The sequence below is a fragment of the Arthrobacter sp. H-02-3 genome (assembly GCF_003097355.1).
Lineage (GTDB): Bacteria > Actinomycetota > Actinomycetes > Actinomycetales > Micrococcaceae > Arthrobacter > Arthrobacter humicola.
This window is the reverse complement of the sequence record NZ_PYUI01000012.1, coordinates 1-56,309: the sequence shown is the minus strand read 5'-3', so window position 1 is coordinate 56,309 and position 56,309 is coordinate 1. Positions and strand designations below refer to the sequence as shown.

The window sequence follows — 56,309 nt, the reverse complement described above, 5'->3', positions numbered from 1 at the left end:
GCCAGTTGGTCCGCCGTCGCCGTGACATCGAGTGTCCCGAAGGCCGGATCCCGGTTCTTTCCGGACGTGCTGGCGAAGTAGCCCATTTCCGGGTCATCGGATTTCACGTTGTAGAGTCCGACGCCGCCCACTCCCACCGTGGCGAACACGGTTCCGGAGCCCTGGTTCATGGAGTTGCCGGTATCGGCCAGGCAACCGGAGGTGAAGCTGGCGGGAACGAGTTCCGCGCAGTCCCCACCCCTGGCCAGCTGGTGGGTCCGCTGATAGATGTGGTCGTGGCCGGACAGGACGAGGTCCACTTTCTTATCGATCAGCATGTTCGTGAAGTCCTTTCCCGCCTGGCAGTCATAGTTGCCGACGCTCAGGCAGGGGGTGTGCATGCCCACCACCGTCCACGGGATGTTCTGCGATTTGGCCCCGTCGATCGCGTCGGCGGTCCAGCGCCAGCGTTCGCTGTCCCTTGAGTAGTCCAGCGGCTCCCCGCCCCGGAAATCGATGCCGGGGGAGACCATAATGAAGCGGACCACGGGATTCTGCTCGGGAACATCGACGCGCCATTGCGTCCCGTATTCGCCCTGGAGGCCAGGCAGCCTGTTGGGCAGGCACTGGACAAATTTCTCGATGTCGCCCTCGTGGCCGTCGCTCTCGTGGTTCCCTGTCACCAGTTGGTAGGGAAAGTCCCCGCCGAGGCGTGCGGTGACCATGTCGCAGAACTGCTGTTCGATGCCGGCTTTGTACGTGAAGTCGCCGAGGGCGAGGTTCAGCTGGGGGCGGAGGCCGGCAACGACGTCGAGCACCTTCTTGGCGCCTGAACTGACGCCGATATCGCCTTGGGCGGTGAAGTGCACGGCTTCACCGGACGACGGCGCGGGACCCGACGTCGGCGTGCCCGGCCCCGGTGCCGAACCCGACGACGGCGTGCCGGTGCTTGGGCGCGGTGCGGGTTCCGGCGGCCCGGGCTGGCAGGCGGAAAGCAGCAGGCTCAGGATCAGCAGGCAAGCGCTCAGACCGGCCTTGCCACGTTTCCCCAGGGACCTGGCCACGATTCCTCACATCACTCGGTTAATCAGGACTGTGTTAGTCAGCGCTGCGTTGGTCAGCACTGTGCGAATAGTTCTGCGAAATTGGGTGATTGCCCGGCGTTTATAGGCCAGAGTAACCCGGCCGCAGAGTGAAGGCCAGAGACCGCGTTGACCCCCGGCCGCGGAATCAGTCGGGGAATCAGGTGCCGTCCCGGTCGCCCGATCAGGCGCTGTCAAAGGTGCCGTCACAGGCGCCGGAAGTCCCGAATCCGCACGCCCGGCGTCAAGTGCCTGCGGGACCCTAGCCCGGGAGGGGGTTCCTCGTTAGCATGCAGGGTGGGGGAATACCCCGATCGCTCTGGCGGGACAGGCCCGCCCCGCTCGAAGGAGACCGTTGTGACGCTGCCCGAAGGTTTGACCCCCGGAGTGTGGACACTGGACATGTCCCACAGCGAAGTCGGTTTTAGCGTCCGCCATGCGGGCATCAGCAAGGTCCGCGGCCGCTTCAACGAGGCCTCCGCGGAGGCCCGGGTGCGCGATTCCTTGGCCGACGCGAGCCTGCACGCCACGATCAAGACCGCGAGCTTCGATTCGGGGGACGCCAACCGAGACAACCACGTCCGCGGCGCCGACTTCTTCGACGTTGAGAAGTACCCCGAAATGACCTTCCGGGCCACCGGGATCCGGGGCGACGGGGAGGACTATGTGCTGACCGGAGACCTCACGATCCGCGATGTCACCAAACCCGTGGATCTGGAAGTCGAGTTCACCGGGGTCGCGGTGGACCCGTTCGGCGCCACCCGGGCCGGCTTCAGCGCAGAGGCGGACATCAGCCGCAAGGAATTTGGCCTGACCTGGAACGCCGCCCTGGAAGCCGGCGGACTGCTGGTCAGCGACAAGGTCAAGATCAGTGTTGAAGCCGCCATGGTCAAGCAGGCCGACGCCTCATAACCGGTCAGCCGGAAGCGGTACCTGGGGGTCGGCTCCGAAGCCAGGGATTATTCCGGGCCACCCCGCAGGCCGAATGTCACTCCCACGGGCGAGAATGGATCCATGAAGACACTTCTGAACATCATCTGGCTGCTCTTTGGCGGCCTGTGGCTGGCCCTCGGATACTTCTTTGCCGGAATCGTTTGCTGTCTGCTGGTTGTCACCATTCCGTGGGGCATCGCCTCGTTCCGCATCGCATCCTATGCGTTGTGGCCGTTCGGCCGCATGGTGGTGGACAAGCCCGGCGGACACGGCGCGTTTGCCCTGCTGGGCAATGTCATCTGGCTGCTGGTGGCGGGCATCTGGATCGCGATCGGGCACGTTGTCACGGCCTTCGCCATGGCCATCACGATTATTGGCATCCCGCTGGCGATCGCCAACCTCAAGCTCATCCCGGTCTCGCTGATGCCCCTGGGCAAGCAGATCGTCCCGAGCAACACGCCCTATGTGACGGCCTACAGCCACGACCGCCGCTACTAGGGAGGCGGCGCAGCCGGCGGAACCTGGGGGACACTTCCGCCACCGGATCCACGGAAATCGAGGGAGAGGATCATGAGCGAACTGGCGTCCGGGGACACAGACCTCATGCTGGTGATTGTCCGCGAGTTCAGGGCTCCGATCCGGGTAGTCTGGTCCGCGCTGACGGACCCGGACCAGGCTCCGGAGTGGTGGGGCCCGCGCGGCTTCCACGTCCCGCGCGAGAGCATCGACGCAGACTTCGAAGTCGGCGGCCTGTACCGCGCCTGCATGATCCAGGACAGTACCGGGCAGGAATTCTGGTGGAGCGGGGTGCATACGGATATCGAGCCGCCGCAGCTGTTTGTGTTCACCCATGCCTGGGACAAGCCGGACGGCACCCGAGGCTTCGAAACCGAGGTAACCATCCAGCTGGACGAGATCGACGGCGGCACCCAAATGACGTTCACCCAGGGCCCGTTCGACTCCGCGGCCAGCCGCGACCGCCACGGCGAAGGGTGGCGGGAGTCGTTCGACCGGCTGGCGAATCACCTCAGCGTGGCCGCCTAAGCCTCACCACTGAGCGCAGCCACGCGACCCTACGGCGGCGGCTGCCGCTGCGCCGCGTGTACGCCGTTCACCCGAGTTCGCCCTGCAGGTTTCGGCGGGCAGCCTCCAGCCACAGCCCGCGCCCGCGGTCAGTGTGAAACAGCGGATCAAGCTCGAGCAGTTGGCGGACGACGGCGGCGCGGCCGGCCGCGAAGTCGCCGTCGCCGATGTGGGCGAAGTCTTCCCTGACGGCGGCCAGATAGCGGGCGTAAGCCTCCGGTTCCCCGCCGAGGACGGAGAGATCGGCGTCGCTAAGCAGGGCGCCGGCGTCGTCGCCCGGCTCCGGACGGTGGTCCGCCGTCAGCAGCACCAGTCGCGCCACCTCATCCACTTCGTCGGCCGGGAGGCCGGCGTGCCCGAGCCGGTCTTCGGCCAGCCGCGCCGATTCTTCCTCATCCTGGCCCGCGACGCCGCGGTACACGGCATCGTGGAACCACGCGGCCAGCACCACGGCCCGTGGCGGACCGGCCGGGTCGCAGAGCAGGTCCAGGGCCTCCAGCACGGCCAGCAGGTGGGTGCGGCCGTGGTATTTCCGGTGCTCCTCGCCCCAGCGGTCCAACAGGTCCAGGAACAGGGCGTCGTGGCCCGGCAGTACCTTGTTCCAGCGGTTCAGGAGCGGCACCCGGAGGGACTTTCCGCGCTGGCGGGCAGGAATCCGCAACCCGCTGGCAATCAGTTTCCGGACCAGGACCCGGCCCTCTACGGGGACAGCGCCGGCCGCCACCAGGGCCTCGTACCGGGCCTCGGCGACGTCATAGTGGTCGCCGTCGAACGCCCGCCCGGGAATGCCGGCGGACGCGGCGAAGGCGTGCAGCTCCTCAAGCGACGTGTCCGACACGAGGTGGGAAAAGCGGGTTCCGTGGGCAGGCCAGAGCGGCGGATCGACGTAGACGGCCATGGAGGCAGTCTAGCGCCGACCGCGGACACCGGACCCGGCGTCGGACGCGCGCCAGCCGGAACTACGCCGGCCCGGCCTACGGTGGCCGGAACTACGCCAGCCCGGCCTACGCCGGCCGGGAGGGCTCCGGCGCGCCATGCCCGGCGTCACAAAGCCTGCTTATGCGGATATTTCTCAGTGAATAAACCGCAAATGAGGAATAGTGTGTAGTTATGCCCAAGATTCGCGTCTCCGAAGCAGCCCGCTTTCTCGGCGTTAGTGACGACACCGTCCGGCGCTGGATCGAACAGGGAAGCCTGACCCCGCTCAAGGATGATTCCGGCCGGCTGGCTGTGGACGGGCTCGAGCTCGCGCGGCTCGCCCGGGAACAGGCCCAGCTTCCGGAGGACCCTGCCCGGGTGGGCAGCTCCGCCCGGAACCGTTTCGTGGGACTCGTGACCGCCATTACGGCCGATACCGTGATGGCGCAGGTGGAGCTGCAGTGCGGGCCTTTCCGCGTCGTGTCACTGATGAGCAGCGAAGCCGTGCGAGACCTCGGGCTGGAACTCGGCTCAGTCGCCACCGCCGTCGTTAAGGCCACCACAGTGATCATTGAAACGCCCAAGGGAAAGAGCCTCGCATGAGCCTCCGCACGAGGATCGCTGCCGTCGCCATGGCTGCAGCCATGGCCGCTGCGGCCGCCGGTTGCGCCGCTTCAACCGGCCAAAATGCCGCGGCCAGTGACTCCGGGAAGACTCTCACCGTGTTCGCTGCAGCATCGCTGAAGGCCCCCTTCACCAAACTCGCCACCACCTTCGAGGAAAGTCACCCGGGCACGAAAGTGGCGTTGAGTTTCGCCGGGTCATCCGACCTCGTTACCCAGATCAGCCAGGGAGCCCCCGCGGACGTATTTGCCTCGGCGGACACCAAGAACATGGCCAAGCTCGCTGACGCCGGCCTGTTGGACGGTGCGGCCGCGACTTTCGCCACCAACGTCCTGGCGATCGCCGTCCCGCCGGCCAACCCGGCCTCGATCGCGTCTTTCGCCGACCTTGCCCGTCCCGGGGTCCGGGTGGTGGTCTGCGCCGGCCAGGTCCCCTGCGGTACCGCCACCGCCGCCGTCGAGAAAGCCACCGGCGTGACGCTGAAACCGGTCAGCGAGGAATCCTCCGTCACCGACGTCCTGGGCAAAGTCACTTCGGGCGAGGCCGACGCCGGCATCGTCTACGTCACGGACGTCAAGGCTGCCGGTGACAAGGTCAAGGGGATTCCCTTCGCCGAGGCGGACAAGGCCATCAACACCTACCCCATCGCCACGGTCGGTTCCAGCAAGAATAAGGAGCTGGCCGCGGCCTTCACTGCACTCGTTACCGGTGCCGAAGGTAATAAGGTCCTGAGCGATGCCGGGTTCGGCACGCCGTGAGACGCGCATGAGGCACGGCTATCAGGGTGTCCCGCGCTGGATCTACGTCCTGGCCGCGGCGGGGGCCCTGTTCGTCCTGCTGCCCCTGGCCGCCATCGTCGCGAAGGTCAACTGGGCGGAGTTCCTGCCGCTGGTCACGTCGGAGTCGTCCCTGACCGCGCTGGGATTGAGCCTGCGCACCTCCGCGGCCAGCACGGTGCTGTGCATCGTGCTGGGCGTGCCGCTGGCCCTCGTCCTGGCCCGCGGGCAGTTCCGCGGTCAGCGGCTCCTCCGCTCCTTCGTGCTGCTGCCGCTCGTCCTGCCGCCCGTCGTCGGCGGCATCGCGCTGCTCTACACTTTTGGCCGGCAGGGTCTGCTCGGCCGCTCACTGGAACTGGCCGGTATCCAGGTCGCCTTTTCGACGACGGCGGTGGTCCTGGCCCAGACCTTCGTCGCACTGCCGTTCCTGGTGGTGAGCCTTGAAGGGGCGCTGCGCTCGGCCGGGAGCCGGTACGAGGCCGTCGCCGCGACTCTGGGCGCCCGCCCCACCACGGTGCTGCGCCGCGTAACCCTTCCCCTGGTGCTGCCCGGGCTGGCGTCCGGCGCCGTGCTTTCGTTCGCGCGCAGCCTTGGCGAATTCGGCGCCACGCTCACGTTTGCCGGCAGCCTGCAGGGCGTCACCCGGACCCTGCCGCTGGAGATCTACCTGCAGCGCGAGACCGACGCCGATGCCGCCGTCGCGCTGTCCCTGCTTCTTGTCGCGGTGGCGGTCGCCGTCGTCGGGCTGTCCTACCGGCGCCCCGGGGCGGCCGGCGGGCGCGGACCCGGCGGGGCTGAACGCGCAACGCGGGACGGGGCACCGGAGCCGGCACCGGAGAGAGCGGCGCCGTGAGTGTCCGGATTGACGCCGCCATTGCCGCCCGCGGCTTTGACGTGTCCATGAGCCTGGCGCCGGGAGAAACCGTAGCCGTGCTGGGCCCCAACGGGGCCGGCAAGTCCACGCTGCTGTCGGTTATTGCGGGCCTGCTCCGGCCGGATACCGGCAGGGGCGAGGTGGACGGCAAGGTCCTGTTCGACCTCGGCCCCGCGACGAACACCTGGACGGCGCCCCACCGGCGCGGCACCGCCCTCCTGGCGCAGGAGCCGCTGCTGTTTCCGCACCTGAGCGCGCTGGACAACGTGGCCTTCGGCCCCCGCAGCGCCGGCGTGCCCAGGGCCGCGGCCCGGGAAACCGCGCGACACTGGCTGGCCGAAGTCGAGGCCGTCGACCTCGCGTCCCGGCGGCCCGGGGAACTCTCCGGAGGCCAGGCACAGCGGGTGGCCGTGGCACGCGCGCTGGCCGCCGACCCCGAGGTGCTGCTCCTGGATGAACCCATGGCGGCCCTGGACATCCACGCCGCGCCGCTGCTGCGCCGGCTGCTCAGGCGCGTCCTCGCCGGGCGCCGGGCCGTCATTGTCACCCACGACGTCCTGGATGCCTACATGCTCGCCGACCGGGTGATCGTCCTGGAAGAGGGCAGGATCACCGAGGAAGGCCCGGTCCGCGAGGTGCTCCAGCGCCCGCGCAGCCGATTCGCCGCCGGTCTCGCCGGGCTGAACCTGGTGGCCGGAACCGTTACCGCCGCCGGTATCCGGTCGCCCGAGGGACTGGAATTTGCCGGCCAGCATGATGCACCGCTCGTCCCCGGGCAGGCAGGCGTGGCCGCATTCCCGCCGTCGGCCGTGTCCGTGTTCCTCTCCGAAGCGCACGGCAGCCCGCGGAACTCGTTCCGGGTGAGGCTTACTGACCTCGAACCGCACGGGGACCAGATACGGGTCCGCGCCGGCGAGTTGGCGGCCGACATTACGCCGGCCGCCTCCGCGGACCTCGGCCTGGCACCGGGGCTGGAGGCCTACTTCGTGGTCAAGGCCGCGGCGGTGTCCATCTACCCGGCGTAGGTTTTTGTCTTGGCAGGGGGTGGTTGGCGCGGCTGGTGATGGTTAGTCCCGGGCCGGTTAGTCCCGGGCGGCGCGGACCGGATGCTGGCTGACGATGGAGACACGGTTGAACGCGTTCATCGTGATCGCCAGCCAGCTGACGGCAGAGAACTCCTCGGCTGTCAGGTGCCTGCGGGCCTGGGCGCCCTCGCGGTCGCGGGCGTGGGCGTCGGAGATGGTGGTGATGGCCTCGGCCAGGGTCAGGGCTGCCCGTTCCTTGTCGGAAAAGAGGGCGGTGTCGCGCCAGGCGGTGAGTACGGCCAGGCGCTGGGCCGACTCGCCGTTCTTGACGGCATCGCCGACATGCAGATCCAGGCAGTAGGCGCAGCCGTTGATCTGCGAAATACGGACATTGAGCAGCTCGATCAGCTTCCCGTCCAGGCCGGCCTCTGCGGCAGCTTCTTTGGCTTTCAGGCCCAGACCGTTGAGCGCACGCCAGGCGGCAGGGTGTTCCTTGTCCAGGAAGACACTCCGGTGCCCGGGATTCTGCGGTGCCGACGACTCGTTCATGGATTCCACAATACCGACGAGCTTCCGCGTGCCCCGGAGCGTCGTGTGACAATTTTGTCAAACATATGACAAGCTTTGGAGGTGGGAGTGATTGGCCCGGCGGCTGGTTCCTTGGGGGGCCCGGCCGCCGTGCCGCTCCTTCCCGGTGCGCCGCTCCTTCCCGGCGCGCCGCTCCCTGCCGGCGGGCCGCTCCTTGCCGGCGGGCCGCTCCTTGCCGGCGGGGCTGGCTGAGCCGAGTTCTGCCAAGCCCTGCTGCGGTCCGCTAGGCTCCGCTGCGGGACATGCCCCGCGTCCGGCCCTGGTTGCGGACATGTCCGGTGGTCGCGCCGCCTACGGAGGACATGTCCAGCGGTCGCCTACCCCAGCAGCGGACATGTCCAGTTTTCAGATCCACGACTGGGCATGAGGGGAGGATGTCCACTCGTGCAGGTCAGCCGCGGCCATGTCCCGCAGTCACGAGCTTCAGCGGAGGACATGCCCCTCTGTCGCGCGGTGTAAGGGGCGACATGTCCAGCCTTCAACGCGGCGCGGAGGGCATGGGCATTAACGCCCAGCTTAAGGGGCACAAGGCAATTCATCGCTGCGCGTCGAGGGGCGCCGGACACGCTCATTGGCCGGCCCTGGGGCGGCGGACCGGTTCATTCTTGGTGCCGACCCTGCTCATTTTGGGTGCGGACTCGGGTGGGCATGCTCATTTTGGGTGCGGGCTCGGGTGGGCATGCTCATTTCTCGCGCCCGGGTGGATTGGGCATGTCCAGGCTTTGATTCGAACGGTGGGCATGGGCATCGGCCTGCTGTGGCCTGTGGGGACATGCTCATTCCCAGCGCCGAATCCGGGGCATGCTCATTTCTCGCGCCCGGTTGGATTGGGCATGTCCAGGCTTTGATTCGAACGGTGGGCATGGGCACCGGCCTGCTGTGGCCTGTGGGGACATGCTCATTCCCAGCGCCGAATCCGGGCCATGCTCGTTTTTCGCGCCCGTATGGACGGGACATGTTCATTCCTGGATCCGAACAGTGGACAAAGTGGAATTATGTCCATTACTGGCGGACAGCGGAGCGCATGTTCCGTGGCAGCAGCGGACAGGGCCGCCGGTGTGCGGCCCGTGCAGGCGGGGGACTCCGGCCCTAGACAGCTGTTTCGCCGTCGGCAAACATGGACCCAAAGGGGCCCAATGCAAAGTTGAGTGGAGTAGACTCAACTTTAATATCAGCATGTTCCCGGAAGGAGCTCTCTTTGGACGCCAAATTCACCACCAAGAGCCAGGAGGCTCTTGCGGCTGCCGCCATGAACGCCTCGACGGCGGGAAACCCGCAGCTTGAGCCTGCCCACCTGCTCAAGGCGCTCATGGATCAGCGGGAGGGCGTTGCCGTCGCACTGCTCCGCGCCACGGGCACGGACCCGGATTCTGTCAGCGTCCAGGCCAGCTCCGCCATCAAGTCACTTCCGTCCACCTCCGGCAGCTCTGTGCAGCAGCCGCAGCTGTCCCGCACCGCACTGCAGGCCATCAAGAATGCCCAGAACGAGGCCGAGCGCCTCGGCGACACCTTCGTCTCCACCGAGCACCTGCTGCTGGGGCTGGCATCCGGAAGTGACGCCGTCGGCAAGCTCATGCGCGACGCCGGTGCCTCCCACGAGGCTCTGCTCGCCGCCCTGCCCGGGGTCCGCGGCGACCGCAAGGTCGACAACGCCGACCCCGAGAACACCTTCCAGGCGCTGGAGAAATACGGCACCGACCTCACCGCGATCGCCCGCTCCGGAAAGCTGGATCCGGTGATCGGCCGCGACGCCGAGATCCGCCGCATCATCCAGGTCCTGAGCCGCCGCACCAAGAACAACCCCGTCATCATCGGCGAACCCGGCGTGGGTAAGACCGCCGTCGTCGAAGGACTTGCCCAGCGGATCGTCGCCGGAGACGTCCCCGAAAGCCTGCGTGGCAAAACCCTGATCGCTCTGGACCTTGCGTCCATGGTGGCCGGCGCCAAATACCGCGGCGAATTCGAGGAGCGGCTCAAGGCCGTCCTGGAGGAAATCAAGAGCTCCGAGGGCCAGATCGTCACGTTCATCGACGAGATCCATACGGTGGTCGGGGCCGGTGCCTCCGGGGACAGCTCCATGGACGCCGGCAACATGCTCAAGCCTATGCTGGCCCGCGGCGAGCTCCGGCTGATCGGCGCCACCACTCTGGATGAATACCGCGAGAACATCGAAAAGGATCCCGCCCTGGAACGCCGCTTCCAGCAGGTCTTCGTCGGGGAGCCGAGCGTGGAGGACACCATCGGCATCCTGCGCGGCCTCAAGGAGCGCTACGAGGCCCACCACAAGGTCGCCATCGCCGACTCCGCACTGGTCGCCGCCGCCACGCTTTCCAACCGCTACATCTCCGGGCGGCAACTGCCGGACAAGGCGATCGACCTCGTGGACGAGGCAGCGTCCCGGCTGCGCATGGAGATCGATTCCGCCCCGGAGGAGATCGACCAGCTGCGCCGCTCCGTGGACCGCCTGACCATGGAGGAACTGGCCCTGGCCAATGAAACCGATCCCGCATCGGTGGAGAGACTCGCCGCGATCCGGGCGGACAAAGCGGACAAAAATGAAGAGCTGGCCGCCCTCAACGCCCGCTGGGAAGCCGAGAAAGCCGGCCTAAACCGCGTCGGCGACCTCAAAGCCAGAATCGACGAACTGCGCTCCGCTGCCGAGAAGTTCCAACGCGAAGGCGACCTCGAGGCGGCCTCGCGGATCCTTTACGGCGAACTACCCGCCCTCGAGCGGGAACTCAATGAAGCCGCTGAGGCGGAGTCGGCCCGGGTGGCCGGCGGCGGGGCCAAGCAGGATCTCATGGTGGCTGACGAAGTCACCGCCGACGACATCGCCGAGGTCATTTCGGCCTGGACCGGCATTCCCGCCGGGCGAATGCTGCAGGGCGAGAGCCAGAAGCTGCTGGATATGGAGCACGTCCTGGGCGAGCGGCTGATCGGCCAGAAGAAGGCCGTCGCCGCGGTCTCCGACGCCGTACGCCGCGCCCGTGCCGGAATCAGCGATCCCAACCGGCCCACCGGCTCGTTCCTGTTCCTCGGTCCCACCGGCGTCGGCAAGACCGAACTCGCCAAGTCCCTCGCCGACTTTCTCTTCGACGACGAGCGCGCGATGGTGCGGATCGACATGTCCGAATACTCGGAAAAGCACTCCGTGGCGCGCCTCGTCGGGGCCCCTCCCGGGTACGTCGGCTACGAGGAAGGCGGCCAGCTGACCGAGGCCGTCCGGCGCCGGCCCTACTCGGTGCTGCTGCTCGATGAAGTGGAAAAGGCCCACCCGGAGGTCTTCGACATTCTCCTGCAGGTGCTCGACGACGGCCGTCTCACCGACGGCCAGGGTCGCACTGTGGACTTCCGCAACGTGATCCTGGTGCTCACCTCGAACCTGGGCAGCCAGTTCCTGGTAGACCCCACCCTCGACGCCGAGGCCAAGAAGAACGCCGTCATGGCCACCGTGCACGCCTCCTTCAAGCCGGAGTTCCTGAACCGGCTGGATGAAGTAGTGCTGTTCGATCCGCTGAGCGTGGAGGAGCTGTCCCGCATTGTGGAGCTGCAGGTCAAGGAGCTGGGCGAACGACTCAAGGGCCGCCGGCTGAATCTTGAAGTCACCGAGGGCGCCCGCGCGTGGCTGGCGGTAACCGGCTTCGATCCCGCCTATGGCGCCCGGCCGCTGCGCCGGCTGGTGCAGCGCGAGATCGGCGACCGGCTGGCCAAAGCCATCCTGGCCGGCGAGATCTCCGACGGCGACACGGTTGTGGTGGACACCGCGCCCGACCTCATGGAACTCACCATGGGCGGGCCGGCGGTCACAGACCGGCCCGACGGCGGCGCGTCCACCGGCAGCGGCCTCTCGGTGCGGCGCAAGGAGTAGGCGGCGCCAGAAACAGTAAGTTAAACGCCACTGGCAGCCGGGTCATCCCGGCTGCCAGTGCGCTAAGCCCGGTTCGCTAAGGCCACGCCACGCCAAGCCAGGGCCGGGCAGGGTGGGGCAGGGCTCTAGGGAAGCAGGGACTCCATGATGACGTTCCCGCCGTCCGTCACGGCATAGCAGTCCACCCGGCGGTCGCCCTTGTTCCAACTGCTCGAACTCGGGTAGGCCAGCTTGTAGCTCAGCGCGTAGTCGCCGGCCTTGTCCGTCAGGGGTGCGTCCTTGCAGGCATCGCGCGCCTTCTGCTTGAGCGCATCCCGACCGGGGTAGGAGTCACCTGCCGCGTACCTCTCCACGGCGACCAACTGGGCCGAATGGCCGGTGGAGCAGTCCACGATCGTGGACTGCTCGGCATTCGGGTCGAAGTCCTTGAAACAGTCACGCAACTGGAAGTCCAGGGGGCTGACGCCTTCCAGCGGCAAGGCTCCCCGGCTGGCCGGAGCCGACGCCGACGCCGACGAGGTTGCGGGGGTCGGGCTGCTGCTATCCGCGGAGGGCTGGGCGCTGCCGGCAAACGAGGCCACCGCCCACCACACCAGAAACCCGAGGACGACGAGCACACCCGCGGCCATGCCGAGCCGCTTGGGCCCTTGCCGGCGGATCCGGCGGGCAAGGGGGCGTGCGGTGTCTGAGATTGCTGTGGTGATGCCGGTGAGGCTGACGCCTGGGAGCTTCGCGGACAGGCGGTTGGCCGCGGACGGTTTCGTGGCCGAGTCGTCGGCCTGGGGCATCCCGGCGATCGTATCCGCCGGAGATGTCGCGGTCCGTTCCGGGTCGGCCGTCACAACGGGCAGGGCGGACGTCGGCAGCCTCGAAGGCGGCGGCGGGACGGCCCCGACGTCGTGCCTTGGATTCTCTTCAGTCACTGAGAAATTCACCACTTCCGTGCATCTTTGCCGGGGCTGGAGGCCCGGCATTGTCACCCTTTTCCGGGCGCACATCACGAAACTCTATCGAAGAAGCGAGTCGGGGCGCATACGCCGGGGGCTGCGACGGCGGCTTCCGGAGGCGCAACACTGTCCACAGGGGGCGGGCCGGCAAGCAGTTGGCGCCGAAAGCATGTAATCTAGGTGTACGACAAATTGACCAAACATTCCGGGGCCTCACCGATCGCCAAAGGTGACCACCTCCGGTCCAAGTACAAAAGGGGGTCACGCCATGGGGCGCGGCCGTCAAAAGGCAAAAGCTACCAAGCAGGCTCGGGACATCAAGTACTACTCCCCGAACACTGACTATTCGGCCCTTCAGCGCGAGCTCACGGGCCCGGGAAGTCGTGCCACGAACCACTTCACGGATGACCCGGTCGAGCCGGATTATTCGGCTTATGTGGATAAGTACGCGGACGATTTGGAAGACGACGACGACGAGGTAGATACCCGTCGGATTGGTTAGTCGACGCTTCCTCCCGGGAACTTTGTCCGGGGGGAACCTTCCGGCACTGCGGTGCCAGCCATAGATTTTCAGGCCGCCGGCCACACCTGTGCTTCAGGCGTGGCCGGCGGTTTTTCTTAAGCCCCCGGACGGACCACGTCGCGACGCCGCGCAGTTGTCACCGCCGGGGCCCCGGGCTACGTTGATCGTGCCGGATTTTCCCGGACACGACGCCGACGCCCGGAAGGACAGCCATGACCATGCGCACAGGATTCGCCGAGGGCGAGCTCTGCTGGACGGACCTCCAGACCAGCGACGTGGAGGCGGCGAAGGCCTTCTACGCTGAAGTTTTCGGCTGGCGGTACGAAAACCTGCCCACTCCTGACGGACGCAGTTATGCGAAAGCCTTCCTCGGCGATGACCTCGTGAGCGTCATCGCTCCGCAGACCCCCGGGCAGGAATCCGCGGGCCAACCGGGCTGCTGGAACGTGTATTTCGCCACCGGAGACGCCCGGGACCTGGCTGCCGAACTGGCCCATTCCTCCGGACATCTTGAGTTCGGCCCCGAGGCCGTCGGCGACACCGGCGTCATGGTCTTCTTTGCCCCGCCCGGCGGCGGAACCACGGGTGCCTGGCAGGCCGGCAGCCACTTCGGAGCTGCCCGGAGCCAGGAGACCGGAGCCCTGGCGTGGGCCGAGCTGCTGACGCCCGAGCCGCAGGCCGCCGTCGGTCTCTTCCAGCAGCTCTTCGGGCATGAGGTGACCGAATACCCCCAGGACGACGGCGGCACGTACACCACGCTCATGGTGGACGGCACCGAGGTGGCCGGGATCGCGCGGGTGCCCGGCGATGCGCAGGACACCCTGCAGCCCGGGTGGCAGGTCTACTTCGGCGTGTCCGACGTCGCGGAAGCAGTGAAGGCGGCGGTGGCCGCGGGCGGCGTCGTGCTGGTGGCGCCGGATGAGGGAGAGCCGGAGGACGCCGAGGAAGCCGGCACCATCGCCACGCTCAGGGACCCGCAAGGCGGCGTCTTCAGCGTGCTGGAGGTCTAAGCGGAGGGTTGCTCGCTTAGTCCTTCACGTGGCAGAGGTCCAGCAACGGAATCAGGACATCCACGTCGCCGGCCCGTGCGGCAGCAAGGATCTTCGTGTGCGCATCGGCAACGCGGGCCAGCTTGGCCTCGTCTAGCGGATATGAGCGGCTGATCAGGCGCTGGACGGGATTGTCCCAGACGGATTCGAGAGTGGCGAGCAGAAATTTATTCGGGCACGGCGCTGCCAGGCTCAGGTGGAACGCTCGAGTTGCGGTGAAGAGCGCCTCCGCGTCTTCGCTGGCGGATCCCTCGGCGATCAGCAGCTCCAGCCGGGCCAGCTCCAGGGGCGTGTACTTGGCGCCGCACTGATGGATGGCCATGATCTCCAGTGCCTTGCGGACTTCGTAGACCTCGGCAACGTTTGATGGCGTCAGCGTCGCCGCGAAGTATCCGGCGCCCGGTACCAACGTGGCCAGGCCTTCGTGCACCAGCCGGTTAAGCGCGTCGCGGATCGGCGTGCGGGAAACGCCGTACTCCTCCGCAAGCTGCTCCTGGATCAGTGGAGCCCCCGGCTCAACCACGCCGGTGACGATCTCATCGCTGATCCGTTCGTAGACCTGCTCGCTCAACGGCCGCATCTTCTTGGCAACTTGCGCAGCCATTCGCCTCATCCCCTCGGTGGTCCCACGAATTATTCAAGTCTACGTGCTTTACATCACAGTATTCACTGTATACAGTGAATCCAATCCTTCCCCAGTCTAGCCGAAAGCCAGCCCATGCCCCTGCATATTCCCCGAATTCCCGGTATCGATTTCCTGGCCCCAGGCAAGCAGCTCGGCTATCTGGAGATCGAGCATTCGGACAACGCTCACGACGCGGCCGTCATCCCGTCCCCCATCGCTGTCCTGAGCGGCGGGGCGGGGCCAACGGTTCTGCTCATCGCGGGCACCCACGGAGACGAGTACGAAGGCCAGATCCTCCTTCAGGAGCTCATCCGGTCCGTCGATCCGGCGGTAGTCAGCGGGCGCCTGATTGTCCTGCCGGCTTTGAATATCTCCGCTGTCAGGGAAGGACGCCGTGTTGCCAGTGTGGACGGAGTGAACCTCAACAGGTCCCTTCCGGGCAATGCCGCCGGGGGTCCGGCACAGCAGATCGCTTCCATCGTGGCCGAGGACCTCATCCCGCTCGCGGATTTCGTCATGGACATCCATTCCGGCGGAATCGCTTCGGAATACGTGCCCTCAGCCTTCGTGTACCACGGACCCACACCGGAACTCTGGGCACAAAAGACCGCAGCCGTGGCTGCCTTCAACGTGCCGTATTCCGTGGTGGTGCGGCCCATGCTGAAATCCGGTTCCATCAGCGGTGCAGCAGACCGGGCCGGCGTTCCCATGATCTCCACCGAACTGGGTGGCCGGGGGACGGTTTCACTGCGGATCCTGGAGCGCGCACGGAAGGGACTGCGGGCGCTCCTGGGTCACTGGGGACTTCTCCCGGGGGTCCCGTCGCCGGACCGGTTCGCAGACCCGTCCGCGGTCGAGGCCGCGGTCCAGTGGGTGGAGCTCACGCCGCAGTCCCCGGTGAACTCCACCATGGCCGGGCTCTTCGAACCCACCGTTGAGCTGGGGCAACGAGTCGCGGCGGGGGCCCTCGTGGCCAGGGTTCATTCAGTGGAGGAACTCGACCGGCCGCCCAAGGAATTCTTCGCACCCATCGACGGGGTGGTTGCCATCGTCCGGCATCCGGCCCCCGTCAACGTCGGCACAACCCTGGTCAACATCGCCGTTGACCATGGAACCACCCACCCGAAAGGCAACTATGTCACAGCCTAATTTCAAAACAACCGGCTCTCTGCTGCTCGTGGCCCTGATCGGGCTGAGCGGCTGCACCAACGCCTCCCTGGAGGCCGGAAGCGCAGCATCCGCCCAGACCATCCCCGGGCAGGACGGTGCCATAGCCGCCGCGCCGCTCAACCGGGCGGCCGCGGACCTGCTGCCCGCGGATGTCAGGGGCAAGGGAACGCTGCTGGTGGGGACGGACCCCACGTTCCCGCCCTACGAGTTCTACGCCGATGACAACAAGACAGTGACGGGATGGGACGCGGACTTCGCCAAGGCACTCGGCGAGACCCTTGGGCTGGAAGCTAAGATGGTCCCGGCCACCTTCGACACCATCCTCCCCGGCGTCGGATCGCATAAGTATGATGTCGGGATCTCCGGATTCAATGTCACGGCTGAACGGAAGAAGAACGCCGACTTCGCCACCTACATGAAGAGCGGCTCGGGCCTGGCGGTCAAGCAGGGGAACCCGAAGAATCTCGCCCTTGATGCCATGAAGCTGTGCGGCACAAAGATTGGCGGTGAGAAGGGAACGTCCCAGGGCATCGAAACCCTGCCGGCCTTCTCGAAACGATGCACGGACGCGGGGCAGGCCCCGATCGACATCCAGCTCTTCCCCTCCCAGCACGAGGCCAACCTGGCCCTCAGCTCTGGCCGCGTGGACGGAGTCTTGTCGGGTGACATCGGCATGGCCTACGCCAGCAAGCTGTCCGGAGGCTCCTTTGAGCTCGCCCCCGGCACCGGCTGGGAGCCCACGCCTGTGGGCATCGCCCTGCCGAAGGACTCGCCGCTGACCAAGGCTGTTGTGGCAGCGGTTAAAGCGCTCGTGGCCAGCCCCACCTACACGTCAATTAATGCCAAGTACGGTATCCCCGATTCCGTGAAGGTCAGTGTGGGCCAGGTCGACGCAGGTGCCTCCCAATGAGAGGGACCGTCAGCCTTTCAAAGACCGCCGGCACCCGGGGAGATTACACCGTGGTAGCGGCCCGGCACCCGTGGCGCTGGGTCGCCGCAGCGGCGGTCACCGCCGTCGTCGTTCTCTTCCTGGTCTCGGCCATGACGAACCCGCGCTTTGGCTGGGACAAGGTGGCCCTGTATTTCCGGGACACCACAATCGTCAACGGCATTGGCATCACGTTGCTGCTGACCGTTGTCTGCATGGCGGCCGGCGTCGCCCTGGGCGTCGTTCTGGCCGTAATGCAGCTTTCCGTCAATCCAGTGGTCAAGGCCTCGGCCGGCATGTACGTGACGGTTTTCCGCGGCACCCCGGTGCTGGTCCAGCTGCTGTTCTGGTTCAATCTCTCAGCGCTGTACCCCGAGATCACGTTCGGCATCCCGGGCATCAGCCTCGATGCCAACCAGCTCATCACGCCCCTGGCCGCGGCCATCCTGGGCCTGGGCCTCAACGAAGCGGCCTATATGTCGGAGATTGTTCGTGCCGGCATCCAATCCATCGACCAGGGCCAGGGCGAGGCGGCGGGTGCCCTGGGCATGTCCCGCCTGCAGACCCTGTTCCGGGTGATCCTGCCGCAGGCTATGCGGGTGATCATCCCGCCCACCGGCAACGAGTTCATCGGCATGCTGAAAATGACCTCGCTGGTCAGCGTCATCGCGGTCCCGGAGCTGCTGTATTCAGCCCAGATCATCTACTCCAAGAACCTCCAGGTGGTTCCGCTGCTGATCGTTGCCAGCATCTGGTACATCATTTTCACCACCGTGTTCAGCGTGGGCCAGGGATACGTGGAGCGGCGCTTCTCTCGCGGTACCTCCCGTTCCGTGCCGCCGTCCGCGGCCGAACGCCTGAGGCACTTCTTTAGGGTCCACTCCCCGCAAGCCTCAGGAAGGGGCAGTCACTCATGACCACCGAGACAGCAGAACGAGAGCCGCTGGTGCGGGCCGAGGGCGTCCGCAAGAGCTTTGGCAACAACGAGGTCCTCAAGGGCATCGATCTCGAAATCCGGCGCGGCGAGGTGGTCTGCATCATCGGCGCCTCCGGATCGGGAAAGAGCACCTTCCTGCGGTGCGTGAACCATCTGGAAAAGATCGACGGCGGCCTGCTCCGGGTGGAGGACCGCGTGGTGGGCTACAGGCTCAAGGGCCACAAGCTGCACGAGCAGTCCTACAACGAGATCTGCGCCGACCGGGCCGACATCGGCATGGTCTTCCAGCACTTCAACCTCTTCCCGCACATGACAGTCCTGGAAAACCTCATGGAGGCGCCGTTGCGGGTGCTCAAACAGCGCAAGGACGAGGTCCGGCGTCGGGCGCTCGGGCTCCTGGATAAAGTGGGACTGGCCGAGAAAGCGCAGGCCTACCCCCGCCACCTCTCGGGCGGACAGCAGCAGCGCGTGGCGATCGCCCGTGCGCTCTGCATGGAACCGAAACTGATGCTCTTTGACGAGCCCACATCCGCCCTGGACCCGGAACTCGTCGGTGAAGTCCTCCGCGTCATGAAGGACCTTGCCCGGACCGGAATGACCATGATCGTTGTCACCCACGAAATGGGGTTCGCCCGGGACGTGGCTGACCGTGTGGTGTTCATGCACGACGGCCGGATCCTTGAGGAAGGCCCCGCCGAAGCGGTCATCAACCACCCGCAGCACGAACGGACGCGCGCCTTCCTATCCGCCGTGCTCTAGGCCTTAACCATCGAGTGCTCCAAACCCGCCCTTATGAAGCTGCTAAAGGGCGGTTTTGGAGCACTCGATGCGGTTGAGGGCCTTTAGGCGTAGGCGTTGACCAGGCGGACCGCGCCGCCGTCGACGCCCTTGGCGCCCTGGACGTAGTCGGGGCCGGACTTGATGATCGAATCCGAGTTCTCCTCCACCGTGCCCATGATCCAGGACGGCAGGCCGCGGTCGTTGAGCCGGTTCACGGCGGCGTCGGCGGCCTCCGGGGAAACGATGGCTACCATGCCCACGCCCAGGTTCAGGGTCCGCTCGAGGTCGGCCAGCGGGACGTTGCCGAGCTCGGAGACCAGCTTGAAGATGGCCGGCAGTTCCCACGTGGCGCGGTCAACGGTGGCCAGCAGGCCCTGCGGGAGGACGCGGGCGAGGTTGGCCGCGAGGCCGCCGCCGGTGACGTGGCTGAAGCCGTGCACGGCCTTGCCGCCAGCGGAGCCGTTCACCGGGAAGGTGCGGGCGAGGTCCAGGCAGTCGGCGGCGTAGACGCGGGTGGGCTCCAGGAGCTCCTCGCCCAGGGTGCGGCCGAGTTCGGAGACCTGGCGGTCCAGGGCCCAGCCTGCGTGGTTGATGACGCGGCGGACCAGGGAGTAGCCGTTGGAGTGCAGGCCCGAGGAGGCCATGCCGATCACGACGTCGCCGGCGCGGACACGGTCCGGACCCAGCAGGGCGTCGGCCTCGACCACGCCGGTGGCTGCACCGGCGACGTCGTACTCATTTTCGCCGAGCAGGCCGGGGTGTTCGGCGGTCTCGCCGCCCACCAGGGCGGTACCGGCGACCGAGCAGGCGGCCGCGATGCCGCGAACGATGTCCGCGATGCGTTCCGGCACGACCTTGCCGCAGGCGATGTAGTCGGTCATGTACAGCGGCTCGGCGCCGACCACGACGATGTCGTCCACCACCATGCCGACGAGGTCAAACCCGATGGTGTCGTGGATGTCCATGGCCTGCGCAATGGCCACCTTGGTGCCGACCCCGTCGGTGGACGTGGCCAGGAGGGGCCGCTTGTAGGTCAGCAGCCGGGAGACGTCGTAAAGACCTGCGAACCCGCCGACGCCGCCGATCACCGAGGCGTTGTGGGTTGCCTTCACGGCATCCTTCATGAGTTCGACGGCGCGGTCTCCCGCTTCGACGTCGACGCCGGCGGAGGCGTAGGTGATGCCGGCGTTCTGGGCGGCGTTCATGTCAGCGGCCGGGGAGGCGGAAGTCATACTGGCTCTTTCTTGTCGGCTTTGGTGACGCGGTCGGCATCGGTGAGCAGTTCTTCGAATTCGGAGTCCGGCCCCGGATCGCAGCCCGTGGCGCCGGCCTTCTCGGCCGGGTCGTCCGAGATCGAGGTGCCGGGTTCGGCGTCGGGGGAGTCGGACGCGGCCTCTGCCGGTGCGGCCGGCGCGGAAGCGTCCGCTCCGGAAGCAGCTCCGCCGGCGGCGGGAAGACCGCCGAGGTCCGTGCGCTCAAGCAGGTTCTTGCCAAGCTTGTCTGCGCCGGGCAGCTCGATCGGGTACTTGCCGGTGAAGCAGGCGGTGCAGAGGCGTTCGCGCGGCTGCCGGGTGGCGGCGATCATGCCGTCCTCGGAGATGTAGGCCAGCGAGTCGGCGCCGATCGCCTGGGAGATCTCGTCGATGGTGGCGCCGTTGGCGATCAGTTCCGCGCGGGATGCGAAGTCGATGCCGTAGAAGCACGGCCACTGCACCGGCGGCGAGGAGATCTTGACGTGCACGGAGGCGGCGCCGGCTTCGCGGAGCATCCGGACGATGGCGCGCTGGGTGTTGCCGCGGACGATCGAGTCGTCCACCACCACGACGCGCTTGCCCCGGATCACCGATTCCAGGGCGTTGAGCTTGAGGCGGATGCCGAGCTGCCGCAGGGTCTGCGACGGCTGGATGAAGGTTCGGCCCACGTAGGCGTTCTTGACGAAGCCGTGCGCGAACGGGATGCCGGATTCCTCGGCGTAGCCCACAGCAGCGGGCGTGCCGGATTCCGGGACCGGAATGACAATGTCCGCTTCCTGGGTGTTCTCGCGGGCCAGCTGGCGGCCCATCTCCACCCGGGATTCGTAGACCGAACGGCCGGCAATGGCGGCGTCCGGGCGGGCAAGGTAGACGTATTCGAAGACGCAGCCTGCCGGGGTCGCGTCGGCGAAGCGCTGTGAGCGGACGCCGTCCTCGTCGATCGCGATGAATTCGCCGGGCTCGATTTCGCGGATGAAGCTCGCGCCGACCGTGGCCAGGGCTGACTGCTCGGAGGCGACCACCCAGCCGCGCTCCAGCCGGCCGAGGCACAGAGGGCGGATGCCATAGGTGTCGCGGGCCGCGTAGAGGGTTCCCTCATCCATGAAGACGAAGCAGAAGCCGCCCTTGATCTTGGGCAGGAGCTCCAGGGCGGTCTGTTCGAGGGACTTGCCCTCTTCACCCTCCAGGAGCGCCGTGACCAGGGCGGTGTCCGAGGTGTTGCCCTGTTTCATCTCGCCGCTCAGGTTTCCGCCGTTGCGGTCCGTGATCATGGCTTTGAGCTCGGCCGTGTTCGTCAGGTTGCCGTTGTGGGCCAGCGCCACGGTGCCCGTGGAGGTCGCGCCCAAGGTGGGCTGGGCGTTGGCCCAGTGGCTCGCACCCGTAGTGGAATAGCGGCAGTGGCCGACGGCCAGGTGCCCGGTCAGGGTGTTCAGCGTAGCCTCGTCGAAGACCTGGGATACGAGGCCCATGTCTTTGTAGACGTTGATCCGCTTGCCGTCGCTGGTTGCAATACCAGCCGACTCCTGACCACGGTGCTGCAATGCATACAGCCCGTAATAGGTAAGTTTTGCTACTTCTTCACCGGGTGCCCAGACCCCAAAGACGCCGCATGCGTCCTGAGGGCCTTTTTCGCCTGGGAGAAGATCATGAGAAAGTTTTCCATCGCCGCGTGCCACTGGTCGATTATCTCACGATGTGCGCTAAGACTTTTCCGGCGCCCGGTTTATGACCTGCCGGCAGGCTCAGGCGCGGCTCAGGCGCGGTTCTCGCCGTCGGCGTCGGGTGCGGAGTCCGGAACGGACTCGACGACGGCGCGCTCGGCGCGGCGGACGCTGATCCGGTCCAGCACCAGGGCCGCCACGGCACCTAGAATGACGCCGCCGGCCGCGCAAAGGACCATGAAGAAACCAAATACGGAGCCGCTGTCGTAGCTGGCATCACCGGGGAGGGCGTAGGCGATGATGGCCGCCGCAACGACGCCTACGAGCCCGCCCAGGATCAGGAACGGCACGTACTTCGGCGCCCGCCGGACGGTGACCTCGCGTCGCTCCGGGACGCTGCCGGGGGCTGACTCCCCGTGGGGTTCGGTGCCTGCGGTGCCGGGGGTTTCGTGGGAAGACATGCCGTTAAGCCTACTGCCCTTCGAGTCATTGCCGGAGACCCGTTCCGGGAGCAGACTAGGGCTAGGAACAGACGAGCCAAGGATCCGCCATGTTAGCCTCAGCCGACCGCGTTCGCGACCAGCAGCGCCTGCTCTGGGATGAGTTCTCGGCGGGCTGGAAGAAGTGGGACGTTGAACTGCTCGACTGGCATGCCCCGTTCGGGGACGCCCTGCTCGAGGAGCTCCGGCTGCGCCCCGACTCCTGGGTGCTGGATGTCGCGGCAGGCACGGGGGAACCTGCACTTAATGTGGCCGGTCAGGTGCCGGACGGGCGGGTGGTCCTCGCTGACATTTCCGCCGGTATGCTCCGCGTGGCCGAAGAAAAGGCATTGACCCAGGGCCTGCACAACCTGGACTTCAAGGTTTGCGACGCTGCTGCCATGCCCTTTGGTGACAACACGTTTGACGCCGTGTACTGCCGCTTCGGTTTGATGTTCTTTCCGGTCATGTCCGCGGCCATGCGCGAGATGGCGCGCACCGCCAAGCCGGGCGCCCGGGTCGGCGCCGTCGTCTGGGGACGCGCCGCCGAGAACCCGTGGGCCAGCCTGATCCTCGGCACGATTGCCCGGCACCGCGAGCTGCCCATTCCGCCCGCAGGGACTCCGGGGCTTTTCCGCTGTGCACCCACCGGGTTCATGACGCGGATGTTAACGGACGCCGGGCTGGTAGACGTGACCGAGCGCAAGGTCAGCACCGACCTCGTGTTCGAATCCCCGGAGAGCTATTGGGAATTCATGACCGACATCGCGACCACAGTGGCGATGGGGCTGGCCAAGGCGGACGAGAAGTCTCGGGCTTTGATCCGCTCGGACGTATTCGCGCTGCTGGGCCGCTATGAGCACGACGGCGCCATCCAGCTCCGGTCCACCGCCACGGTGGTTGCCGGGACCAAGGTGTAGGCAGCCGGCCGGTTTTCGCGCCGTTTTCGGACCGGCGCGTCGCCATCGGTCGGATGCGGCCCGGATCCGCGCTGCATCCGACTGGTTCCGGAGCCGTGGTCCGAAACCGCAGCGAAAACCGCCCGGAGCGCGGCCCGGATCCGCGCTGCCGTGTCCGATTCCGTAGCGCGTTCCCGGGAGCTTGGCAGGATCAGCGTCGGCAGGACGGGAGTGTCTGCCGCGGAACACCTGCCGCGGCCAGAAATACCTCAAATCTTCCGGGATTGGACAGCTCCGACCACGTCCAGCGGATCACGCGTCGGCCGGTGGCACGAATCCGGTCCTCCCGGCGCTTCTCGTCAGTGAGGGCCTCAGCGGGCGTCCGGCCCTGCAGGAACTCCGCCTTGCGGTACTTCACAAGTCCGTCGAATTCACCGCACAGCTGCTCCTCCGGCCAGTCAAAGTCTGTGAATGCGACCAGCCCGCGGGCGTCGCGGGTTTCGACCTGAAGGAGGGGAATCCGGAAGCCGAGCCGGTGCATCAGGGCGCGGCTCACCGATTCTCCCGGGGAGCCGGACGCCGGATCAGCGAAATCCAGGGCGGTCCGGATTCGCCGGGCAGCGGCTTTTGTGTAGTTGCCGTCGATGCCGGTGTGGAGTTCCTCGCGGCTGAGCGGTGGCAGATTGTCAGGCTGCGGCCGGAGGACGTGGTCGAATACCGTGACTCCCTGTTCGAACGATTCGAAGGCGGCCAAGTCCAAGGCTGTCCGGACGCGGTCCGTGACGAGGAGCCCGTGACGCTCCTTGATCTGTGCCGAGTCCAAATCGACGAAGTGCCGCCGGACCCCGGCGCGCGAGCGGCCGCCGCCGTCGTCGGAAGTGCAGGCATGCACCAGATGGCCGTGGCCCAGCAGCGGCATGTCCCACAAGGCTGCGGAAGACTGGCGGCAGAAGATGGTGCGGCTCTTCAACGTGGACGCCGCCGCCCGGATGAGGACCGGATACCGGTCCCACGGCGTCAGCGATTCCCAGTCTTGCACCCGGACGTAGACGCCCTGTCGGATCCGCCGGAGCTGGCCGGACTTCGCCTGCCGGGCAAGGCCCCGCGCATCCTGGCCGAGCCGCGCAAGGTCGCTGCTAAGAATTAGTGGTGGTAGTTCCATGCCCCGATGGTGGCCCGTGAGGCTGGGCCGGACAACCACCACTGAGGCGGATGTGGAGAACTCCTCCGCGGCAGTTTCAGACCGGCGCGACGACGTCGGACTGGCGCGCCGTGGATCCGCGTTGCCCGTGTCCGGTTGCGTAGCCGTGGTCCGAAACCGCAGCAAGAACCGCCCAGGGCGCATCCCGAACCTCCCGGCGCGGACGGTTGGACGCCCGAACCGGTGGGGCGGCGCCGGGCGCGGACGCTTGGACGCCCGAACCGCGGGGCCCGGGGCGCGGACGGTTAGACGCCCAGTTCTTCCTTCAGCGCCGCGACGTGGCCCTGGGCCTTGACCTGGTACTGCGCGAGCTTCACCTTGCCCTCGGGGTCCAGCACCACCGTGGAGCGGACGAGGCCCTCGGTGACCTCGCCGTGGACCAGCTTCTCGCCCCAGGCGCCGTAGGCGAGTGCGACAGCGTGGTCCTCGTCGGCCAGGAGCGGGAAGGTCAGGGCAAAGTCTCCGGTGAAGTGGGCCAAGGCATCGGGGGCGTCGGGGGAGATGCCCAGGACCTCGTAGCCCGAGCCCTGCAGGGACGCGAGGTTGTCGCGGAAGTCGCAGGCCTCGGTGGTGCAGCCGGGGGTCGCGGCCTGCGGGTAGAAGTACACGATGACGTTCTTGCCGCGGTAGTCGGCGAGGGACACGGGCTTGCCCTCGGCATCGGGAAGCGTAAATTCCGGGGCCGGGGTGCCGGGCTGGAGCTTGACGGTCGGATTGGCGTTCATGAGGATCCTTCAGGAGAGGGGGACAACGGGTCTGTGGTGCACAACACCGGCGTCGCAGGCTGTATTCCGCCGTCTGGCAACGGCCGTCGGCGTCCGCCAGCTGCGCCGGGTCCGGTGCGCGGTGACAGCATTTTCATAGCTCCGGCATAGGTGTCGTGGCTAGTTTGAAGCAACTATGGAACAGCACACGCCACGCCAGCGACGATTTGGACCCCGGCCCGCGACGGGCGGCAAACCTCGTCGGGCGGCCGTGCGGCTGCGGACCCTGGTCGCGGGGGCCTGTGCAGCAGTGCTCGCCGTCGCGCTGGCTGCCGGCATCTTCTCAGCCGCGGAGGCACGAACGACGACGGCCGCCGCGGGAGCATTCGCTGCCGGTCCGGCGGCCGGCAGTGTTTCGCCGTCGGCCGGTTCCGGCGCGTCGGCCCCGGCATCCGCCGCGGCGGCAGGATCCGTCGACGCCGCACTGGACGCGAAAATCCAGGCCATTATCGACGCCAACAGCCAGTATCAGATCGGCGTGGCGCTGGTCGACGTATCGTCCGGCGCGGACCCGGCAGACGTCCACGAATACGGGGTCCGGGAGCAGTTCGTGGCGGCCAGTACCGCCAAAGTCCTGGCCGCCGCGGCTTACTATCACCTGGTCGAAACCGGCGCCGCCAGCCTCGATGACCCTTTGGGCGACTACACCGCCGGGTTCCAGCTGCGCGAAATGATCCAGCAGAGCGACAACGACTCGTGGTCGCTGATCATGGATGCCGTGGGCCACGAAGAGCTGACGGAGTACGCGGCGTCGCTGGGCGTGACCTACGATCCGGAAACCAACACGCTGACCCCGGCGGAAATGGCCGGCGTCCTGGCCGGGGTCTATTCCGGAACGCTCCTCAACGCCGAGGACACCGCGCAGCTGCTGTCCTACATGCAGGACACCAACTACGAGACGCTCATTCCCGCCGCCGTGCCGGATGGGATAACGGTGTTCCACAAATACGGGCTCCTGGACGATGAACTGCACGACGCCGGCATCCTCACCAAGGACGGCACGGCCTACGCGCTGGTCATCTACACCAAGGGCCAGAGCCTGAGCGACGTCCCGGAACGCACCGAGGTGATCCATCAGCTGACGCAGGCCGTGACGGGCGCCCTCTTCTAGGCCGCCCGTGACGGAATGTGCGGCGTCTTCGGGAATCCGCGGCGGAACCAGACGACCGCACCGCGGATCCGAGGCGCCCCTGTCCGAAACCGTGGCAGAAAACCGAACGCGGCGCGGAGCGGGCGTCCGGCGCTTAGACGCCCAGCTCCTCGCGGAGAGCCCGCACGTGGCCCTGCGCGCTGACCTGGTACTGGGCCAGGACCACGTTGCCGTCGGGACCGACCACCACGGTGGACCTGAAGGTTCCTTCGCGGACTTCGCCGTCCACCAGCTTCTCGCCCCAGGCTCCGTACGCCAGGGCTGTGGCGTGGTCCTCGTCCGCGAGCAGCGGGAAGGTCAGGGCATGCTCGGCGGCAAAGGCGGACAGGGCCTCCCGCGCGTCGGGGGAGATGCCCAGGACCTCGTAGCCCGCGCCTTGGAGTGCAGCGAGGTTGTCGCGGAAGTCGCACGCCTCCGCGGTGCAGCCGGGGGTGGCGGCGCGGGGGTAGAAGTAGACAATGACGCTCTTGCCGCGGTAATCGGCCAGGGAAATCCGGCGCCCCGCAGAGTCGGTCAGCGTGAACCCGGGGGCCGGAGCGCCGGTCTGGAGCCTGGTGGTGGCGTGCAGCTTGGTGGGTACCGTGGATGGCATGGAGTTCCTTCGATCGCGAGTCGGGATGGTGGTGGAAGCGGGGGTCAGATGGTGTATTCCGCCGGTCCGCGGACGGTCGCCAGCGGACCGGGGACGAAGCGGTAGCCGCCGCTGCGGACGGTGACGACGGCGTGCCGGCAGCCCTTGAGCTTCCGGCGCACCCGGCCGACGTACACATCGATAGACCGGGTGGCCGCACCAGGGGTGTCGAACGCGTCGAGGCAATGCTGCAGTTCCTGCCGGCTTACCGTGCGGGAGCAGTTCTGCACGAGGCATCTCAGGAGGGTGAACTCCACGTCCGTCAGGGGCACGCGCTCGCCGTCGAGCCTGGCCTCCCCGGCCGCGAGGTCGACGGCGAGCCGGGTGATGCTGCCGGGGGCAGGCGCGAGCGGCGCCCCGCCGTCGGCTGCGGCCCCGCCGTCGGCTGCGGCCTTGACAGGCAGTTCAGGCCCGGCGGGAAGTTCACCTCCGGCAGGCAGTTCAGCCCCGGCGGGAACCTCCGGTGCGGTTCCCGCCGGGATGCCGTCCTCGCCGGGGGACCGGACGACGGCGGACGTTGCTGCCCCGGCGGCGGGCCTAAAGTGGACTTCCGCCTCCGGGGCACATCTGAGGGCGCGGCCAAGCACGAGCTCGGCCGCCCGTGCCAGTGCCGCCGGGTCGCAGTCGGCGTTGTCCGGAAGGGTGACCCAGACGGCCAGCCCCTTCGCGGTGAGGCCGGACTGTCCAGCTCGTCCGATCTGTCCAGGCCGTCCGACCCGGCCAACAGGTCCGGTCCGGCCAACCGGGCCGCACTGTCCGTAAGCGGCGTGTGCCGGGCCGGCCGCGGCCGGCTGGCTCATACGCCGCCGCGGCGGATCAGCTTGCCGGTCGGAGTCCGGCCGTCAACCAGGGTGCCGCGGAGATAGGTCTGCCGGACAACGCCGGAGAGCGCCTTGCCGTCATACGGGGTGATGGGGTTCTTGTGCTTGAGCTTGGAGACGTCCACGACGTACGCCTCGTCCGGGGCAAAGACGGCGAAGTCGGCGTCGTACCCCAGCGCGAGCTGGCCCTTGTTGGAGAGGCGTGCCAGTGCGGCTGGCTTCTCGGCCATCCACGAGACCACCTGCTCCAGGGGGATGCCGCGGTGCCGGGCCTCGGTCCAGATCAGGGAGAGGCCCAGCTGCAGCGAGGAAACGCCGCCCCAGGCCACCGCGAAGTCCCCGTTCTCCAGGTCTTTCAGGTCAAGCGTGGACGGGGAGTGGTCCGAGACGATGCAGTCGATGGTGCCGTCTTGCAGGCCTGCCCAGAGCAGTTCGCGGTTGGAGGCCTCGCGGATCGGCGGGCAGCACTTGTAGGCGGTGGCCCCGTCGGGGATTTCCTCGGCCATGAGGGTCAGGTAATGCGGGCAGGTCTCAACCGTGAGGTGGACGCCGTCGCGCTTGGCGCTGGCGATCATGGGCAGGGCATCGGAGGACGAGAGGTGCAGGATGTGGGCGCGGGCGCCGGTCCAGCGGGCCCGTTCGATGACCTCGGCGATGGCCTTGTTCTCGGCGCCGCGGGGGCGGGAAGCCAGGAACGTCGAGTAATGGTCGCCGCCCGGGTGGGGTGCCCGGTCGATCGCGTGCGAGTCCTCGGCGTGGACGATCATGAGCGAGTCAAAGGTCTTGAGCTCGGCCATGTCCTCTTCCATCTCGTCAGCGTCCAGGTGCGGGAACTCGTCCACGCCCGAGTGCAGCAGGAAGCATTTGAAGCCGAACACGCCCTCGTCGTGGAGGCCGCGCAGCTCGGCCTTGTTCCCCGGCACGGCGCCGCCCCAGAACCCGACGTCTACGAACGCCTGGTCCTCGGCCACCTCACGCTTGAGCTTGAGCCCTTCCACCGTGGTGGTGGGCGGGATGGAATTCAGCGGCATGTCGATGATGGTGGTCACGCCGCCGGCCGCGGCCGCCCGGGTGGCGGAGGCGAAGCCTTCCCATTCGGTGCGGCCGGGCTCGTTTACGTGGACGTGGGTGTCCACGAGGCCCGGCAGCAGGGTTTCGTCGTCGGCGAGCTCAATCACTTCTGCGCCGGCAAGCCCGTTGCCCAGGGGCTCGATCGCGACGATCTTGCCGCCGCGCACGCCCACTTCACGCGCCGCGATGCCGGCGGTGGTGAAGATGCGCCGGCCCCGGATGACGAGGTCAAAGCGTTCTTCAGACATTGAGGGGCTCCTTTGTGCAGGCAATTTTCGCTGGTGCGGTGCCGGCCGGGACCAGTCCCGGCAGTTCCGCGCCGATTCGTTTTCCCAATTGTTCAAGCAGGGGACCTGCTTCGGCTATACATGTTTCTACCTTGGCCTCCAGCGAAGTCAGCGGGTAGACCTGCCGGAATCCCGATTCCTTCTGCTGTTCCGGTGTCAGCGTGGTGCGGCCGCAGACCGCGACCACCGGGACCCCGGCGCGCCGGGCCGCCCGGGCAACGCCCGCGGGAGTCTTACCTAGCAGAGTCTGTTCGTCCAGGCTGCCTTCGCCGGTGATCACCAGGTCCGCGCCGGACAGCCGTTCTGCCAGCCCGGTGAATTCGAGGACGACGTCGATGCCCGGCCGGCGGGTCGCGGCCAGTGCCGCGATCGCCGCGTAGCCCACGCCGCCGGCTGCGCCCGCGCCCGGAGCCTCGGCTGCCCGGAGCGCCCGGGGGCCGATCTCGGAAGTCAGGACCTGCACGAAGTGGGCCAATGCCGCATCCAGGAGCACGACGTCGGCGGGGGTGGCGCCCTTCTGCGGGCCGAAGATGCGTGCGGCGCCGGACGGTCCGAGCAACGGGTTGTCGACGTCGCTGGCGAGCACGAAGCGTGCCTCGTCCAGGCGGGAATCGAACCCGGAGAAGTCGATCCAGGCCAGCCGGGCGAGGGCTGCCCCACCGAGCGGCAGCTCACGGCCGTCGGCGTCGAGCAACCTGGCGCCGAGACCCTGCAGGACGCCGGCGCCGCCGTCGGTGTTGGCGCTCCCGCCGACCCCGAGGATGATCTGCCGGCACCCGGCGTCGAGCGCTGCGCGGATCAGTTCGCCGGTTCCCAGGCTGCTGGCGCCGGTGGCGCTCGCCGAATCCGGCGCTGCACCGGCGCCGCTTCCGGGCAGCACGGCGAGCCCGGAAGCGGTGGCCATCTCGATGACGGCAACGCGACCGCGGACGGCGAAGTCCGCGGGGACCGGCTCACCGGTGGGGCCGCTGACGACGGCGCTCCGGCGGGCGAAGCCGGAGCCGACGGCGGCATCGAGGGTGCCCTCGCCGCCGTCGGCCACGGGAATCCTGAGTACCTCAAGGTTGCCGCCACACGCCCGTTGGAGCCCCGTTTCAACGTGCCGGGCAACGTCCGGGGCCGAGAGCGAGCCTTTGAACTTGTCCGGCGCTATGACCACCCGCATCTCAGGCCTGCATCGCCAGGATGGCGGTCGGGGCGTCTTCGGCGGTCTCGGCCAGTTCTTCGAACTCGTTGACCGCGTTGATCTCCACACCCATGGAGATGTTGGTGATCTTTTCCAGGATCACTTCCACCACCACGGGAACCTTGAACTCGCCGGCCAGCGCCTTGGCCTTGTCGAAAGCGGACGCCAGGTCGTTGGGGTCCTCCACGCGGACGGCCTTGCAGCCCAGGCCTTCGGCCACCTTGATGTGGTCCACGCCGTAGCCGCTTGCCGTTGCCGAGAGATCAGTGGAGTTGATGTTCTCGAACGCCAGGGACACGTTCTGTTCCATGTTGAAGCCCCGCTGGGACTGGCGGATCAGGCCCAGGTAGGAGTTGTTGACCACCACGTGGATGTACGGCAGGTTGAACTGCGCGCCCACGGCCAGTTCCTCGATCATGAACTGGAAATCGTAGTCACCGGAGAGGGCAACAACGGTCTCGTCCGGCTTGCCGCGGACAACGCCGAGGGCGGCCGGGGCAGTCCAGCCCAGCGGACCGGCCTGGCCGGCGTTGATCCACTTGCGGGGGCCGAACACGTGCAGCATCTGGGCGCCGGCGATCTGTGACAGGCCGATGGTGGACACATAGGTGGTGTCCTTACCGAAGGACTTGTTCATCTCCTCGTACACGCGCTGCGGCTTGATCGGGATGTTTTCGAAGTGCGTCTTGCGGTGCAGGCTGGCCTTGCGTCCGGCGCACTCGGCCGCCCAGGCGCTGTAGTCCGGCAGGGTGCCGGCAGCCTTGCGCTCGCGGGCGAGCTCGACCAGCCCTGCCAGGGCCGCGCCGGCGTCGGAGGCGATGCCCAGGTCCGGTGAGAACACGCGGCCGATCTGGGTGGGCTCGATATCGATGTGCACGAACGTGCGGCCGGCTGTGTAGGTGTCCAGGCCGCCGGTGTGGCGGTTGGCCCAGCGGTTGCCGATGCCGATCACGAAGTCGCTGCGCAGATAGTTCTCGTTGCCGTAGCGGTGGGACGTCTGCAGGCCCACCATGCCGGCCATCAAGGGGTGGTCGTCCGGGATCGCGCCCCAGCCCATCAGGGTGGGGATGACCGGAACGCCCAGCAGTTCGGCCAGTTCCACCAGCTGCTCGGAGGCGCCGGCGTTGATGATGCCGCCGCCGGCCACGATCAGCGGGCGTTCGCCGGCCGTCAGCATGTCAAAGGCCTTTGCCAGTTGCTTGCGGCTGGCCTTCGGCTTTTCCACGGGCAGCGGCTCGTAGGTCTCGATGTCGAACTCGATCTCGGCCATCTGGACGTCGATGGGCAGGTCCAGCAGGACCGGGCCCGGGCGGCCGGAGCGCATCAGCTGGAAGGCCTTCTGGAAGGCGCCGGGAACCTGGCCGGGCTCCAGGACGGTCATGGCCATCTTGGTGACGGGCTTGGCGATGGACTCGATGTCCACGGCTTGGAAGTCTTCCTTGTGCAGCTTGGCAACCGGGGCCTGGCCGGTGATGCAGAGCATCGGGATGGAGTCTGCCCAGGCTGCGTACAGCCCGGTGATCATGTCCGTGCCGGCGGGGCCGGACGTGCCGATGCAGATGCCGATGTTGCCGTCCGCCGCACGGGAGTAGCCGTCGGCCATGTGGCTGGCGCCTTCAACGTGGCGGGCCAGGGTGTGGCGGATGCCGCCGTGGGCCCGCATCGCGGAATAGAACGGGTTGATTGCCGCCCCTGGCAGGCCGAACGCCTCGGTGGCGCCCTCCTTTTCCAGGATGGCGACGGCTGCGTCAACAGTGCGCATCTTCGTCATGGTGTGCTCCTTGAAAGTCTGTTTTGGGTGTGGAGGGGGAGCCGCCGTCGTGAAGTACGACGGCGGTTGCCCTGTTTTGCTTGGTTCCGGCCTGTCGCCGGGCTGCTTACTTCCGGCCTGGGTTACTTCCGACCGCTGAGCTGGAGGACCTGCTTGAAGAGGCCCGAGTGGTCCAGCCCGCCGTCGCCCTGGTTGACGGTGGCGGCGACGAGCTGCGCGACGACGGCGCCGAGGGGGACGGCGACGTTGGCCTCGCGGGCAGCGGAGGTGACGATGCCGAGGTCCTTGTGGTGCAGGGCCAGGCGGAATCCGGGGTCGAAGTTGCGGTCCAGCATCTTCTGGCCCTTCTGGTCCAGGACCTTGGAGCCGGCGAGTCCGCCGCCGAGGACCTTGAGTGCGGCGTCGGTGTCCACGCCGTAGGCCTCGAGGAAGGCAATCGCCTCGGCCAGGACCTCGATGTTGACCGCGACGATCAGCTGGTTGGCTGCCTTGACGGTCTGGCCGGAACCGGACGGGCCGACGTGGACGATGGTCTTGCCGACGGCCGTCAGGACGTCCTGGGCGGCCTCGAAGTCAGCGGCGTCGCCGCCCACCATGATGGACAGTGCGGCGTCAATGGCGCCCTGTTCGCCGCCGGAGACCGGGGCATCGAGGGGACGGATGCCAGCTGCTTTGGCGTCGTCCGCCAAACGCTTGGCGACGTCGGGGCGGATGCTGGATGCGTCGATCCAGAGCGTGCCCTGCTTGGCGTTGGCGAACACGCCGTCGGCGCCGCTGACGACGCCTTCAACATCGGGGGAGTCCGGCACCATGGTGATGACGACGTCGGCGTCCTTGACGGCCTCGGCAATGCTGCCGGCGCCGCGGCCGCCTTCGGAGACTAGTTTGTCGATTTTGTCCTGGCTCCGGTTGAAGCCGGTGACCGTGTGGCCGGCTTTGACGAGGTTGATGGCCATGGGCAGCCCCATGATGCCGAGTCCGATCACTGCAACGTTGCTCATTGTTTTTCCTTTACTGAAGTCTTGTTAGCGCGGGCGGGACTAGCCTGCGGCGTGCTGGCGGATGGCCCAGGCGAAGGCGGTTTCCGCCGGCTCCTTGTATTCGAGGCCGATGTAGCCCTCGTAGCCGAGTTCGCGGCTGCGGGTGATCCACTCGCCCAGCGGCAGGGTCCCGGTTCCGGGGGCGCCGCGGCCGGGGCTGTCGGCGATCTGGATGTGGCCGAAGTCTTTGGCGTGGCCTTCGATGACGGCAGCGACGTCGTCACCGTTGACCGCCAGGTGGTAGAAGTCGGCCAGGAGCTTGACGTTCTCCGCGCCGGTTTCGTTCTTGACCCGGGCGATGACGTCGAGAGCATCCGCCGCGGTCAGCAGCGGGTAGCGGGGTGCGCCGCTGACCGGCTCCAGCAGGACGGTTCCGCCGATCCGGGCGACTCCGGCGGCTGCGGCGGCCAGGTTCTGTACCGCCAGTTCGTCCTGTTCCTCGGGGGAGTGCTCCTCCTGGCGGTTGCCGTAGAGGGCGTTGAAGGCGGTGCAGCCGAGTCGCGCGCCGATCCCGGCAACGACGTCGATGTTGTCCTTGAATTCGGCGCTGCGGCCCTTCCAAGACACGAGGCCCCGGTCTCCTGCGGGCATGTCACCGGCGTTGAAGTTCAGGCCGGTGAGCTGCACGCCGGCATTCGTGATGGCGTTCTCGAACCGGGTGACCTGCGCGTCGGTGGGGACGGAGGTCTCGAAGGGCCACCAGAATTCGACGGCGTCAAAACCGGCGGCCTTCGCCGCGGCCGGGCGTTCCAGGATAGGGAGCTCCGTCAGGAGGATGGAGCAGTTCACGGTGTACGTCATTGTGGGTTCCTTCCGGTGTGGGCGGGAGCTGGATCCCGGGCTTCGTTGCCTTGCAGATCGTCTCCTGCGATTTCCGCTTTGTGGAATTTAGATTCTGCTTTATGAAAAGTGTAGGGAAGTTAAGGCAGGGGAGTCAAGGGGTGCGCGTCAAGCGGCGTACGTCCGGGAAGGGCGCGGGGGTGTCGCTGATCCGGGCGAAGGGCGGTTCTACCGCTTCGTGGGATCTTTCCGGGCTGCCAGGCCCACGAGCGCGCCGATGCCCAGGCCGATCAGCAGGCCTGTGAACGGCTTGTCGACGGTGGTGACTCCGATGGCGAAGCCGAGGGCCGCGCCAAGGAGCATTCCGATCCACAGGGATTCGTACTTCACAGCCTCAGGCTAGCAAGCATGGCCCGGGCCGCAAGGGTTTCCGGCTTGGGAACCACATTTGGTGCGGAGGCGCGCACGGCCCCGGAACCACGAAAGAGTCCGGAACCATGAAGGAGCCCGCCCCGACAGGCGGGGCGGACTCCACAGGGTGATTCAGCACAGCGCGGATCAGCACTCGCTGGAGCAGCAATGTGCGGACCAGCAGTGCGTGCACCGGTACGGCGCGGACCTGCCTTAGGTCAGGCGGATCTGGCGGTTGACGTCCTTGTAGAGCAGGTAGCGGAACGGACCCGGGCCGCCGGCGTAGCAGGCCTGCGGGCAGAAGGCCCGGAGCCACATGAAGTCGCCCGCCTCGACTTCCACCCAGTCGTCGTTGAGGCGGTAGACGGCTTTGCCCTCCAGGACGAAGAGTCCGTGTTCCATCACGTGGGTTTCGGCGAAGGGGATGGACGCCCCGGGCTGGAACGTGACGATGTTGACGTGCATGTCGTGGGCGAGGTCGTCGGGGTCCACGAAGCGGGTGGTGGCCCAGGCCCCGTTGGTGTTCGGCATGGGCCGCGGCTCGACGTCTTGGTCACGGGTGACGAAGGATTTGGCCGTGAAGCCTTCCAGGGGCTCGTAGGCCTTGCGGATCCACTGGAAGCTGGCGGCCTCCCCGGCGGAGTCGTTGGACACTTTCCAGTCCGAGCCGGCGGCGAGGTAGGCATAGCCGCCGGCCTCGAGGTGGTGGATTTCGCCGTCGAGGGTCAGTGTCAGTTCGCCCTTGGTCAGGAAGATCACGCCTTCGACGCCGGCCTCTGCCTCGGGCTTGTCGCTGCCGCCGCCCGGGCCCACCTCGACAATCAGCTGCGAGAACGTCGTCGCAAAGCCGGCGATGGGCCGGGCGATGATCCAGGACCGGGTGTTGGTCCAGCCGGGAAGGTTGCTGGTGACGATGTCGCGCAGCACCCCCTTGGGGATGACGGTGTAGGCCTCCTTGACCACGGCGCGGTCGGTGAGGAGCTGGGTCTGCGGCGGGAGACCGCCTTCGGGTGAAAAGTAGTTGCTCATGGGTGTGTCCTTTTCGCTGAGGGGGTGGAGGAAGCGGCCAGCCGCGGGTGGGCCAGCACGGTGAGCTGGGGAAGTCCGACGCCGGCCAGCGCCAGGACTTCATCGGCGCCGACGGCGCCACATTGGACGCCGCGCAGCACAAAGGCCGCCAGGGCGCGTGCGGTGGCGGGCTCATCCATGACGCCGCCGCCGGTTTGTTCCACGTAATTGCGGAGCCGGGCAGCGGCAGCGGGGAGCCCTTGCCGGTAGAACGCGTAGGTCGCGGCAAACCGGCTGGGCAGCTGGGCCGGGTGGAGGTCCCAGCCCTGGTAGTAGCCGCGTTCCAGCGACCGGCGGACCAGCCGGCCGTGGAGCTGCCAGGCCTGTTCCACGTTGTCGCCCACCGGGATGATGTTGGTGGAGCCGTCGGAGAGCCGGATGCCGGTGCCGGCCACGGCAAGCTGCATGACTTCCTTGGCGAAGTCCGCCACGGGATGCTCCATGGACTGGTATTCGGCCGAGATCTGCAGCGACGCGGAGTAGTCGTACGTCCCGTAGTGCAGCCCGCTGATCCGGCCGGGCACCGCGTGCGGCAGGCGCGCCACCGGAGAGGTCCCGTCCGGGCCCAGGATGAGCTGCGGCGTTTCCACCTGCACCTCGAACCGGAGCCGGCCCGCGGGGAGCGAGTGGACGTCCTCGAGCCGGGACACGGCGAAGGCCATGGCCTCCACCTGCGCCACGGTGGTGACCTTGGGCAGGGTAAGGATGAGTCCAGCCGGGAGTTCGCCGGCCGCGGCCAGCTGCGACACGAAGAGGTCCAGGGTCCGCAGGCCCCGGGCCCGGGTGGCGGCTTCGAAGCACTTGAAACGGATTCCGATGAACGGCGGCGCGGTGCCGGCGGCGACGGCGGTGGCCACGGCGGACCCCGCGGCGACAGCGGCGGTGTCCTCGGCGTCGTCGCCCCGGTCCCCGAACCCGTCCTCGAAGTCCAGCCGGAGGTCCTCGACGGGCTCGGTTGAGAGTTTGGCCCGGACCCGGGGCGCGACGGCGGCCGTCAGGTCGGCGTCCTGGCCCTGCAGTGCGCACAGGCTTTCGACGCCGCCGCGGGCGTCCACCGCGGCGAGGGCCTGGGCGCCCCAGTCTGCGGTGAACTCCGGGCTGAAGCGGTCGGCGGGAACGTAGACCGTGTGCACGGGCTGGCGGGAGCCGTCATCGCCCGGGTAGTTGCGCTCCAGTAGCCGGTCGGTATCGGCGAGCTGCGCGTCAATCCTGGCGAGGTCGGCCCCGGACAGGGACTGCGTCACCGGTCCCTGGCTGCTTCGGTGCAGTCCGGCGCCGGCGGAGGTGGCTGCCATGCTTCAGCCCACCAGCTCGTAGGCCGGGGTGGTGAGGAAATCGGTGTAGTCCTCGGACAGGCAGATGTCGCCGATCAGGCGGCTGGCCGGAAGGTAGTGCTTCGCAAAAGCGTCCTCGCCCACCTCGCCGCGGAGCTTCTCGGTCTCCTCGGCGAGGATGGCGGACACCAATTCGCGGGTGACGGTCCGGCCGGTGTCGGCGAGCACCGAGTGGTTGCGGATTTGCTGCCAGACCTGGGACCGCGAGATTTCGGCCGTGGCGGCGTCTTCCATCAGGTTGTGGATGGCCACGGCGCCGTTTCCGGAGATCCAGACGGCGGTGTAGGCCACGGCCACGTAGAGGTTCAGGCGCATGCCTGCCTCGGTCACCTGGCCCTGGGCGGAACGGATGTCCAGAAGCTGCTCGGCGGTGACGCTGACCTCGGGCCGCTGCTTGTCCAGCTGGTTGGGCCGCGCACCCAGGACGGAGTCGAACACCTCGCGGCAGATCGGCACCAGGTCCGGGTGCGCCACCCAGGAGCCGTCGAAGCCGTCGTTGGCCTCGCGGGTCTTGTCCGCCCGGACCTTCTCGAAGGCCTGGGCGGTCACCTCGGGTTCGCGCCGGTTGGGGATTACCGCCGCCATGCCGCCCATGGCAAAGGCGCCGCGGCGGTGGCAGGTCTTGACCAGGAGTTCGGTGTAGGCCCGCATGAACGGCGCGGTCATGGCGACGCTGGCCCGGTCGGGAAGGACAAAGCTCTCGCCGGCGTCCCGGAAGTACTTGATGATGCTGAACAGGTAGTCCCAGCGTCCGGCGTTCAGGCCGGAGGCGTGGTCGCGGAGTTCGAAGAGGATCTCGTCCATCTCGAAGGCCGCCGGGATGGTCTCGATCAGGACGGTGGCGCGGATGGTGCCCTGCGGGATGCCGAGATAGTCCTGCGCGAAGACGAAGATCTCGTTCCACAGCCGTGCCTCGAGGTGGCTCTCCATCTTGGGCAGGTAGTAGTACGGTCCGTGGCCGTTCTCCAGGAGCCGCTTGGCGGTGTGGAAGAAGTGCAGGCCGAAGTCCACCAGGGCGCCGATCGTGTGTTCCCCGCCGATCAGCAGGTGCCGTTCGCCCATGTGCCAGCCGCGGGGCCGGGCCACCACGACGGCGAGCGGGGCGTCGGTGCGCAGCGCGTACTCCTTGCCTTCGGGCGACGTGTACTTCAGCGTTCCCTCGGCGGCGTCGCGGAGGTTGAGGATCGATTCGACCACGTTGGACCAGGTGGGCGTGCTGGCGTCCTCGAGGTCGGCGAGCCACACCTTGGCGCCGGAGTTCAGCGCGTTGATGGCCATCTTGGCCGGGGCGGCCGGCCCGGTCATCTCGACCCGGCGGTCCTGCAGGGCTGCCGGTGCCGGAGCAACGCTCCAGTCGGCGTCGCGGATTTCCCGGGTCTCCGGCAGGAAGTCCAGGCGGCCGGTCCGGGCAACGTGCTCGCGCTTGACGGCTCTGGCCTTGAGGAGTTCGGCACGGGTTCCGGCAAAGCGGAGGTGAAGTTCCTCGACGAAGGCGAGAGCCTCCGGGGTCAGGATTTCCCCGGCCCGGTCGACGGGCTGGGGATCGGTGACGGTGAGAGCCATTTCTGGTCCTTTCCTAGGCTGCGAATCAGGCGTGGGCCGGGACGGCGCGGGTGGCGGCGTGCGCGGAGTTCTCGCGCGCCGCCGCGGCGACGGCGGCGGCGACGTCGGCGGCAACGTGCGGGTCGAAGACGCTGGGGATGATGTAGCTGGCATTGAGCTCATCGTCCGCCACGCGGTTGGCGATTGCCTTCGCGGCGGCCACCAGCATTTCCGGGATGATGTCGGAGGCGCCGGCGTCGAGCAGCCCGCGGAAGAAGCCCGGGAAGGCCAGCACGTTGTTGATCTGGTTGGGGTAGTCGCTGCGGCCGGTGGCCACAACGGCCGCGTGCTTCGACGCGATCACCGGGTCGATTTCCGGCGTGGGGTTGGCCATGGCAAAGACGATCGCATCCTTGGCCATGGAGGCAACCTGCTCCTCGCCGATCACGTTGGGGGCGCTGACGCCGATGAAGACGTCCGCACCCTTGAGGGCCTCGTGCAGGGAGCCCGAGAAGCCGGCCTCGTTGGTGTTGGCCGCGATCCAGGAGCGGTGCTCGTCGTCGTACTTGGCGCCGTGGTGGATGGCGCCGGAGCGGCCGGCGGCGATGATGTGGTTGGCGCCCTGGGCCTTGAGCAGTTGGATGATGGCCGAGCCCGCGGCGCCGACGCCGGAGACCACGATCTTGACATCGGCGAGCTTCTTGCCCACCACGCGCAGGGCATTGACCAGGGCGGCCAGGGTGACGATCGCGGTGCCGTGCTGGTCGTCATGGAAGACCGGGATGTCCAGTTCCGCACGGAGCCGGTTTTCAATCTCGAAGCAGCGCGGCGCGGCGATGTCTTCCAGGTTCACGCCGCCGTAGACGGGGGCGAGGGCCTTGACGATCATGATGATTTCCTCGGTGTCCTGGGTGTCCAGGCAGACCGGCCAGGCGTCGACGTTGGCGAACTGCTTGAAGAGGGCGGCCTTGCCCTCCATCACCGGGAGCGCCGCGGCCGGGCCGATGTTGCCCAGGCCCAGGACGGCGGAGCCGTCGGTGACGACGGCGATGGTGTTGCGCTTGATGGTCAGGTTCCTCGCGGCGGAGGGGTCCTCCGCGATCGCCAGGCAGACGCGGGCGACGCCGGGGGTGTAGGCGCGGGAGAGGTCGTCGCGGTTGCGCAGGGCGACCTTCGGCACCACCTCGAGCTTCCCGCCAAGGTGCATCAGGAAGGTGCGGTCCGAGACATGCTGGACCTTCACGCCGTCGAGCGCGTTGAGGGCGTCCTTGACGCGGGCCGCGTGGTCGTCGTCGGTGGTGTTGCACGTGACGTCGACGACGAGCGTGTCGTGGTGGGATTCGGTGACGTCCAGGGCGGTGATGGCGGCGCCTGCCGCGCCGACGGCCGCCGCCAGTTCGCTGGTGGCGGTGAAGCTGGACGGCGCTTCCACGCGCAGGGTGATCGAATTTCCGGGGCTGGGGTTCGCCATTGAGTTCCTCCTGGGATGGCCCGTGACGGGCCGCTCACGCTTTGATGAATGTTTTCGTATTATGGATATTATTATCTGCTTAGTGGAAAAACAACCCTTGTTGTGTCATTGGCCGGGTGGCGGGGTGCTGTATCTTTGGTTTTCAGCTGTATTTCACGATGTGGATAAGAAATGTCGACGCCGACGCGCAGGAGAGAATCTTTATGGCTGATAAGCCCTCGGGAGGCGTGCAGTCCGTTGAGCGCGTCTTCGAACTTCTGGAACTGATTACCGATGCGGGCGGCGAGGTCACCCTCAGCGAGCTGTCTAATTCCACCGATCTGCCCCTTCCCACCATTCACCGGCTCCTGCGCACCCTTGTTGCCCTGGGGTACATCCGGCAGCTGCCGAACCGCCGCTACGCGCTGGGGCCGCGCCTGATCCGCCTGGGTGAGGCGGCCAACAAGCAACTCGGCTCGCTGGCCAGGCCCCAGCTCAAGTCGCTTGTGGACCGGCTGGGTGAAACGGCGAATATGGGTGTCCTGGACTCCGACATGGTCATCTACGTCGCCCAGGTGCCGTCGCTGCACTCGATGCGCATGTTCACCGAGGTGGGCAAGCGCGGCTACATGCACGCCACCGGCATGGGCAAGGCGATCCTGGCCCAGCTGGACGATGACACTGTCCGCGGCATCGTTGGACGCCAGGGGATGCCGACCCCCACCCCCAAGAGCATTGGCGACGTCGATACGCTCCTGGAAGACCTGAAGCTCATCCGCCAGCGCGGCTACTCCATTGACGAGGAAGAGCAGGAGGTCGGGGTGCGGTGCTTCGCGATGGCCATCCCCGATGCCCCGACGCCGGCCGCCATCTCCGTGTCCGGGCCCGTGTCCCGGGTGGACCAGGCGTTCGCGGACAAGGCCGTGCCTCTGCTGCGGGAGGCCGCCCGCGCGATCTCGGACGAGCTCAAGCAGGGCTGATCCGCCGGGGCGCCCGGCCGGACGGGGCAGGCTCTTGATGCACGACTGGTGGGGCCCACGGCTGTGGGCCCCACCAGCATCTGCGATCCCGGCGATGCGGCGCTCCTAGTGCCCGTCCGCGGCGACCGTGGACGGTTGCACCGGGACTTCCTTGCCGTCGCAGTCGATGAGTTTGCCGTTCTCATAGCGGTCGCCTTCGGCCAGGCACTTGAGGTCTTCCTCGCGGATCGCCCGGCCCGTTCCGGCCACGAAGACTGACTGGTTCTCCGAGTTGCCCGTCTTCAGGTGGTTGAAGAGGAGGTTCAGCAGGATGGCCATGACGGCCGCGGAGCTGATGCCGGAGTGGAAGATCGTTCCGAACCAGCTGGGGAACTTGTCGTAGAAGGTCGGTGCGGCGATCGGGATCATGCCGAAGCCGATCGAGGTTGCGACGATGATCAGGTTCATGTTGTTCCGGTACTCCACCTTGGCCAAGGTGCGGATACCGCTGGCGGCCACCGTGCCAAAGAGAACGATGCCGGCACCGCCGAGGACCGCCGTCGGAACCGCCGCGACCACGCGGCCGAGCACCGGCAGCAGGCCCAGCAGGACGAGGATGACGCCGCCGGCTGCGACCACATAGCGGCTCTTGATCTTGGTGACGGCCACCAGACCGACGTTCTGGGCGAAGGCGCTCTGGGTGAAGGAGCCGAAGACCGGCGCCACGAGGCTGGACACCATGTCGGCCCGCAGGCCCGCGGCGATCCGCTTCGAGTCAACCCGGGTGCCCACGATTTCGCCGACGGCCAGGATGTCGGCCATGGTCTCGGTCAGGATGACCAGAACCACGATCACCATGGAGATGATGGCGGCGACCTCGAAGGTGGGCACGCCGAGGTGGAATGGTGTGGGGAAGGCGACGATCGGGCCGTCACCGACCTTCGAGAAGTCCGCCATCCCGGTCACGACCGCGACCCCCGTTCCGATCACCATGGCCAGCAGGATGGACAGGCGGGAAATGGTGGCGCTGCCGACCTTGCTCAGCAGCAGGACGAGGGCCAAGGTGATAGCCGCCAGCCCGATGTTGGCCACGCTTCCGTAGTCCGCGGCCTTCTTGTTCCCGCCCATGGCCCAGTTGGCCGCCACGGGCATCAGCGTGAGGCCGATGGTGGTGATGACGGTTCCGGTGACCACCGGCGGGAAGAACCGGACGATCTTGGAGAACACCGGGGCGATCAGGAGCCCGATGGCCGCGGAGGCAATAACGGCACCGAAGACGGCCGGGATGCCGCCTCCCCCCGAGACGATGGCGACCATGGTGGCCACGCTGGCGAAGGAGACACCCTGGACCAGGGGGAGCTGGGAGCCGAAGAACGGCAGGCCCAGGGTCTGGAGGAGGGTTGCCAGGCCGCCCATGAAGAGGGCCGCGGCGATCAGGATCCCGATGTCTGCGGGAGCCAGCCCGGCGGCCTGGCCGACGATCAGGGGGACGGCGATGATGCCGCCGTACATGGTCAGGACGTGCTGGAATCCATAGGCGAAGCTGCTTCCGAGGGAGAGCCGCTCGTCTTCGGGGCGGGGCGTGCCGCCGGTCCGCGGATGCGGCGGCCGGGCGGTCAATTTCTTTCGTGCGTTCATGGCAGACTTTCTGGTTCATGGCGGACGTCGTCGTCCGGCTAACAATGTCTGGCTAACGGGTACTAGGTTGCTGGTACAGCGGTTGCCGGCGCCGCCGGCGGTTCGGGCCGGCGGCGCCAGCAGCTAGGGCCTGCGGCACCGGCAGTTAGGGCCTGCGGCGTGGGGAGTTCTAGCAGAAGCCGGCGATGCCGCTCCACGCGATTTCTGCAGGGCTGGCGTCTTCACGCTGGACGGTGGCCTCAATCAGGCCGTAGGGGCGGTCGGCGGCAAAGAAGACCTCGTTGGGGTTGTCGAGGCCGAACGGCGAGAGGTCGACGAGGAAGTGGTGCTTGTTGGGCATGGAGAACTTGATCTCGTCGATTTCGGCGTGCGCCTCCAGGACCTTGGCGCCCATGTCGAAGAGGGTCTGCTGCAGGGCGTGGGAGTAGTTCTCGCTGAAACCCTCCAGCAGCAGGCTCTTGACGTCGTCGTAGCTCTTGTTGAAGTCGATGGCGCCGAAGTCGGTGCCGGTCTTGAAGCGCCAGCGGGCGGAGACATCCGTGGCGAGGATGCGGTCCGAGGTTTCCTGGAGGGTGGTGTATTTGTCCCTCGGGAAGCCGCTGAAGCCGGACTGGGTCGACTTCAGCACGGTGAGGTCCTTTAGCCCGGCGATGAGGTGCTCGGTGCCGCCGTCGCGGACCAGGACGGCCGTGCGGACTTCCTGGCCGCTGCGGACGAAGGAGTGGTCGTGCTCGGCTCCGTGGGCCTGGATCCGGTCCCATTTGTAGGACTCGGCCGCCCAGCGGCCGCCGCTGATCCAGTCGAAGCTTGAGGTGAAGTGCTTGCCCAGCCGCAGCAGGAAGGCCTCGGGGGAGCCGATGCCGTCCCGGGCGAAGGCGTAGATGGTGTTCTTTTGGGTGTCCGTGGCCACCACGTGGCTGTTGTCACCTTCGAGGTGGGCCGCCGCCAGGTCCCCGCGCAGCTGCGAGGTGACGTTCAGGTCTTCGATCTCGTGGCGGTCGGTGTCCCGGGTGATCTTGACGACCCGGACTTCCGCCTTGCCGTACTGGTTGTGGCCGAGGACGATCTTGTTGCTCATGGTCTGATTCCCAACGTCAGGTATGTGGCACCAAAGTTCCACATAGAAATTAAGCGCTTGTTTCCCGCGCGTTTCTTGTTCCGTCGGCCCACAAAAAATGAGCCGACATCAGTTGATGTCAGCTCATTACGACCCTGCCTGCTGCTCCCAGGTTACGTGACCTGCGCCACGAATTGCTTTCCAGCGTAGCCCGGCCCGGGCGTGGTGTACATCACTTTTCGAAAATTCGGTTTGTGACTGCGCCAGCCGGGAACCTTGACCGCCACCGGCGTCGACCCCTATTCTCTTCCACATAGCAATAAATTTTTTTCGCAAAGCGGAATCACGGTGACGTGGTTCGGCCCTCGGCGAAGAAACGGCCACACATGACTGAGGAGGAGTCCATGGACTCGCAGGAGAAGGACACCGTCACTGACTTTCCGGCGCCGGGCCAGGAGTTGTACCTGCCTTTCGGCGGTACAGACCCGGACTTCTACATTCCGGCCGACTGCGACCGCAAGGACCGCGGCTTCTCCCGCTGGCTCCGCGCGCTCCCGATCTTCGGGCGGTAGTCCGCCGGCGTGAAGATCCGGAAATAGAGATTTCACATAACGAAACTGGGCTTCCACAGGGTGTGGGGCGCCGCGCGGGAGTCGCGGTGCTACTCTCGATCTTGCCAACGGCGGGCAGCCCGAACCCGGGACGCTATCTACCAGGCGCAACCTTCAAGGCACATGCTGAAGACTGGTCACCGTCGCATCCGGCCCCTGCGTCCCGTAACGGTGTACCGGCTTCCGCAGCAAGGGAGTCGCAGCATGACTACAACCGTCACGGCCCAGAAGTTCCTGGCCCGGTCCATCGAGTTGGCCACGGCCAACGTCCTGACCGGCGGAGGCCCGTTCGGTGCGGTGGTTGTCACCGCGGACGGGCAGGCGTTCGACGGCGTCAACCGCGTCACCGCCACCAACGATCCCACTGCGCACGCCGAAGTCACAGCCATCCGGCGGGCGTGCAGCGAACTGGCCACCTTCGACCTCAGCGGGGCCACGCTCTACTCCAGCTGCGAGCCGTGCCCCATGTGCCTGGCCTCCGCGCTGTGGGCGCGGGTGCAGCGCGTGGTGTTCGCCGCGGACCGGCACGATGCCGCCTCCGCAGGGTTCGATGACGCAGTCTTCTACGAATACTTCGAAAATGATCAACGTGACGCGCTCATGCCGGTGGGCAGGCTGGAACTCACCGACCCGCAGGCCCCCGCCATCCTGGCTCCGTTCACCACCTGGAACTCGCTCGAGTCCAGGATCGACTACTAGGCCCGGGGCGTGCGGCCATGTTGGATCTGCTCCCGCTGCTAGGCGCGTGGCGGCCGGCTGCTACCGGGCAGCGCTGCGCGGTGGCCACTGTGGTGGGTACTGCGGGGTCGGCGCCGAGACCCGTGGGCACGTCCATGCTGGTCGCCGAGACCGGCGAGGTCCTGGGCAGCCTTTCCGGCGGCTGTGTTGAAGGCGCCGTTGTGGAGGCGGCCCTGGAAGCACTGCGCGACGGCGGCCCGCGCCGCGAGTTCTTCGGCTACAGCGCCGAGGATGCGTTTGCCGCCGGACTGACGTGCGGCGGCACGCTGGAAATCCACATCGAACCCCTGGGCCCGGGTCCCGGCCGGCTCAGGCTGGACAGCCTGCACGGCCTTGCCCGCCGGAACCCGGCCAGCGGGGCGGCACTGATCCGCAGGGTGGACGCCGGCGGGGGCGGCGCCGTCGTGGTTTCAGACCCGGCGGCATTCCAGGTGACGCAGTCGGCGGAACTCGCCGCGCTGCTGGGGGTGCGTGTAGCTGACGGCGCGGGCGGAACTGCCGATGCCGGGCATATGCTGCTGGCGGCGGCGGCCCAGCTGGAACCGCTGCTGCGGGGCGGCCGCACCGGGCTGGTCCGGCTCGCGCGCGCGGGGGAATGCCTGGCGGAGCCCGTGAGCCTGCTGGTCGAAAGCCGGCTTCCCGCAGCGCGCCTCTTGATCTTCGGCGCCAACGACTTCGGCGCGGCGCTGCTGCCGGCCGCCAAGCTCCTCGGATACGACGTGACGCTCTGTGATGCCCGCCCGGCTTTCGCGGCCCAGGACAGGTTCGCCGGCGCCGACCAGGTGGTCACCGCGTGGCCCCACCGCTACCTCGCGCAGGAAGCCGCGGCGCGAAGGATCGACGCCCGAACCGTGGTCTGCATCCTCACACACGACCCCAAGTTCGACATTCCGCTGCTTGAAACCGCTCTGGGACTCGAGGTGGCCTATATAGGTGCGATGGGATCGCGGCGCAGCCACCACCAGCGGGCCGAATCCCTCCTCGCCGCCGGGGTGCCCGCCGGGGAGCTGTCCCGGCTGCATTCGCCGATCGGCCTCGACCTCGGAGCCGTCACCCCGGCCGAGGTGGCGGTCTCCATCATGGCGGAGGTCCTGGCGCGCCGCGGACACGGCCCGGACCGCGGCGGCACAGCTTCGGCCGGAATGTCCCGGCCAAACAGTCCCTCGGCCCAGTGCATGTCCCTGAAGGACGGTGAGGGTCCGATCCACCACCTGGGCGGCAGCCCCGCGGCCCCGGAAGCCGCAACCCTGACCCGCTCACCCCGGCAGCACCAGGAGACACCATGGATATGAACACCATCGAAGCGGTGGTCCGCACCGGGGATCCCGGCGAATGGCGCGACGGGGACGCCTGGCTAGCCGGCGGCACCGTCCTGTTCTCTTACGGCAGCTTCGCCTTCGGCAAGGAGCCGCTCCGGCGGCTGCTGGACCTCAGCGCCACCAACTGGCCCGCCCTCACGGTGACCGACTCGGGCATCGAGATCGCGGCCACGTGCACGGTTGCACAACTGTACGCACTCCCGGAATCGGACGCGTTGGCCCGTGTTGCCGGGAGGAACCGGGGTGAAGTGGTCGCCGGCGCAGCCGCCTGGCCGGCCCTGGACCTGATTCGTCCCTGCTGCGACTCCTTTGTGGCCTCCTTCAAGATCTGGAACATGTCCACAGTGGGCGGCAACCTCTGCACCGCCCTGCCGGCCGGGCCCATGATCTCGCTTTGCACGGCGCTGGACGGCACGGCCACCATCCTGGGCGCCGGCGGTGCCAGCCGCACGGTTTCCGTGCTCGACTTCGTCACCGGTGACGGGAGGAATTGCCTTGCTCCCGGCGAGCTCCTGCGCGGCGTGAGCCTCCCGGCGTCGGCCCTGTCCTCACGGGTGGCCTTCCGCCGGTTGTCGCTGAGCAACCTGGGCAGGTCCGGAGTGCTCCTGATCGGAAGGCTCGACGCCGACGGCGCACTGGTCCTCACTGTCACGGCGGCCACCAAACGGCCCGTGCAGCTGCGCATTACGGCGGGCCGGGGAGCAGGCCCATCCGCGGCGGCCCTGGCCGCCGCCCTCGATGCTGCGCTCCCGGACGCGCTCTATCACGATGACATCCACGGGCTGCCGGCCTGGCGGAAGGACATGACGTACCGGCTTGCAGAGGAAATTCGGGCGGAGCTGGCTGCGCCCGAAGGAGTTGCCCCGGCCCGAGTCTCCGGCGACTTCTGGCCGCCAAGGCGCACTCCCGGCCCCACCAGGCCAACACCGGAACAGCCACAGCAGGAAGGGCGCTGATCATGGCCAACAACACAAGCCGCACCGACAGCAGCCGCATCGTTGTCAACGGGACTGCGGCAGCGGACAGCCCGCGGCCGGGCCAGTGCCTCCGGACGTTCCTGCGGGAACAAGGTGCCCTCGGCGTCAAGAAGGGCTGCGACGGCGGCGACTGCGGGGCCTGCACGGTCCACGTGGACGGAACCCCGGTGCACAGCTGCATCTACCCGGCCGTCCGGGCAGAGGGCCGCGCCGTCACCACGATCGAAGGTTTGGCTGCCACGTGTGCCGCCGGCGGACCCGACACCGCTGTTGGACCCGACGCCGCTGTTGGACCTGACGCCGCCGCACTCCACCCGATGCAGGAGCAGTTCCTGGACCGGCAGGGTTTCCAGTGCGGTTTCTGCACCGCGGGCATGGTGATGACAGCGGCCACGTTCGATGAGGAGCAGAAGGCGAACCTGCCGCGGAACCTCAAGGGCAACCTGTGCCGCTGCACCGGCTATCGCGCCATCGGGGATGCCGTCTGCGGGCCGGAAAGCCGTGCCGACCTCGCGGGGCCGGACTCCTCCGGCGGCGGTCCCGGGACCGCCGGTCCCGGGCAGCCCGAGCATCCACCCGGCCAACTGGGCGACGACGTGCCCGCACCCGCCGGCCTCGCCATCGTCACGGGACTGGCCCGCTTCACCCTGGACGTCCGGGCCGAAGAACTGCCCGGACTGCTGCACGTGAAGCTGCTGCGCTCCCCGCATCCCCACGCCCGTATCCGCTCCATCGACACGGCGGCCGCGCTGGCGATCCCCGGCGTGGAGGCAGTCTTCACGCACGAAGACTCCCCGGCGCAGCTGTTTTCCACCGCGCAGCACGAGCACTTCACCGATGACCCGGACGATACCCGCGTGTTCGACGACGTCGTGCGGTTCATCGGCCAGCGGGTCGCCGCCGTCGTTGCCGGCACCGTGGAGGCCGCGGAGGCCGGGGTGCGTGCCCTGAGGGTGGACTACGAACTGCTGGACGCTGTCTTCACCCCGGAGAACGCCATGCTCCCCGGGGCTCCCGCCATCCACGGCGACAAGGACGCTCTCACAGCCCGCATCAGCCGGCCGGACCGGAACGTCGTGGCGGAACTGCATTCCGAGCTGGGCGACGTCGCCGCGTCCTTCGCCGCGGCGGACTTCATCCACGAGCACACGTACCGGACCCAGCGGGTGGCGCACACGGCGCTCGAAACCCACGCCGCCATCGCCTCCTTCGACAGTGACGGACGGCTGCAGATCCGCACGTCCAGCCAGGTCCCGTTCCTGGTGCGGCGGACCCTGGGCCGCGTCTTTGGCTTGCCGCAAGACCGGATCCGGGTGGTGGCCGGACGGGTGGGCGGCGGCTTCGGCGGCAAGCAGGAGGTGCTCACCGAGGACGTCGTGGCGCTCGCTGCCCTGAAGCTCAACCGCCCCGTGCAGCTTGAATTCACCCGGACCGAACAGTTCACGGCCGCCACAACCCGGCATCCCTTCACCATCCACCTGAAGGCCGGCGCCAGCCGCGACGGCCGGCTGACGGCCCTCCAACTGGAGGTGCTCACCAATACGGGCGCCTACGGCAACCACGCGCCCGGCGTCATGTTCCACGGTTGCGGCGAGTCGCTGGGGGTGTACAACTGCGCCAACAAAAAAGTGGATGCCCACGCCGTGTATACCAACACGGTGCCGTCCGGCGCGTTCCGCGGCTACGGGCTGAGCCAGATGATCTTCGCGATCGAATCCGGCATGGACGAACTCGCGGCCGGGATCGGCATGGACCCTATGGAATTCCGCCGCCGCAATATGGTCCGCGAGGGCGACGACATGCTGTCCACGCGCGACGAGCCCCAGGCGGACGTCCGGTACGGCAGCTACGGCCTGGACCAGTGCACCCGGCTGGTGCAGGATGCTCTGGACCGCGGACGGGAACGTTACCGGGCCGCCGGACTCGAGGACCTCGGCCCGGACTGGGTCGTGGGGGAGGGCTCCGCCCTGTCCATGATCGACACCGTTCCGCCGCGGGGCCACTTCGCGCACTCCAGGCTCCGGCTCCTGCCCGACGGGACATATGCCGCCGCCGTCGGGACGGCCGAATTCGGCAACGGCACCACCACCGTCCACGCCCAGCTCGCCGCCACCGCCCTGTCCACCACCGCCGCCCGCGTCGCCGTGCGGCAGTCCGACACTGACCTCGTCGACCACGACTCCGGTGCGTTCGGCTCGGCAGGCACCGTGGTTGCCGGGAAGGCCACCCTCGCCGCCGCCGAGGACCTCGCCGTCCGCATCCGCGCCTTCGCCGCCGGACTCCGGCAGATCCCCGCCGCCGGGTGCGTGCTGGAGACGGACGCCGTGGTCTGCGAGGGAACCTGTGTGCCGCTGACGGAAATTTACGACGCCGCTAAGCAGGCCGGCGTCGAACTCGCCGCCGAGGGCCACTGGGGCGGAACGCCGCGCTCCGTGGCGTTCAACGTCCAGGGTTTCCGGGTGGCCGTGAACACCGGGACCGGTGAGCTGCGGATCCTGCAAAGCGTCCAGGCGGCCGACGCCGGCGTGGTGGTCAACCCGCGCCAGTGCCGCGGCCAGATCGAAGGCGGCATCGCGCAGGCCCTGGGCGCCGCGCTGTACGAGGAAGTCAGGGTGGACGACGCCGGCCGGGTCACCACGGACATCCTCCGGCAGTACCACATCCCCTCCTTCGCGGACGTACCGCGCAGCGAGGTGTACTTCGCCGACACCAGCGACAAACTGGGCCCGCTCGGCGCCAAGTCCATGAGCGAGAGCCCCTTCAACCCGGTGGCGCCGGCGCTCGCGAACGCCATCCGGAATGCCACCGGCGTGAGGTTCGCGGAGCTGCCAGTCTCCCGCGACAAGATCTACCTGGGACTGAAGGAAGCCGGGCTGGTCCCCTCCCGCTAGACCCAACGTGGGGCCGTAGCAACCGTTTATGACTGGCCGCGATCCGGCAGCCCTTGACTGACACGTGATCCAGGTCATACCGTTATTTCACTACTCGATACCCATCTTCCGCATTGTGGAATGAATGCAATGACGCTCCTGCCGGTAGTTTCCGGCACATCTCCCAGCGCGGAATGCATGGAAGACATCTTCAAGAAGTGAGATCACGATGCAGACGACCCCGTTGACCGGCGTCGACCCGGCTCCCGAGACCGCAGTTGGCTTGAGCAAAGCTGCCCACCCTTCCATGGGTGTCGACGCGCTTTGCGAAGCAGCCAGCGCCGCCTCCGGCCGAACGATCAGCCCTTCCCTTTACAACATCGACCTTGCCCCGACGAAGCGGGAAGGTCGCCGCTGGACCAGCTACAGCATTTTCACGCTCTGGGCCAACGACGTCCACAGCCTTGGAAACTATGCCTTTGCCATCGGGCTCTTCGCCCTCGGACTGGGCGGCTGGCAGATCCTTCTCGCCCTGGGCGTCGGAGCCGTCCTCTTGTTTGGGCTTCTCAGCTTCTCCGGTTTTATGGGTGTCAAGACCGGTGTCCCGTTCCCGGTCATGAGCCGGATCAGCTTCGGCATCAGGGGAGCACAGATCGCCAGCCTCCTGCGCGGGGCGGTGGCCGTGGCGTGGTTCGGTATCCAGACGTACCTGGCGTCTGTGGTGCTCCGCGTCATGCTCGTGGCCATGGTCCCCTCGCTGCGGGAGCTGGACGCCAACTCCATCCTCGGCCTCTCCACGCTGGGCTGGGCCTCGTTCGTGTTCCTCTGGATCGTCCAACTGGTCATCGTCAGCTTCGGCATGGAAATGATCCGCAAGTATGAAGCCTTCGCCGGGCCCATCATCCTGGTGACCATGGCGGCCATGGCCATCTGGATCTTCGTTCAAGCCGGCGGCTCCATCGCCTGGACCTCGAACCACGCCCTCGAAGGCGCCGAAATGTGGCGCACCATCTTTGCCGGCGGTGCGCTGTGGGTATCCATCTACGGAACGTTCGTCTTGAACTTCTGTGACTTCACCCGGTCCGCCGTCTCCAAGAAGGCGGTGGTGCGGGGCAACTTCTGGGGTATCCCCATCAACATGCTTCTCTTCGGCGCGATCGTGGTGGTCATGGCCGGCGGCCAGTTCAAGATCAACGGCACGATCATCAAGAGCCCGTCGGACATCGTCCAGACCATCCCGAACACGATGTTCCTGGTCCTGGCCTGCCTTGCGCTGCTGATCCTGACCATCGCCGTGAACCTGATGGCCAACTTTGTGGCTCCCGTCTATGCGCTGACCAACCTCTTCCCGAAGCACCTGAACTTCCGCAAGGCGGCCTGGGTCAGCGGCACGATCGGCCTCATCATCCTGCCGTGGAACCTGTACAACAACCCGATCGTGATCGTGTACTTCCTGGGCGGACTCGGAGCGCTGCTCGGCCCGCTGTTCGGCGTCGTAATGGCCGATTACTGGCTGCTGCGCCGCGGCAAGGTCAACGTCCTGGAGCTCTACACCGAGGACCCGGCGGGAGCCTACTTCTACAAGAAGGGCTTCAATCCCCGGGCGATCATTGCTTTGGTGCCGGCCGCCTGCGTTGCGCTCCTGGTCGCCTTTGTTCCGGCGCTCGAAGCCGCCGCCCCGTTCGCGTGGTTCGTCGCAGCCGGCATCGCTGCGGCGGTCTACTACGCCATCTCGGACCGCTCCCAGCGGCTCGTCGACGTCGACGGCGAAACGATCGCCGTCGCCAGCAACCACTGACCCATCTGTCCGAAAGCGGAAAGCACCATGCGCATTCTTGTCGCCAACGTCAACACCACGCAGTCCATGACAGACACCATCGCCGCGCAGGCACGCCAGGCCGCGCTGCCGGACACGGAAATCGTGGGACTCACTCCCCGCTTCGGCGCCGACTCCTGCGAGGGAAACTTTGAGAGTTACCTCGCGGCGATCGCCGTCATGGACAGGGTCCTGTCCTATCCGGAGCCGTTCGACGCCGTCATCCAGGCCGGCTACGGTGAGCACGGCCGCGAAGGACTCCAGGAGCTCCTCGACGTTCCGGTAGTGGACATCACCGAAGCGGCCGCGAGCACCGCGATGTTCCTTGGCCACAAATACTCCGTGATTACCACCCTGGACCGTGCCGTCCCCCTGATCGAGGACCGGCTGAAGCTGGCCGGCCTCGACGCCCGGTGCGCTTCTGTCCGGGCCAGCGGAATGGCCGTCCTGGAACTCGAGGAGGAACCGGAGCGCGCAGTGGAGGCCATCATCGAACAGGCACTCCTGGCGGTCCGCGAGGACAAGGCGGAAGTCATTGTCCTCGGGTGCGGCGGCATGGCCGGCCTGGACGAGGAGATCCGGAAGCGAGCCGGCGTCCCCGTGGTGGACGGGGTGGCGGCTGCCGTCACCATCGCGGAATCGCTGGTCCGGTTGGGGCTGAGCACGTCAAAAGTCCGGACATATGCCGCCCCGCGGCCCAAGACGGTCATCGGATGGCCGCTGACGGGGGCCGCCACGGCGGCGATGCCCTGAGCCGGAGCTAGAGGCGCCCGACGCCGTCGGCCACTCACATTGAGGGCGCCGACGGCTTATAGTCGGACGATGGAACAGCGAATGTTGGGCAAGACCGGACGGAACGTCTCCATCGTTGGCCTGGGGACCTGGCAGCTGGGCGCGGACTGGGGCAACGTGAATCCCGCGCAGGCCCAATCTGTCCTTGCCGCCGCGGCGGAGGCCGGCGTCACCTTCTTTGATACCGCCGACGTCTACGGCGACGGACGCAGCGAGCAGGCCATCGGCGCGTTCCTGGCGGACAACCCCGGCCTGGACATCACGGTGGCCACCAAGATGGGCCGGCGGGTTGAACAGACACCGGAGAACTACAACCTGGCCAACTTCCGCCAATGGACCGACCGCTCCCGGCGGAACCTGGGGATGGACTGCCTGGATCTGGTCCAGCTGCATTGCCCGCCCACGGCTGTGTACAGTAACGCCGAAGTCTACGACGCGCTGGACACCCTCGTGGCCGACGGCGCCATCCGGAACTACGGCGTCAGTGTGGAGCGGACCGACGAAGCCCTCGAAGCCATCCGCCACGAAGGCACGTCAACGGTGCAGATTATCTTCAACGCCTTCCGGCTCAAGCCGCTGGACGAGGTGCTTCCCGCCGCACAGGCAGCCGGTGTGGGCGTCATTGCCCGCGTGCCCCTCGCTTCCGGGCTGCTGTCCGGCAAGTACACCAAGGACACGTCCTTCGCGGAGAACGACCACCGGAACTACAACCGCACCGGCTCCGCGTTCGATGTCGGGGAGACCTTCTCGGGCGTGGACTTTGAGCAGGGCCTCAAAGCGGTCGCCGAGTTCGAGGAACTGGTGCCCGACGGCGTCAGCACCGCCCAGGCCGCGATCGCCTGGATCGCGGCGCAGGACGGCATCAGCACGGTGATTCCGGGGGCGCGGAACGTGGACCAGGCGCGCTCCAACGCCGCCGCGGCGGGCGTCAGCGGCATTGACGCCACATTCGACGTCGGCGTCCGGGAAATCTATGACCGCTACTTCCGCGAATCGATCCACCCGCGCTGGTAAGGCGCAGGATTCTCCACGGTCAGGCGCACTTCGGCAGCGAGGAATTGACCCGTGCCCAAACGATCGGACTACAGAGCGGTCCTGGAATCGCTCCCGCCTGAGAAGTGGGTGGGGTACCTGAACGCCGAATCCGGCCTTCCCGGTCCCAGGGGGAACATTGAACTTGCGGAGGCGTTCGCTGATGTGGCTGACCCTGCGCTGATCCGGACGTGCGCGGAGAGCCCGGACGAATACCTGGCGACGTGCGGCGCCGTCGGCTTTGGCCGACTGCTGGCCGACGGCGAGCGGCACGCCGCTGAGACGTTGAGGGTGCTGGCGGCCGATTCGCGCTGGCGCGTGCGAGAGGGCGTTGCCATGGCCCTGCAGCGGCTCGGCGATGCGAATATGCCGTCGTTGTGGACCCTGGCTGAGGATTGGGTAGATGGTCCGCCGCTGGTGCAACGCGCCCTTGCGGCCGGTATCTGCGAACCCCGCCTGCTTCGCGCACCCGACGACGCCGTCCGGGCCCTGGATACCCTGGACCGGATCACAGCGTCATTCAGGGGCATGGATCATCAATCGCGGAGTGACGAGCAGTTCCGTGTGCTGCGGCAGGGGCTTGGGTACTGCTGGAGCGTTGCAATTGCGGCTGCACCGGCGGAGGGTTTCGAACGCCTGGAAAAGTGGGCGGCCAGCGACGACAAGGATGTGCGCTGGATCGTGCGGGAGAACCTCACGAAGGCACGGTTGGCCAAGGCCGACCCTGCAGCTGCCCAACTCGTGGCCGCCGTCCTGGAGCAGGCCGGCAAGTGACCGCTTCTTCCATCAATGCCTTCATGGACCGGCTCGCTTCGGTGGAAACAGGGCCCTGGTGCAACAACTTCTTCGATCACGCCATCCCGGGGAACGCGCAGCGCCGGCAGAACCTGCGTATCTACCTGCAGGAGATGCTGAACCGCTCCCCGCAGGTGTTGCTACTGGGCGAAGCCCCCGGTTTCCGGGGCATGCGGATCACCGGCGTGCCCTTCACCAACCGCACCATGTTGGAGGGGCCCGCCAACGGCTTCGGGCTCTTCGGGCCGGGAAAGGGCTACGTGCTGCCGGCGGACGCCGCCGGGGTCGCAGCGGAGCCGACCGCAACGGTGATGTGGGAGGTCCTGGACGAGCTGGACTTCCTTCCCCTGTTATGGAGCGCCTGCCCGTGGCACACCCACATGCCGGGACGGCCGCTGTCCAACCGCACCCCGACATCCGCCGAAGCAGCCCTCGGAACCCCGTTTTGGCAAGCGCTAACAGAGCTGTTTCCCATCGAAACCGTGGTGGCGGTGGGCAATGTGGCGCACCGCAGCCTGCAGCGCAGCGGCCTGGACGCACCGAAAATCAGGCATCCTGCCCACGGCGGCCGCTCCGGATTCAAACGCGGCCTGCAGGAGCTGCTAGGCACCTCCGGCTAAGACCAACGCGTCGGTTGCCGCGCCGGACCCTAATCCAGCAGGTGCAGCTGGTCCGGGGTGTCGAGGTCCTCACCGCCGGAGAGGTCACTGCAATCCACCAGATCGACCAGGTCCGGGCGGGCCTGCAGGAAGACGCGCGCCCCGGCGTCGCCGGTCGCCGTTTCGGCGGCCGCAGCGCGAAGGCTGGCATCCAGGAGCAGCGGATGTCCCCGCCGTAGCTTGCCCTGCGGGCCGCGGTAGGCGGCCGCCGTCACCCGGCCCGGCCGGTGGGCCGCCAGCAGCCGGGCGACGGTCCCGGCGGTCAGGCCGGGCTGGTCTACGAGCGCGATGAGCACATGATCCTCCGGAGGCGCCGCGGCGACCCCGGCCCGGAAGGAGCTGCCCATCCCGGACTCCCAGTCCGGGTTTTCGATGACCTTGTGCCGGCTGAGGTCGGTGGCGGCGCGGACCGTTGCCGCGTCCGCGCCGAGCACCGTCACCACTTCCCGGCAGCCGCCCTGCAGCAGCATGTCAGCGAGCACTTCGACGAGCGTGCGGCCGCGGAACCGGAGCAGCGCCTTGGGGCCGAGCCCCAGCCGCGTGCCGGCGCCGGCGGCAAGCAGCACCGCCGTCGTGCCTGTAGTCGAGCTCAGGGCTCCGTCGTCGCTCATCTGCCCACCCTAACGCGCGCCTTTAACGCAACGCTCAGGAGTCGCCGCCCGCTCCGCCGGTGGTCCCGGCGTTGACGTCCAGGAGCTTGTAGCGGTCCATGGCGTACGACGGCGCGCCGTCCTCGACGTCGCCCCTCGCCGCGAGCAGCTGCAGGGTCTTCACCACGATCGAGTGGGTGTCGTTCTTGAAGTAGCGGCGTGCCGCGGCGCGGGTGTCGGAGAAGCCGAAGCCGTCCGCGCCGAGGGAGGCGAACTGGTGCGGGAGTAACTGCCGGATCTGGTCCGGCACGGCCTTCATGTAGTCGGTGACCGCCACGATCGGACCGGTCGCGTCCGCGAGCTGCTGGGCCACGAACGGGACGCGGGCCGGCTGGCCGGGGTTGAGGAAGGCCTCTTCCTCGGCGGCGAGCCCGTCGCGGCGCAGTTCGTTCCAGGACGTCACGGACCACACATCGGCGGAGACGCCCCAGTCCTCGGCGAGGATCCGCTGGGCATCGAGAGCCCAGGGGACGGACACGCCGGAGGCAAGGATCTGGCTCTTCGGCCCGGCCACCTCCGAAGCCGACACCCGGTAGATGCCCTTCAACACACCGTTGACGTCGAGGTTCTCGGGTTCGGCCGGCTGGGAGATCGGCTCGTTGTAGACCGTGAGGTAGTACATCAGGTTCCGGTCGGCGTTGCTCCCTGCGGCGGCGTGGCCATACATCCGCTCCAGGCCGTCGCGGATGATGTGCCCCATTTCGTACCCAAAGGCGGGGTCGTAGGTCAGGACGGCCGGGTTGGTCGAGGCCAGGATGGGCGAGTGGCCGTCGGCGTGCTGCAGGCCTTCACCGGTCAGGGTGGTGCGGCCGGCGGTGGCACCGATGATGAACCCGCGGGTCATCTGGTCCGCGGCGGCCCAGAAGGAGTCGCCGGTGCGCTGGAAAC

At 67.5% G+C, this 56,309-nt stretch carries 53 protein-coding genes (1 of these 53 running past the window's edge); 27 read left to right on the top strand and 26 right to left on the bottom strand.

Annotated features, from left to right (window positions below):
* Positions 1-1,043, bottom strand: the 5' portion of a protein-coding gene (locus C9424_RS12895) for a metallophosphoesterase (protein ID WP_237563436.1). 64 nt of this gene lie to the left of the window's left edge; 1,043 of the gene's 1,107 nt are visible here — the first part of the coding sequence; the start codon lies at positions 1,041-1,043; its stop codon lies beyond the left edge, outside the window.
* Between the two features lie 375 nt (positions 1,044-1,418).
* Between C9424_RS12895 and C9424_RS12890 the strand changes: the two genes are divergently transcribed.
* The 3 genes from C9424_RS12890 (at position 1,419) to C9424_RS12880 (ending at position 3,038) form a co-directional block, all read left to right on the top strand.
* A complete protein-coding gene (locus tag C9424_RS12890) occupies positions 1,419-1,973 on the top strand; it encodes a YceI family protein (protein WP_116767223.1) in 555 nt (184 codons plus the stop codon).
* A gap of 102 nt (positions 1,974-2,075) precedes the next feature.
* The gene (locus C9424_RS12885) at positions 2,076-2,492 is read left to right on the top strand and encodes a YccF domain-containing protein (RefSeq protein WP_091252775.1); all 417 of its coding nucleotides are present in this window, start codon (positions 2,076-2,078) and stop codon (positions 2,490-2,492) included.
* 72 nt (positions 2,493-2,564) lie between these two features.
* Positions 2,565-3,038: an SRPBCC family protein gene (locus C9424_RS12880; protein ID WP_091252778.1), complete on the top strand. Its 474-nt coding sequence runs from the start codon at positions 2,565-2,567 to the stop codon at positions 3,036-3,038.
* Positions 3,039-3,105: 67 nt separating this feature from the next.
* On the opposite strand, the gene C9424_RS12875 is transcribed toward C9424_RS12880, so the two are convergent.
* Positions 3,106-3,975: a DUF4031 domain-containing protein gene (locus C9424_RS12875; protein WP_116767222.1), complete on the bottom strand. Its 870-nt coding sequence runs from the start codon at positions 3,973-3,975 to the stop codon at positions 3,106-3,108.
* A 212-nt stretch (positions 3,976-4,187) separates the two neighbouring features.
* Here C9424_RS12875 and C9424_RS12870 point away from each other — a divergent pair, with 212 nt between their 5' ends.
* From C9424_RS12870 to C9424_RS12855, 4 genes are read left to right on the top strand one after another with little or no spacing between them, the layout of a single operon-like run.
* The gene (locus C9424_RS12870; RefSeq protein WP_116767221.1) at positions 4,188-4,598 is read left to right on the top strand and encodes a TOBE domain-containing protein; all 411 of its coding nucleotides are present in this window, start codon (positions 4,188-4,190) and stop codon (positions 4,596-4,598) included.
* Complete coding sequence (gene modA / locus C9424_RS12865) at positions 4,595-5,377, top strand: molybdate ABC transporter substrate-binding protein (protein ID WP_116767220.1); 783 nt, start codon at positions 4,595-4,597, stop codon at positions 5,375-5,377. The genes C9424_RS12870 and modA overlap by 4 nt, the downstream gene beginning before the upstream one ends.
* A 7-nt stretch (positions 5,378-5,384) precedes the next feature.
* Positions 5,385-6,248 (top strand): ABC transporter permease, encoded by an 864-nt coding sequence (locus C9424_RS12860; protein WP_237563435.1) that lies wholly within the window; start codon positions 5,385-5,387, stop codon positions 6,246-6,248.
* The gene (locus tag C9424_RS12855; protein ID WP_116767219.1) at positions 6,245-7,294 is read left to right on the top strand and encodes a sulfate/molybdate ABC transporter ATP-binding protein; all 1,050 of its coding nucleotides are present in this window, start codon (positions 6,245-6,247) and stop codon (positions 7,292-7,294) included. Before C9424_RS12860 ends, C9424_RS12855 begins: the two co-directional genes overlap by 4 nt.
* A 57-nt stretch (positions 7,295-7,351) precedes the next feature.
* Here the strand turns inward: C9424_RS12855 and C9424_RS12850 are convergent, their stop codons facing one another.
* Positions 7,352-7,843: a carboxymuconolactone decarboxylase family protein gene (locus tag C9424_RS12850; protein ID WP_116767218.1), complete on the bottom strand. Its 492-nt coding sequence runs from the start codon at positions 7,841-7,843 to the stop codon at positions 7,352-7,354.
* A 1,237-nt stretch (positions 7,844-9,080) separates the two neighbouring features.
* On the opposite strand from C9424_RS12850, the gene clpB reads away from it, so the two are divergent.
* Positions 9,081-11,750, top strand: coding sequence for an ATP-dependent chaperone ClpB (clpB, locus tag C9424_RS12845; RefSeq protein WP_116767217.1), 2,670 nt, complete (start codon positions 9,081-9,083; stop codon positions 11,748-11,750).
* 125 nt (positions 11,751-11,875) lie between these two features.
* On the opposite strand, the gene C9424_RS12840 is transcribed toward clpB, so the two are convergent.
* Entirely contained in the window at positions 11,876-12,673 is a 798-nt protein-coding gene (locus tag C9424_RS12840) for a septum formation family protein (RefSeq protein ID WP_161958229.1), read from the bottom strand.
* A gap of 292 nt (positions 12,674-12,965) precedes the next feature.
* Between C9424_RS12840 and C9424_RS12835 the strand changes: the two genes are divergently transcribed.
* Together C9424_RS12835 and C9424_RS12830 are read left to right on the top strand one after the other, a co-directional pair.
* Positions 12,966-13,199, top strand: a complete 234-nt coding sequence (locus C9424_RS12835) for a DUF3073 domain-containing protein (RefSeq protein WP_116767215.1) — start codon at positions 12,966-12,968, stop codon at positions 13,197-13,199.
* A 233-nt stretch (positions 13,200-13,432) separates the two neighbouring features.
* Complete coding sequence (locus tag C9424_RS12830; RefSeq protein WP_116767214.1) at positions 13,433-14,230, top strand: VOC family protein; 798 nt, start codon at positions 13,433-13,435, stop codon at positions 14,228-14,230.
* 16 nt (positions 14,231-14,246) lie between these two features.
* On the opposite strand, the gene C9424_RS12825 is transcribed toward C9424_RS12830, so the two are convergent.
* Positions 14,247-14,873 (bottom strand): GntR family transcriptional regulator, encoded by a 627-nt coding sequence (locus tag C9424_RS12825; protein WP_161958228.1) that lies wholly within the window; start codon positions 14,871-14,873, stop codon positions 14,247-14,249.
* A gap of 114 nt (positions 14,874-14,987) precedes the next feature.
* On the opposite strand from C9424_RS12825, the gene C9424_RS12820 reads away from it, so the two are divergent.
* The 4 genes from C9424_RS12820 to C9424_RS12805 are packed head-to-tail and all read left to right on the top strand — an operon-like array spanning position 14,988 to position 18,688.
* Positions 14,988-16,043, top strand: a complete 1,056-nt coding sequence (locus C9424_RS12820) for a succinylglutamate desuccinylase/aspartoacylase family protein (protein ID WP_116767212.1) — start codon at positions 14,988-14,990, stop codon at positions 16,041-16,043.
* Complete coding sequence (locus C9424_RS12815) at positions 16,030-16,974, top strand: ABC transporter substrate-binding protein (protein ID WP_116767211.1); 945 nt, start codon at positions 16,030-16,032, stop codon at positions 16,972-16,974. The genes C9424_RS12820 and C9424_RS12815 overlap by 14 nt, the downstream gene beginning before the upstream one ends.
* Positions 16,971-17,909, top strand: a complete 939-nt coding sequence (locus C9424_RS12810; protein ID WP_116767210.1) for an amino acid ABC transporter permease — start codon at positions 16,971-16,973, stop codon at positions 17,907-17,909. The genes C9424_RS12815 and C9424_RS12810 overlap by 4 nt, the downstream gene beginning before the upstream one ends.
* Entirely contained in the window at positions 17,906-18,688 is a 783-nt protein-coding gene (locus C9424_RS12805) for an amino acid ABC transporter ATP-binding protein (RefSeq protein ID WP_116767209.1), read from the top strand. Before C9424_RS12810 ends, C9424_RS12805 begins: the two co-directional genes overlap by 4 nt.
* Before the next feature lie 83 nt (positions 18,689-18,771).
* Here the strand turns inward: C9424_RS12805 and purM are convergent, their stop codons facing one another.
* From purM to C9424_RS12790, 3 genes are all read right to left on the bottom strand, one after another.
* Positions 18,772-19,941: a phosphoribosylformylglycinamidine cyclo-ligase gene (gene purM / locus C9424_RS12800; protein WP_116767208.1), complete on the bottom strand. Its 1,170-nt coding sequence runs from the start codon at positions 19,939-19,941 to the stop codon at positions 18,772-18,774.
* Positions 19,938-21,638, bottom strand: coding sequence for an amidophosphoribosyltransferase (purF, locus tag C9424_RS12795; RefSeq protein ID WP_116767207.1), 1,701 nt, complete (start codon positions 21,636-21,638; stop codon positions 19,938-19,940). Before purF ends, purM begins: the two co-directional genes overlap by 4 nt.
* Positions 21,639-21,715: 77 nt before the next feature.
* The gene (locus C9424_RS12790; RefSeq protein ID WP_116767206.1) at positions 21,716-22,084 is read right to left on the bottom strand and encodes a hypothetical protein; all 369 of its coding nucleotides are present in this window, start codon (positions 22,082-22,084) and stop codon (positions 21,716-21,718) included.
* Positions 22,085-22,173: 89 nt separating this feature from the next.
* Here C9424_RS12790 and C9424_RS12785 point away from each other — a divergent pair, with 89 nt between their 5' ends.
* Complete coding sequence (locus C9424_RS12785; protein ID WP_116767205.1) at positions 22,174-23,022, top strand: class I SAM-dependent methyltransferase; 849 nt, start codon at positions 22,174-22,176, stop codon at positions 23,020-23,022.
* A gap of 190 nt (positions 23,023-23,212) precedes the next feature.
* Here the strand turns inward: C9424_RS12785 and C9424_RS12780 are convergent, their stop codons facing one another.
* Both C9424_RS12780 and bcp read right to left on the bottom strand, forming a co-directional pair.
* Positions 23,213-24,163 (bottom strand): type IV toxin-antitoxin system AbiEi family antitoxin domain-containing protein, encoded by a 951-nt coding sequence (locus C9424_RS12780; protein WP_116767272.1) that lies wholly within the window; start codon positions 24,161-24,163, stop codon positions 23,213-23,215.
* A 284-nt stretch (positions 24,164-24,447) separates the two neighbouring features.
* Complete coding sequence (gene bcp / locus C9424_RS12775; RefSeq protein WP_116767204.1) at positions 24,448-24,927, bottom strand: thioredoxin-dependent thiol peroxidase; 480 nt, start codon at positions 24,925-24,927, stop codon at positions 24,448-24,450.
* 175 nt (positions 24,928-25,102) lie between these two features.
* On the opposite strand from bcp, the gene C9424_RS12770 reads away from it, so the two are divergent.
* Positions 25,103-26,077, top strand: a complete 975-nt coding sequence (locus tag C9424_RS12770) for a serine hydrolase (protein WP_116767203.1) — start codon at positions 25,103-25,105, stop codon at positions 26,075-26,077.
* A 133-nt stretch (positions 26,078-26,210) separates the two neighbouring features.
* On the opposite strand, the gene C9424_RS12765 is transcribed toward C9424_RS12770, so the two are convergent.
* The 12 genes from C9424_RS12765 to C9424_RS12715 all read right to left on the bottom strand — a co-directional run bounded on the left by C9424_RS12765 (position 26,211) and on the right by C9424_RS12715 (position 39,529).
* Positions 26,211-26,708 carry a peroxiredoxin gene (locus C9424_RS12765; RefSeq protein ID WP_116767202.1) on the bottom strand — a complete coding sequence of 166 codons (498 nt, stop codon included), beginning with the start codon at positions 26,706-26,708 and terminating at the stop codon, positions 26,211-26,213.
* Positions 26,709-26,752: 44 nt separating this feature from the next.
* On the bottom strand, positions 26,753-27,547 hold the full coding sequence (locus C9424_RS12760; protein ID WP_116767201.1) for a winged helix-turn-helix domain-containing protein: 795 nt from the start codon (positions 27,545-27,547) through the stop codon (positions 26,753-26,755).
* Positions 27,544-28,887: an allantoinase AllB gene (gene allB / locus C9424_RS12755; protein WP_116767200.1), complete on the bottom strand. Its 1,344-nt coding sequence runs from the start codon at positions 28,885-28,887 to the stop codon at positions 27,544-27,546. Before allB ends, C9424_RS12760 begins: the two co-directional genes overlap by 4 nt.
* Positions 28,880-30,091, bottom strand: coding sequence for a glycerate kinase (locus C9424_RS12750; protein ID WP_116767199.1), 1,212 nt, complete (start codon positions 30,089-30,091; stop codon positions 28,880-28,882). The genes allB and C9424_RS12750 overlap by 8 nt, the downstream gene beginning before the upstream one ends.
* A gap of 1 nt (position 30,092) precedes the next feature.
* Entirely contained in the window at positions 30,093-31,883 is a 1,791-nt protein-coding gene (gcl, locus tag C9424_RS12745; protein ID WP_116767198.1) for a glyoxylate carboligase, read from the bottom strand.
* A gap of 122 nt (positions 31,884-32,005) precedes the next feature.
* Positions 32,006-32,884 (bottom strand): 2-hydroxy-3-oxopropionate reductase, encoded by an 879-nt coding sequence (locus C9424_RS12740; protein WP_116767197.1) that lies wholly within the window; start codon positions 32,882-32,884, stop codon positions 32,006-32,008.
* Between the two features lie 39 nt (positions 32,885-32,923).
* Positions 32,924-33,724, bottom strand: coding sequence for a hydroxypyruvate isomerase family protein (locus C9424_RS12735; protein WP_116767196.1), 801 nt, complete (start codon positions 33,722-33,724; stop codon positions 32,924-32,926).
* Between the two features lie 207 nt (positions 33,725-33,931).
* Positions 33,932-34,093 carry a glycine zipper domain-containing protein gene (locus C9424_RS21680; protein WP_202615868.1) on the bottom strand — a complete coding sequence of 54 codons (162 nt, stop codon included), beginning with the start codon at positions 34,091-34,093 and terminating at the stop codon, positions 33,932-33,934.
* A gap of 234 nt (positions 34,094-34,327) precedes the next feature.
* A complete protein-coding gene (locus tag C9424_RS12730; protein ID WP_116767195.1) occupies positions 34,328-35,143 on the bottom strand; it encodes a bifunctional allantoicase/(S)-ureidoglycine aminohydrolase in 816 nt (271 codons plus the stop codon).
* On the bottom strand, positions 35,140-36,477 hold the full coding sequence (locus C9424_RS12725) for a DUF6986 family protein (RefSeq protein ID WP_116767194.1): 1,338 nt from the start codon (positions 36,475-36,477) through the stop codon (positions 35,140-35,142). Before C9424_RS12725 ends, C9424_RS12730 begins: the two co-directional genes overlap by 4 nt.
* 3 nt (positions 36,478-36,480) lie before the next feature.
* On the bottom strand, positions 36,481-38,079 hold the full coding sequence (gene aceB / locus C9424_RS12720; protein ID WP_116767193.1) for a malate synthase A: 1,599 nt from the start codon (positions 38,077-38,079) through the stop codon (positions 36,481-36,483).
* 25 nt (positions 38,080-38,104) lie between these two features.
* Positions 38,105-39,529 carry an NAD-dependent malic enzyme gene (locus C9424_RS12715; protein WP_116767192.1) on the bottom strand — a complete coding sequence of 475 codons (1,425 nt, stop codon included), beginning with the start codon at positions 39,527-39,529 and terminating at the stop codon, positions 38,105-38,107.
* Between the two features lie 203 nt (positions 39,530-39,732).
* Here C9424_RS12715 and C9424_RS12710 point away from each other — a divergent pair, with 203 nt between their 5' ends.
* Positions 39,733-40,488 (top strand): IclR family transcriptional regulator, encoded by a 756-nt coding sequence (locus C9424_RS12710; RefSeq protein ID WP_116767191.1) that lies wholly within the window; start codon positions 39,733-39,735, stop codon positions 40,486-40,488.
* Positions 40,489-40,593: 105 nt separating this feature from the next.
* On the opposite strand, the gene C9424_RS12705 is transcribed toward C9424_RS12710, so the two are convergent.
* Together C9424_RS12705 and pucL are read right to left on the bottom strand one after the other, a co-directional pair.
* A complete protein-coding gene (locus tag C9424_RS12705; RefSeq protein ID WP_116767190.1) occupies positions 40,594-42,105 on the bottom strand; it encodes a nucleobase:cation symporter-2 family protein in 1,512 nt (503 codons plus the stop codon).
* Positions 42,106-42,274: 169 nt separating this feature from the next.
* On the bottom strand, positions 42,275-43,183 hold the full coding sequence (pucL, locus tag C9424_RS12700; protein WP_116767189.1) for a factor-independent urate hydroxylase: 909 nt from the start codon (positions 43,181-43,183) through the stop codon (positions 42,275-42,277).
* Positions 43,184-43,548: 365 nt separating this feature from the next.
* On the opposite strand from pucL, the gene C9424_RS21675 reads away from it, so the two are divergent.
* From C9424_RS21675 to C9424_RS12650, 10 genes are all read left to right on the top strand, one after another.
* Complete coding sequence (locus C9424_RS21675; protein ID WP_116767188.1) at positions 43,549-43,734, top strand: hypothetical protein; 186 nt, start codon at positions 43,549-43,551, stop codon at positions 43,732-43,734.
* Between the two features lie 243 nt (positions 43,735-43,977).
* Positions 43,978-44,472, top strand: a complete 495-nt coding sequence (locus tag C9424_RS12690) for a nucleoside deaminase (RefSeq protein ID WP_116767187.1) — start codon at positions 43,978-43,980, stop codon at positions 44,470-44,472.
* 17 nt (positions 44,473-44,489) lie between these two features.
* Complete coding sequence (locus tag C9424_RS12685) at positions 44,490-45,803, top strand: XdhC family protein (RefSeq protein WP_116767186.1); 1,314 nt, start codon at positions 44,490-44,492, stop codon at positions 45,801-45,803.
* Complete coding sequence (locus C9424_RS12680; protein ID WP_116767185.1) at positions 45,794-46,786, top strand: FAD binding domain-containing protein; 993 nt, start codon at positions 45,794-45,796, stop codon at positions 46,784-46,786. Before C9424_RS12685 ends, C9424_RS12680 begins: the two co-directional genes overlap by 10 nt.
* 2 nt (positions 46,787-46,788) lie before the next feature.
* Complete coding sequence (locus tag C9424_RS12675; protein ID WP_116767184.1) at positions 46,789-49,698, top strand: molybdopterin-dependent oxidoreductase; 2,910 nt, start codon at positions 46,789-46,791, stop codon at positions 49,696-49,698.
* 208 nt (positions 49,699-49,906) lie between these two features.
* A complete protein-coding gene (locus C9424_RS12670) occupies positions 49,907-51,475 on the top strand; it encodes an NCS1 family nucleobase:cation symporter-1 (RefSeq protein ID WP_116767183.1) in 1,569 nt (522 codons plus the stop codon).
* 27 nt (positions 51,476-51,502) lie between these two features.
* Positions 51,503-52,246, top strand: coding sequence for an aspartate/glutamate racemase family protein (locus C9424_RS12665; protein WP_116767182.1), 744 nt, complete (start codon positions 51,503-51,505; stop codon positions 52,244-52,246).
* Positions 52,247-52,315: 69 nt separating this feature from the next.
* Positions 52,316-53,299, top strand: a complete 984-nt coding sequence (locus C9424_RS12660; protein ID WP_116767181.1) for an aldo/keto reductase — start codon at positions 52,316-52,318, stop codon at positions 53,297-53,299.
* 51 nt (positions 53,300-53,350) lie between these two features.
* Positions 53,351-54,091, top strand: a complete 741-nt coding sequence (locus C9424_RS12655; RefSeq protein ID WP_116767180.1) for a HEAT repeat domain-containing protein — start codon at positions 53,351-53,353, stop codon at positions 54,089-54,091.
* The gene (locus C9424_RS12650) at positions 54,088-54,732 is read left to right on the top strand and encodes a uracil-DNA glycosylase (RefSeq protein WP_116767179.1); all 645 of its coding nucleotides are present in this window, start codon (positions 54,088-54,090) and stop codon (positions 54,730-54,732) included. Before C9424_RS12655 ends, C9424_RS12650 begins: the two co-directional genes overlap by 4 nt.
* Before the next feature lie 29 nt (positions 54,733-54,761).
* On the opposite strand, the gene nboR is transcribed toward C9424_RS12650, so the two are convergent.
* Complete coding sequence (nboR, locus tag C9424_RS12645) at positions 54,762-55,382, bottom strand: nicotine blue oxidoreductase (RefSeq protein WP_116767178.1); 621 nt, start codon at positions 55,380-55,382, stop codon at positions 54,762-54,764.
* Between the two features lie 34 nt (positions 55,383-55,416).
* On the bottom strand, positions 55,417-56,309 hold an 893-nt coding region (locus C9424_RS12640; RefSeq protein ID WP_442862033.1), incomplete at its 5' end, for a transketolase-like TK C-terminal-containing protein.

Coding starts and splice junctions, on each gene's coding strand:
- C9424_RS12885 (WP_091252775.1), top strand. CDS start 2,076: ATGAAGACACTTCTGAACATCATCTGGCTGCTCTTTGGCGGCCTGTGG.
- C9424_RS12880 (WP_091252778.1), top strand. CDS start 2,565: ATGAGCGAACTGGCGTCCGGGGACACAGACCTCATGCTGGTGATTGTC.
- C9424_RS12875 (WP_116767222.1), bottom strand. CDS start 3,975: ATGGCCGTCTACGTCGATCCGCCGCTCTGGCCTGCCCACGGAACCCGC.
- C9424_RS12870 (WP_116767221.1), top strand. CDS start 4,188: ATGCCCAAGATTCGCGTCTCCGAAGCAGCCCGCTTTCTCGGCGTTAGT.
- modA (WP_116767220.1), top strand. CDS start 4,595: ATGAGCCTCCGCACGAGGATCGCTGCCGTCGCCATGGCTGCAGCCATG.
- C9424_RS12860 (WP_237563435.1), top strand. CDS start 5,385: ATGAGGCACGGCTATCAGGGTGTCCCGCGCTGGATCTACGTCCTGGCC.
- C9424_RS12850 (WP_116767218.1), bottom strand. CDS start 7,843: ATGAACGAGTCGTCGGCACCGCAGAATCCCGGGCACCGGAGTGTCTTC.
- C9424_RS12835 (WP_116767215.1), top strand. CDS start 12,966: ATGGGGCGCGGCCGTCAAAAGGCAAAAGCTACCAAGCAGGCTCGGGAC.
- C9424_RS12830 (WP_116767214.1), top strand. CDS start 13,433: ATGACCATGCGCACAGGATTCGCCGAGGGCGAGCTCTGCTGGACGGAC.
- C9424_RS12825 (WP_161958228.1), bottom strand. CDS start 14,873: ATGGCTGCGCAAGTTGCCAAGAAGATGCGGCCGTTGAGCGAGCAGGTC.
- C9424_RS12820 (WP_116767212.1), top strand. CDS start 14,988: ATGCCCCTGCATATTCCCCGAATTCCCGGTATCGATTTCCTGGCCCCA.
- C9424_RS12815 (WP_116767211.1), top strand. CDS start 16,030: ATGTCACAGCCTAATTTCAAAACAACCGGCTCTCTGCTGCTCGTGGCC.
- C9424_RS12810 (WP_116767210.1), top strand. CDS start 16,971: ATGAGAGGGACCGTCAGCCTTTCAAAGACCGCCGGCACCCGGGGAGAT.
- C9424_RS12805 (WP_116767209.1), top strand. CDS start 17,906: ATGACCACCGAGACAGCAGAACGAGAGCCGCTGGTGCGGGCCGAGGGC.
- purM (WP_116767208.1), bottom strand. CDS start 19,941: ATGACTTCCGCCTCCCCGGCCGCTGACATGAACGCCGCCCAGAACGCC.
- C9424_RS12790 (WP_116767206.1), bottom strand. CDS start 22,084: ATGTCTTCCCACGAAACCCCCGGCACCGCAGGCACCGAACCCCACGGG.
- C9424_RS12785 (WP_116767205.1), top strand. CDS start 22,174: ATGTTAGCCTCAGCCGACCGCGTTCGCGACCAGCAGCGCCTGCTCTGG.
- C9424_RS12780 (WP_116767272.1), bottom strand. CDS start 24,163: ATGGAACTACCACCACTAATTCTTAGCAGCGACCTTGCGCGGCTCGGC.
- bcp (WP_116767204.1), bottom strand. CDS start 24,927: ATGAACGCCAATCCGACCGTCAAGCTCCAGCCCGGCACCCCGGCCCCG.
- C9424_RS12770 (WP_116767203.1), top strand. CDS start 25,103: ATGGAACAGCACACGCCACGCCAGCGACGATTTGGACCCCGGCCCGCG.
- C9424_RS12765 (WP_116767202.1), bottom strand. CDS start 26,708: ATGCCATCCACGGTACCCACCAAGCTGCACGCCACCACCAGGCTCCAG.
- C9424_RS12760 (WP_116767201.1), bottom strand. CDS start 27,547: ATGAGCCAGCCGGCCGCGGCCGGCCCGGCACACGCCGCTTACGGACAG.
- allB (WP_116767200.1), bottom strand. CDS start 28,887: ATGTCTGAAGAACGCTTTGACCTCGTCATCCGGGGCCGGCGCATCTTC.
- C9424_RS12750 (WP_116767199.1), bottom strand. CDS start 30,091: ATGCGGGTGGTCATAGCGCCGGACAAGTTCAAAGGCTCGCTCTCGGCC.
- gcl (WP_116767198.1), bottom strand. CDS start 31,883: ATGACGAAGATGCGCACTGTTGACGCAGCCGTCGCCATCCTGGAAAAG.
- C9424_RS12740 (WP_116767197.1), bottom strand. CDS start 32,884: ATGAGCAACGTTGCAGTGATCGGACTCGGCATCATGGGGCTGCCCATG.
- C9424_RS12735 (WP_116767196.1), bottom strand. CDS start 33,724: ATGACGTACACCGTGAACTGCTCCATCCTCCTGACGGAGCTCCCTATC.
- C9424_RS12730 (WP_116767195.1), bottom strand. CDS start 35,143: ATGAGCAACTACTTTTCACCCGAAGGCGGTCTCCCGCCGCAGACCCAG.
- C9424_RS12725 (WP_116767194.1), bottom strand. CDS start 36,477: ATGGCAGCCACCTCCGCCGGCGCCGGACTGCACCGAAGCAGCCAGGGA.
- aceB (WP_116767193.1), bottom strand. CDS start 38,079: ATGGCTCTCACCGTCACCGATCCCCAGCCCGTCGACCGGGCCGGGGAA.
- C9424_RS12715 (WP_116767192.1), bottom strand. CDS start 39,529: ATGGCGAACCCCAGCCCCGGAAATTCGATCACCCTGCGCGTGGAAGCG.
- C9424_RS12710 (WP_116767191.1), top strand. CDS start 39,733: ATGGCTGATAAGCCCTCGGGAGGCGTGCAGTCCGTTGAGCGCGTCTTC.
- C9424_RS12705 (WP_116767190.1), bottom strand. CDS start 42,105: ATGAACGCACGAAAGAAATTGACCGCCCGGCCGCCGCATCCGCGGACC.
- pucL (WP_116767189.1), bottom strand. CDS start 43,183: ATGAGCAACAAGATCGTCCTCGGCCACAACCAGTACGGCAAGGCGGAA.
- C9424_RS21675 (WP_116767188.1), top strand. CDS start 43,549: ATGACTGAGGAGGAGTCCATGGACTCGCAGGAGAAGGACACCGTCACT.
- C9424_RS12690 (WP_116767187.1), top strand. CDS start 43,978: ATGACTACAACCGTCACGGCCCAGAAGTTCCTGGCCCGGTCCATCGAG.
- C9424_RS12685 (WP_116767186.1), top strand. CDS start 44,490: ATGTTGGATCTGCTCCCGCTGCTAGGCGCGTGGCGGCCGGCTGCTACC.
- C9424_RS12680 (WP_116767185.1), top strand. CDS start 45,794: ATGGATATGAACACCATCGAAGCGGTGGTCCGCACCGGGGATCCCGGC.
- C9424_RS12675 (WP_116767184.1), top strand. CDS start 46,789: ATGGCCAACAACACAAGCCGCACCGACAGCAGCCGCATCGTTGTCAAC.
- C9424_RS12670 (WP_116767183.1), top strand. CDS start 49,907: ATGCAGACGACCCCGTTGACCGGCGTCGACCCGGCTCCCGAGACCGCA.
- C9424_RS12665 (WP_116767182.1), top strand. CDS start 51,503: ATGCGCATTCTTGTCGCCAACGTCAACACCACGCAGTCCATGACAGAC.
- C9424_RS12660 (WP_116767181.1), top strand. CDS start 52,316: ATGGAACAGCGAATGTTGGGCAAGACCGGACGGAACGTCTCCATCGTT.
- nboR (WP_116767178.1), bottom strand. CDS start 55,382: ATGAGCGACGACGGAGCCCTGAGCTCGACTACAGGCACGACGGCGGTG.